The 53962-nt window shown below is 60.8% G+C and carries 66 protein-coding genes, 1 tRNA gene and 1 riboswitch (1 of these 68 cut by a window edge); of the genes, 50 read left to right on the top strand and 17 right to left on the bottom strand.

All coding sequences use genetic code 11. The annotated features are described in order from the left end of the window. Nucleotides 1–6 precede the first annotated feature (6 nt). Nucleotides 7–234: a DUF2798 domain-containing protein gene (locus AAHE99_RS12135; protein WP_342117524.1), complete on the bottom strand. Its 228-nt coding sequence runs from the start codon at nt 232–234 to the stop codon at nt 7–9. A 99-nt stretch (nt 235–333) separates the two neighbouring features. On the opposite strand from AAHE99_RS12135, the gene AAHE99_RS12140 reads away from it, so the two are divergent. Both AAHE99_RS12140 and AAHE99_RS12145 read left to right on the top strand, forming a co-directional pair. After that, the gene (locus AAHE99_RS12140; protein ID WP_342117525.1) at nt 334–1224 is read left to right on the top strand and encodes a LysR family transcriptional regulator; all 891 of its coding nucleotides are present in this window, start codon (nt 334–336) and stop codon (nt 1222–1224) included. An 8-nt stretch (nt 1225–1232) separates the two neighbouring features. Then, on the top strand, nt 1233–1523 hold the full coding sequence (locus AAHE99_RS12145) for a hypothetical protein (RefSeq protein WP_342117526.1): 291 nt from the start codon (nt 1233–1235) through the stop codon (nt 1521–1523). Here AAHE99_RS12145 and AAHE99_RS12150 read toward each other — a convergent pair. From AAHE99_RS12150 to AAHE99_RS12170, 5 genes are read right to left on the bottom strand one after another with little or no spacing between them, the layout of a single operon-like run. Next, on the bottom strand, nt 1507–2313 hold the full coding sequence (locus AAHE99_RS12150; RefSeq protein WP_342117527.1) for a class I SAM-dependent methyltransferase: 807 nt from the start codon (nt 2311–2313) through the stop codon (nt 1507–1509). The two genes, AAHE99_RS12145 and AAHE99_RS12150, sit on opposite strands and share 17 nt — an antisense overlap. A gap of 37 nt (nt 2314–2350) precedes the next feature. Then, a complete protein-coding gene (locus AAHE99_RS12155; RefSeq protein WP_342117528.1) occupies nt 2351–2866 on the bottom strand; it encodes an RDD family protein in 516 nt (171 codons plus the stop codon). After that, nucleotides 2853–3710, bottom strand: coding sequence for a DUF3106 domain-containing protein (locus tag AAHE99_RS12160; protein ID WP_342117530.1), 858 nt, complete (start codon nt 3708–3710; stop codon nt 2853–2855). Before AAHE99_RS12160 ends, AAHE99_RS12155 begins: the two co-directional genes overlap by 14 nt. 3 nt (nt 3711–3713) lie before the next feature. Next, entirely contained in the window at nt 3714–4124 is a 411-nt protein-coding gene (locus AAHE99_RS12165; protein WP_342117531.1) for a DUF3619 family protein, read from the bottom strand. After that, the gene (locus AAHE99_RS12170; RefSeq protein WP_130311205.1) at nt 4121–4690 is read right to left on the bottom strand and encodes an RNA polymerase sigma factor; all 570 of its coding nucleotides are present in this window, start codon (nt 4688–4690) and stop codon (nt 4121–4123) included. The genes AAHE99_RS12165 and AAHE99_RS12170 overlap by 4 nt, the downstream gene beginning before the upstream one ends. Before the next feature lie 417 nt (nt 4691–5107). On the opposite strand from AAHE99_RS12170, the gene AAHE99_RS12175 reads away from it, so the two are divergent. From AAHE99_RS12175 to ilvC, 3 genes are read left to right on the top strand one after another with little or no spacing between them, the layout of a single operon-like run. Next, nucleotides 5108–6829 carry an acetolactate synthase 3 catalytic subunit gene (locus tag AAHE99_RS12175; protein WP_342117533.1) on the top strand — a complete coding sequence of 574 codons (1722 nt, stop codon included), beginning with the start codon at nt 5108–5110 and terminating at the stop codon, nt 6827–6829. A gap of 2 nt (nt 6830–6831) precedes the next feature. Beyond that, a complete protein-coding gene (ilvN, locus tag AAHE99_RS12180; protein WP_036168720.1) occupies nt 6832–7323 on the top strand; it encodes an acetolactate synthase small subunit in 492 nt (163 codons plus the stop codon). Between the two features lie 25 nt (nt 7324–7348). After that, the gene (gene ilvC, locus AAHE99_RS12185; RefSeq protein ID WP_057259432.1) at nt 7349–8365 is read left to right on the top strand and encodes a ketol-acid reductoisomerase; all 1017 of its coding nucleotides are present in this window, start codon (nt 7349–7351) and stop codon (nt 8363–8365) included. Nucleotides 8366–8552: 187 nt separating this feature from the next. Here the strand turns inward: ilvC and AAHE99_RS12190 are convergent, their stop codons facing one another. Next, nucleotides 8553–10178: an alkaline phosphatase family protein gene (locus tag AAHE99_RS12190; protein ID WP_342117535.1), complete on the bottom strand. Its 1626-nt coding sequence runs from the start codon at nt 10176–10178 to the stop codon at nt 8553–8555. Between the two features lie 154 nt (nt 10179–10332). Between AAHE99_RS12190 and AAHE99_RS12195 the strand changes: the two genes are divergently transcribed. The 5 genes from AAHE99_RS12195 (at nt 10333) to AAHE99_RS12215 (ending at nt 15440) form a co-directional block, all read left to right on the top strand. Then, the gene (locus AAHE99_RS12195) at nt 10333–11094 is read left to right on the top strand and encodes an SIMPL domain-containing protein (RefSeq protein WP_342117536.1); all 762 of its coding nucleotides are present in this window, start codon (nt 10333–10335) and stop codon (nt 11092–11094) included. 87 nt (nt 11095–11181) lie between these two features. Further along, nucleotides 11182–12252 (top strand): flavodoxin family protein, encoded by a 1071-nt coding sequence (locus AAHE99_RS12200; RefSeq protein ID WP_342117537.1) that lies wholly within the window; start codon nt 11182–11184, stop codon nt 12250–12252. Between the two features lie 42 nt (nt 12253–12294). Then, complete coding sequence (gene pssA / locus AAHE99_RS12205; protein WP_342117538.1) at nt 12295–13140, top strand: CDP-diacylglycerol--serine O-phosphatidyltransferase; 846 nt, start codon at nt 12295–12297, stop codon at nt 13138–13140. 36 nt (nt 13141–13176) lie between these two features. Beyond that, nucleotides 13177–14715, top strand: coding sequence for a 2-isopropylmalate synthase (locus tag AAHE99_RS12210; RefSeq protein ID WP_342117539.1), 1539 nt, complete (start codon nt 13177–13179; stop codon nt 14713–14715). Between the two features lie 68 nt (nt 14716–14783). Beyond that, a complete protein-coding gene (locus tag AAHE99_RS12215) occupies nt 14784–15440 on the top strand; it encodes a CatA-like O-acetyltransferase (RefSeq protein ID WP_342117540.1) in 657 nt (218 codons plus the stop codon). 4 nt (nt 15441–15444) lie between these two features. Here the strand turns inward: AAHE99_RS12215 and AAHE99_RS12220 are convergent, their stop codons facing one another. Further along, the gene (locus AAHE99_RS12220) at nt 15445–16137 is read right to left on the bottom strand and encodes a transposase (RefSeq protein ID WP_342117541.1); all 693 of its coding nucleotides are present in this window, start codon (nt 16135–16137) and stop codon (nt 15445–15447) included. Between the two features lie 173 nt (nt 16138–16310). On the opposite strand from AAHE99_RS12220, the gene rpsO reads away from it, so the two are divergent. From rpsO to AAHE99_RS12300, 17 genes are all read left to right on the top strand, one after another. Then, nucleotides 16311–16580 carry a 30S ribosomal protein S15 gene (rpsO, locus tag AAHE99_RS12225; protein WP_342117542.1) on the top strand — a complete coding sequence of 90 codons (270 nt, stop codon included), beginning with the start codon at nt 16311–16313 and terminating at the stop codon, nt 16578–16580. A gap of 173 nt (nt 16581–16753) precedes the next feature. Beyond that, on the top strand, nt 16754–18874 hold the full coding sequence (gene pnp, locus AAHE99_RS12230; protein ID WP_342117543.1) for a polyribonucleotide nucleotidyltransferase: 2121 nt from the start codon (nt 16754–16756) through the stop codon (nt 18872–18874). Between the two features lie 190 nt (nt 18875–19064). Continuing rightward, nucleotides 19065–19589: a hypothetical protein gene (locus AAHE99_RS12235; protein ID WP_342117545.1), complete on the top strand. Its 525-nt coding sequence runs from the start codon at nt 19065–19067 to the stop codon at nt 19587–19589. A gap of 21 nt (nt 19590–19610) precedes the next feature. After that, a complete protein-coding gene (locus tag AAHE99_RS12240) occupies nt 19611–20075 on the top strand; it encodes a hypothetical protein (RefSeq protein WP_342117546.1) in 465 nt (154 codons plus the stop codon). A gap of 80 nt (nt 20076–20155) precedes the next feature. Then, entirely contained in the window at nt 20156–20725 is a 570-nt protein-coding gene (locus AAHE99_RS12245; protein ID WP_342117548.1) for a hypothetical protein, read from the top strand. 125 nt (nt 20726–20850) lie between these two features. Next, nucleotides 20851–21144, top strand: a complete 294-nt coding sequence (locus tag AAHE99_RS12250; protein WP_342117549.1) for a hypothetical protein — start codon at nt 20851–20853, stop codon at nt 21142–21144. Between the two features lie 501 nt (nt 21145–21645). Beyond that, nucleotides 21646–22008, top strand: coding sequence for a DUF6404 family protein (locus AAHE99_RS26790; RefSeq protein ID WP_446728920.1), 363 nt, complete (start codon nt 21646–21648; stop codon nt 22006–22008). Between the two features lie 39 nt (nt 22009–22047). After that, the gene (locus AAHE99_RS12255; protein WP_342117551.1) at nt 22048–22497 is read left to right on the top strand and encodes an SRPBCC family protein; all 450 of its coding nucleotides are present in this window, start codon (nt 22048–22050) and stop codon (nt 22495–22497) included. Nucleotides 22498–22592: 95 nt separating this feature from the next. Next, nucleotides 22593–23960, top strand: a complete 1368-nt coding sequence (locus AAHE99_RS12260) for a serine hydrolase (RefSeq protein WP_342117553.1) — start codon at nt 22593–22595, stop codon at nt 23958–23960. A 248-nt stretch (nt 23961–24208) separates the two neighbouring features. Then, on the top strand, nt 24209–24688 hold the full coding sequence (locus AAHE99_RS12265) for a hypothetical protein (protein WP_342117555.1): 480 nt from the start codon (nt 24209–24211) through the stop codon (nt 24686–24688). A 320-nt stretch (nt 24689–25008) separates the two neighbouring features. Next, the gene (locus tag AAHE99_RS12270) at nt 25009–25245 is read left to right on the top strand and encodes a hypothetical protein (RefSeq protein WP_342117557.1); all 237 of its coding nucleotides are present in this window, start codon (nt 25009–25011) and stop codon (nt 25243–25245) included. Between the two features lie 11 nt (nt 25246–25256). Beyond that, nucleotides 25257–25628, top strand: a complete 372-nt coding sequence (locus tag AAHE99_RS12275; RefSeq protein WP_342117558.1) for a bleomycin resistance protein — start codon at nt 25257–25259, stop codon at nt 25626–25628. Beyond that, nucleotides 25576–26502, top strand: coding sequence for a hypothetical protein (locus AAHE99_RS12280; protein ID WP_342117560.1), 927 nt, complete (start codon nt 25576–25578; stop codon nt 26500–26502). Before AAHE99_RS12275 ends, AAHE99_RS12280 begins: the two co-directional genes overlap by 53 nt. 102 nt (nt 26503–26604) lie before the next feature. Next, a complete protein-coding gene (locus tag AAHE99_RS12285; RefSeq protein ID WP_342117561.1) occupies nt 26605–26961 on the top strand; it encodes a nuclear transport factor 2 family protein in 357 nt (118 codons plus the stop codon). A 7-nt stretch (nt 26962–26968) separates the two neighbouring features. Continuing rightward, nucleotides 26969–27775 carry a helix-turn-helix transcriptional regulator gene (locus AAHE99_RS12290; protein WP_342117563.1) on the top strand — a complete coding sequence of 269 codons (807 nt, stop codon included), beginning with the start codon at nt 26969–26971 and terminating at the stop codon, nt 27773–27775. An 84-nt stretch (nt 27776–27859) separates the two neighbouring features. Continuing rightward, entirely contained in the window at nt 27860–28384 is a 525-nt protein-coding gene (locus tag AAHE99_RS12295) for a YbhB/YbcL family Raf kinase inhibitor-like protein (RefSeq protein WP_342117564.1), read from the top strand. A 15-nt stretch (nt 28385–28399) separates the two neighbouring features. Beyond that, on the top strand, nt 28400–28825 hold the full coding sequence (locus AAHE99_RS12300; protein ID WP_342117566.1) for a GNAT family N-acetyltransferase: 426 nt from the start codon (nt 28400–28402) through the stop codon (nt 28823–28825). Here the strand turns inward: AAHE99_RS12300 and AAHE99_RS12305 are convergent. The 5 genes from AAHE99_RS12305 to AAHE99_RS12325 are packed head-to-tail and all read right to left on the bottom strand — an operon-like array spanning nt 28813 to nt 33604. Then, a complete protein-coding gene (locus AAHE99_RS12305) occupies nt 28813–29040 on the bottom strand; it encodes a hypothetical protein (protein ID WP_342117567.1) in 228 nt (75 codons plus the stop codon). The two genes, AAHE99_RS12300 and AAHE99_RS12305, sit on opposite strands and share 13 nt — an antisense overlap. Nucleotides 29041–29075: 35 nt before the next feature. Then, a complete protein-coding gene (locus AAHE99_RS12310) occupies nt 29076–31040 on the bottom strand; it encodes an LTA synthase family protein (RefSeq protein ID WP_342117568.1) in 1965 nt (654 codons plus the stop codon). Then, on the bottom strand, nt 31037–31852 hold the full coding sequence (locus AAHE99_RS12315; RefSeq protein ID WP_342117569.1) for a hypothetical protein: 816 nt from the start codon (nt 31850–31852) through the stop codon (nt 31037–31039). The genes AAHE99_RS12310 and AAHE99_RS12315 overlap by 4 nt, the downstream gene beginning before the upstream one ends. Further along, nucleotides 31839–32486 (bottom strand): hypothetical protein, encoded by a 648-nt coding sequence (locus AAHE99_RS12320; protein ID WP_342117570.1) that lies wholly within the window; start codon nt 32484–32486, stop codon nt 31839–31841. Before AAHE99_RS12320 ends, AAHE99_RS12315 begins: the two co-directional genes overlap by 14 nt. Then, nucleotides 32483–33604, bottom strand: coding sequence for a sialidase family protein (locus AAHE99_RS12325; RefSeq protein ID WP_342117571.1), 1122 nt, complete (start codon nt 33602–33604; stop codon nt 32483–32485). Before AAHE99_RS12325 ends, AAHE99_RS12320 begins: the two co-directional genes overlap by 4 nt. Nucleotides 33605–33888: 284 nt before the next feature. Between AAHE99_RS12325 and AAHE99_RS12330 the strand changes: the two genes are divergently transcribed. The 8 genes from AAHE99_RS12330 (at nt 33889) to AAHE99_RS12365 (ending at nt 38855) form a co-directional block, all read left to right on the top strand. Further along, on the top strand, nt 33889–34128 hold the full coding sequence (locus AAHE99_RS12330) for a hypothetical protein (RefSeq protein ID WP_342117573.1): 240 nt from the start codon (nt 33889–33891) through the stop codon (nt 34126–34128). 43 nt (nt 34129–34171) lie between these two features. After that, nucleotides 34172–34621: an SRPBCC family protein gene (locus tag AAHE99_RS12335; protein WP_342117575.1), complete on the top strand. Its 450-nt coding sequence runs from the start codon at nt 34172–34174 to the stop codon at nt 34619–34621. A gap of 4 nt (nt 34622–34625) precedes the next feature. Further along, nucleotides 34626–34973 carry a DUF2200 domain-containing protein gene (locus tag AAHE99_RS12340; RefSeq protein WP_342117576.1) on the top strand — a complete coding sequence of 116 codons (348 nt, stop codon included), beginning with the start codon at nt 34626–34628 and terminating at the stop codon, nt 34971–34973. Between the two features lie 22 nt (nt 34974–34995). Beyond that, complete coding sequence (locus AAHE99_RS12345; RefSeq protein ID WP_342117577.1) at nt 34996–35229, top strand: hypothetical protein; 234 nt, start codon at nt 34996–34998, stop codon at nt 35227–35229. Further along, nucleotides 35226–35693: a YciI family protein gene (locus tag AAHE99_RS12350; RefSeq protein ID WP_342117578.1), complete on the top strand. Its 468-nt coding sequence runs from the start codon at nt 35226–35228 to the stop codon at nt 35691–35693. Before AAHE99_RS12345 ends, AAHE99_RS12350 begins: the two co-directional genes overlap by 4 nt. Then, the gene (locus AAHE99_RS12355; RefSeq protein WP_342117579.1) at nt 35690–36019 is read left to right on the top strand and encodes an MmcQ/YjbR family DNA-binding protein; all 330 of its coding nucleotides are present in this window, start codon (nt 35690–35692) and stop codon (nt 36017–36019) included. The genes AAHE99_RS12350 and AAHE99_RS12355 overlap by 4 nt, the downstream gene beginning before the upstream one ends. Nucleotides 36020–36021: 2 nt before the next feature. Beyond that, entirely contained in the window at nt 36022–37386 is a 1365-nt protein-coding gene (locus tag AAHE99_RS12360) for a serine hydrolase (protein WP_342117580.1), read from the top strand. Nucleotides 37387–37493: 107 nt separating this feature from the next. Then, complete coding sequence (locus AAHE99_RS12365; protein ID WP_342117581.1) at nt 37494–38855, top strand: serine hydrolase; 1362 nt, start codon at nt 37494–37496, stop codon at nt 38853–38855. 72 nt (nt 38856–38927) lie between these two features. Here the strand turns inward: AAHE99_RS12365 and AAHE99_RS12370 are convergent, their stop codons facing one another. The 4 genes from AAHE99_RS12370 to AAHE99_RS12385 form a co-directional block, all read right to left on the bottom strand. After that, entirely contained in the window at nt 38928–39332 is a 405-nt protein-coding gene (locus AAHE99_RS12370; RefSeq protein ID WP_342117582.1) for a hypothetical protein, read from the bottom strand. Between the two features lie 15 nt (nt 39333–39347). Beyond that, a complete protein-coding gene (locus AAHE99_RS12375; protein WP_342117583.1) occupies nt 39348–39767 on the bottom strand; it encodes a hypothetical protein in 420 nt (139 codons plus the stop codon). Nucleotides 39768–39934: 167 nt separating this feature from the next. Next, the gene (locus AAHE99_RS12380; RefSeq protein WP_342117584.1) at nt 39935–40345 is read right to left on the bottom strand and encodes a hypothetical protein; all 411 of its coding nucleotides are present in this window, start codon (nt 40343–40345) and stop codon (nt 39935–39937) included. Nucleotides 40346–40484: 139 nt separating this feature from the next. Next, nucleotides 40485–41948, bottom strand: a complete 1464-nt coding sequence (locus AAHE99_RS12385; protein WP_342117586.1) for a DUF7133 domain-containing protein — start codon at nt 41946–41948, stop codon at nt 40485–40487. A 145-nt stretch (nt 41949–42093) separates the two neighbouring features. Here AAHE99_RS12385 and AAHE99_RS12390 point away from each other — a divergent pair, with 145 nt between their 5' ends. The 15 genes from AAHE99_RS12390 to nuoG all read left to right on the top strand — a co-directional run. Beyond that, entirely contained in the window at nt 42094–42276 is a 183-nt protein-coding gene (locus tag AAHE99_RS12390; protein WP_342117588.1) for a hypothetical protein, read from the top strand. A gap of 28 nt (nt 42277–42304) precedes the next feature. Beyond that, nucleotides 42305–43069, top strand: coding sequence for a GIN domain-containing protein (locus AAHE99_RS12395; RefSeq protein ID WP_342117590.1), 765 nt, complete (start codon nt 42305–42307; stop codon nt 43067–43069). A 42-nt stretch (nt 43070–43111) separates the two neighbouring features. Beyond that, on the top strand, nt 43112–43729 hold the full coding sequence (locus tag AAHE99_RS12400) for a tetratricopeptide repeat protein (protein ID WP_342117593.1): 618 nt from the start codon (nt 43112–43114) through the stop codon (nt 43727–43729). Nucleotides 43730–43866: 137 nt separating this feature from the next. Continuing rightward, nucleotides 43867–44037, top strand: a riboswitch (yybP-ykoY riboswitch). A gap of 10 nt (nt 44038–44047) precedes the next feature. Next, nucleotides 44048–44626 carry a TMEM165/GDT1 family protein gene (locus tag AAHE99_RS12405; RefSeq protein ID WP_342117594.1) on the top strand — a complete coding sequence of 193 codons (579 nt, stop codon included), beginning with the start codon at nt 44048–44050 and terminating at the stop codon, nt 44624–44626. A gap of 45 nt (nt 44627–44671) precedes the next feature. Beyond that, entirely contained in the window at nt 44672–45652 is a 981-nt protein-coding gene (locus tag AAHE99_RS12410) for an NAD(P)H-quinone oxidoreductase (protein ID WP_342117751.1), read from the top strand. A gap of 72 nt (nt 45653–45724) precedes the next feature. After that, entirely contained in the window at nt 45725–46471 is a 747-nt protein-coding gene (tpiA, locus tag AAHE99_RS12415) for a triose-phosphate isomerase (RefSeq protein ID WP_342117595.1), read from the top strand. Nucleotides 46472–46503: 32 nt separating this feature from the next. After that, nucleotides 46504–46950 carry a preprotein translocase subunit SecG gene (gene secG, locus AAHE99_RS12420; protein ID WP_342117596.1) on the top strand — a complete coding sequence of 149 codons (447 nt, stop codon included), beginning with the start codon at nt 46504–46506 and terminating at the stop codon, nt 46948–46950. 96 nt (nt 46951–47046) lie between these two features. After that, nucleotides 47047–47131 (top strand) — tRNA-Leu (locus tag AAHE99_RS12425). A gap of 142 nt (nt 47132–47273) precedes the next feature. Then, nucleotides 47274–47633, top strand: a complete 360-nt coding sequence (locus AAHE99_RS12430; protein ID WP_161025933.1) for an NADH-quinone oxidoreductase subunit A — start codon at nt 47274–47276, stop codon at nt 47631–47633. A gap of 3 nt (nt 47634–47636) precedes the next feature. Then, complete coding sequence (locus AAHE99_RS12435; protein WP_028104278.1) at nt 47637–48113, top strand: NuoB/complex I 20 kDa subunit family protein; 477 nt, start codon at nt 47637–47639, stop codon at nt 48111–48113. A gap of 6 nt (nt 48114–48119) precedes the next feature. Further along, entirely contained in the window at nt 48120–48710 is a 591-nt protein-coding gene (locus AAHE99_RS12440; protein ID WP_342117600.1) for an NADH-quinone oxidoreductase subunit C, read from the top strand. Between the two features lie 3 nt (nt 48711–48713). Then, nucleotides 48714–49967, top strand: coding sequence for an NADH-quinone oxidoreductase subunit D (locus AAHE99_RS12445; protein ID WP_342117601.1), 1254 nt, complete (start codon nt 48714–48716; stop codon nt 49965–49967). A 9-nt stretch (nt 49968–49976) separates the two neighbouring features. Then, nucleotides 49977–50456: an NADH-quinone oxidoreductase subunit NuoE gene (nuoE, locus tag AAHE99_RS12450; protein ID WP_342117603.1), complete on the top strand. Its 480-nt coding sequence runs from the start codon at nt 49977–49979 to the stop codon at nt 50454–50456. After that, a complete protein-coding gene (nuoF, locus tag AAHE99_RS12455) occupies nt 50453–51751 on the top strand; it encodes an NADH-quinone oxidoreductase subunit NuoF (protein ID WP_342117605.1) in 1299 nt (432 codons plus the stop codon). Before nuoE ends, nuoF begins: the two co-directional genes overlap by 4 nt. Before the next feature lie 12 nt (nt 51752–51763). Beyond that, nucleotides 51764–53962 carry the 5' portion of an NADH-quinone oxidoreductase subunit NuoG gene (nuoG, locus tag AAHE99_RS12460; protein ID WP_342117607.1) on the top strand. Its footprint extends 129 nt past the window's final position, so 2199 of the gene's 2328 nt are visible here — the first part of the coding sequence; it begins with the start codon at nt 51764–51766; its stop codon lies off the right edge, out of view.

The raw sequence follows: 53962 nt of genomic DNA on the forward strand, positions 1-53962 counted from the left end.
CGGGCTCTAGCGTAGGGCGGTGGAGATGCGGGCGGTGGCGCGTTGTACCGTGGGGGCGATCAGCATGACGGCGAAGAAGGCTGCTGGCCAGGCGGCGAGGAAGGCGTGCAGCCAGCGTTCGGTGTAGTCGGGCTGGAAGCCAACGTTCAGCCAGGTGATCCAGCCGCTCATGATGATCGTCATCATCAGCGACATCAGGGACGCGAAAATCAGGCGGGTTCGCAGGTCGGGCATGGCATCCTCCAAAAGCATTATTCAATGCCTCAAGCGTAATCAATTCCACAGGAGTACACTAGGGGTGAAATTTCAATCTCTAATTCCAAAAATGGAATCATGCTTGATGACCTCGCCCTATTTATCGCCATCGTCGAAGCGGGCAGCTTGAACGCTGCTGCCGAGAAGGAGGGCTTGCCGACGGCAACCGTCACGCGCCGCCTGCAAAAACTGGAGGCGTCCCTGGGCTATCGCCTGCTGCACCGCAGTGCGCGCCGCACCCAGCCGACGGCGGAAGGGGCTCAATATTACGAACAGTGCCGTCCACTGGTGCAAGCCCTGCGCCAGGCCACGCTGCGGCTGGATGCGACGCTGGGCGCCATCGAAGGCACGATCCGCGTGCTGGCGCCGGTCAATTTCGCCAGTGAGATCCTGGCGCCGGCCTGGGCCAGTTTTTGCGAAAAGTATCCGCTGGTGCAGCTGGAGCTCGAACTGGCCAATGCCGTGCAGGACCTGGTCGGTAGCGGCGCCGACCTCGCCATCCGCATCGGCGCGCAGGCCGATTCCACCCTGACGCAACGCAAGCTGGGCGCTGTGCGCCTGGTGCTGGCGGCTTCGCCGTCCTACCTCGCGCAGAACGGCACCCCGCGCCGCCCGGCGGAACTTGCGCGGCACGCCACCATCGCCACGCTACCTTTGCGCGAATGGCGTTTGCAGGACCCGGAAACGGGCGCAGTGACCGTCCTGCGCCCCGAGCCGCGCGTACGTGTCAACGAGGTACGGCTGGCGGTGATGATGGCGGAGGCGGGGCTGGGCATCGTACTGGCGCCCGAGCTGCAATGCCACGCCAGCCTGAAGGCGGGCAGGTTGCTGAAGGTGATGCCCGAATGGCTGTCGCACGAGCGCAGCGTCTACGCGGTCTGGTCACAGCAGCGCTACCTGCCTGCCCGCGTGCGCGCGTTGCTGGAACATCTGGCCGCATTCACGGCGCAGCACCCATTGCTGCAGTAATATAGGGCATGGACAACGACTTTTCCCTGGTACGGCGCTGCCTGATTCCGGCGGATGCCTTTATCCTGTGCGGCTGCCTGCGCGCGGCGGGCTTGAATGCGACGGTCATGGACGACCAGCACATGCAGGCGGCCTTGCTGCTGGCACCGGCCATAGGCGGCGCGCGGGTCATGGTGCCGCAGGCGGAATTGACGCAGGCGCTGGAAGTGCTGGCTGCATTCGAGCGCGGCGAGCTGGCGCTGGGCGAGGACGCCGATGTAGGCTGCGCCCGCGTCTACGAGTTCAAGCCTCGCAAGTAAATACGATCGCCTGCATCTTGCCTTCAATCGGCCCTTCGCCGAATTTGGCTGCCAGCGCGGCTGCCGCCGCATCGGTGGCCTCTTGCAGGCGCGCGGGATCCCGCGCTTCGATATCGGCCCGCAGCGGTGATCCCTGGCACAGCGCAAGCGCGGTAACGCGCGCCGATTCGCCATGGCTGGAGGCGGTGACCACTTCATGCGTCACGGCGCCGCTAAAGCCGCCGCGTGCCAGCTCGCCGCGAATCACATCGACGTCGTGGTAGCCGAACGGCATGCGCGGCAGGAAGCGTGGCGGGTCTTCCGGGAATACCTTGGCCAGCGCGTGGTTGATCGTCGCGGAAAAATCGTTATGGCTGATGCCGTCCCACACATTGAAGCAGTACAGGCCGCCCGGCTTGAGCACGCGCCGTGCTTCGCTGAACGCCAGCACCTTATCCGGGAAAAACATCACGCCGAACTGGCATAGCACGGCGTCGAAGCTGGCATCGGGGAAGGGCAGTTTCTGCGCGTCGGCCTGGCGCCATTCGACGCGCGGCGAGGCGACTGCCTGGCGCGCCTGGTCCAGCATGGCTTCGTTCAGGTCGGTGGCGACGATATGGGCGTCCGGCAGTTCCTGCAGCAGGTGGCGCGTGACGGCGCCGGTGCCGGCCGCGATCTCCAGCACGCGCTGCGGCCGCCGCTGTGCTGCGCGGCGCGCCATATCGATTGCATAGGGGATGAAGAGGAGCGGCACCATGGCGCGCTCATAAGTTTCCGGTATCGATCCGGTGAAGCTGGTGTCCTTGTCCATGGGAGCCTCCCTTGTCCAAGTCCAGTATAACGACAGGTCAGGCGGCTTTGGCGCCTTTTTTCTCCGGTTTCGGCAACTGCACCAGGCGGGTGCCGGCGATGCGGTCGTGCAGGAACTGGCGGTCCTTGTCGAGGAAGGCCGTCAGCGACCAGACGATCACGCTGGCGAAGATGGCGTACAGCTTGTGCTTGTTGCTGAGGTCCGCCGCGTAGGCCACCACGATGCCAGGCAGCACCCACAGCCAGGCCGCCAGGTAGCGGATCAGGGCGGTGCGCATCGGCAGGCGTTCGAGGCCTGGCTGCACTACTTTGATGCGCCAGGTTTGCATGGCCAGGGTCTGGCCTTTGCGGGTCCATTGGTGGACGAAATAGATGCCCAGGATCAGGAAGGCCAGGGCCTGGCGCAGGTGTTCGACCTGCGAAGTATGGCTGGCCTTGACCACGATCTCGAACACCAGGAAGGGCAGGAACAGGGCGGCGAACGCCAGCAGGATTTCATAGACCATCGACGTCAGGCGACGCTTGATGGTCGGAACGGCGTTATTTGCTTGCATTGGGGACGACAGTGGGCGCGCTTGGCGCGGCAGTTGGAACGGTGGCAGGGGTGGCGGCGTCGCCAGCTGCGGCCGGGGCAGTAGGCGAGCCCGGCACGGCAGCGGCGGCGCCTGGAGCGGCAGCCGCGCCGGCAGCAGCGGCGGTTGGCGCGACAGTGCCGACGCCTTGCGCGCTGCCTGGAGGCACAACAGCCGGCGAACCCTGCGGCAGGCCGATTGGCGCCGGCGGAACGGTGCCCGGCGGAACGGTGCCTGGCGACGGCACCAGGCCATGGCCGGCGGCCTTGACCGGCGCCGGCGTCTTGGCGGCAGCCTGGGCTGGAGTCGGCGTCTTGGCTACCTGGCTCTTCTTGGCAGCGCCGGCCTCAGCCAGCGCCTTCTTGGTTTCTTCCGGCAAGTTCTGGTACTGCTCCCACTCGGCGGCGCGCTGGCCCGGCGGGGTGGCTTTCTTCTGCGCGCGCGCAAAGTTTTCGCGCACGGCCTTGCGTTCGGCCGGGGTCAGGGACACCCATTCGCGCATGCGTTCCTGCACGCGCGCTTTTTCGTCCGGCTTCATTTTCGCCAGGCGGTTGGCGATGGAGATCCATTTCTGCTTGCGCACCGGGCCCAGCTCTTCCCAGGAATCCTGCAGCGGCGCCAGGGCTTGCTGCTGGACTGGCTTGAGGTCGGACCAATGCGGCTTTTCGCCGACCGGTTTGGCGGCGACGGCGGTGGCGCTAGAGGATGGCGCGGCGGCAGGAGGCGAAGCAGGGCGGCTGGCCAGCCAGACGGCGGCAGCAATCCCCGCGCCCAGCAACGCGATAGCACCAGCAATCCATTTTTTCCTACCGCCTACACGCGCCATACTTTATTGCTCGCGAGTTTCGAGGTAGGCGCCAAAGCCCTGGTCGAGGTAAGCAGACAGCGGCAGCTCATCGGACAGCACGGCGGCGTCCATTTCTGCCAGTTCCACGATCGATTGCTGTTGTTCGTACTGGTACACGCCCACCAGGCCGCCCATCGCCAGCAGCAGTGGCAGGGCCACGCTGGCGCGGTTGAACCAGGCAAACGGATTGGCAAAGAAGCCAGCGCCGCCACCGGCCAGGGCCGTTGCGGTCTGGGTCACGCGTACGCGGGCCGGTGCATCGGCCTTCTTGCGCGCCATCGCAGCTTTGCGCGCTGCGGCAAGGCGATCGGTCGTCGAGGCTGGCAGATCGTCTAGCTTTTCGTTGAGCGCGCGCCGCACGCTGTAGGCAAAGTTGGTATCTTCGGTGTTCATAACTTAATTCCCTTGGCTTTGAGCGATTCAGCGAGAGTGTGAGTTGCTCGCGAGCAATGCGTCTTAACGCTCCCTTCGGAACATCCCATCGCTTCGGCAGTTTCCGCTACATCCATATCCTGCCAGTAACGCATGAGGAAGGCTTCTCGTTGACGCGCAGGCAGTTTTTGCACTTCTTCTTCAATGATTTGCAAGATTTGTGCCCGTTCTACCTGATCCGCACTCGACTCGGCCGCCTGGGAACCCTGTTCAGCCTCGTAGGACTCCAGTATATCAAAGTCCTCATGCTCTTCCTGGCCGGGGCCCAGGCCTGAAAACAGGCTGACCCAGGTGTTGCGAACTTTTTCTCGGCGGAAATAATCAAGTATCGTCGTCTGCAGGATGCGCTGAAACAGTGCAGGCAGTTCGGCGGCCGGCTTGTCGCCGTACTTTTCCGCCAGCTTGATCATTGCATCCTGAACAATATCCAGTGCCGACTCATCCTTGCGGACGGCGTACACCGCTTGCTTGAATGCGCGGCGCTCGACGCTTTCGAGGAAATCCGATAATTCTTTGTCTGTGGCCATGCGTCGAAAAAGAGGGCTGCGCGCTATCGTTTATTTGAACAATCCGGCATTTTAACAAAAATTGCAGAATAAGCTTGACCAAAATGGTGCGACGCAGTAACGTTAAGGACGCTTTGCACACCACGAAGCTCCCCGGTTCTCCGGAACAGGCACACAAAGCCGTTTTGGAAAACCAGCTTTCTATTGTCAGCAGTTTGCTCTAACCCGTGCCACAAGCGCGAGAGGTAGGCCAGAAACCGCTGCAAAACTCCGGCCAAACGAGTTGCGTTTAGCACCGGCTTGTACTCCAGCTACGCATGGGGGAAGGGTCAGTGTGACCGCAGAAAGAAGGGAAGCTGAGAGTCGTGCACGGTGTCGCCCACTTCGCTAGGCAAGAGCATCCAATCAATCTCCTATGGACCTTGAAAGGATTGTTTCATGAATACCGAAGCTCCCATCACGGGCGCCGAGATCGTTGTCCGCTGCCTCGCTGAGGAAGGCGTAGAACACGTTTTCGGATATCCCGGCGGCGCCGTCCTCTATATCTACGACGCCATCTTCAAGCAAGACAAATTCCAGCACATCCTCGTTCGCCATGAGCAGGCCGCTATCCATGCCGCCGACGCGTATTCGCGCAGCTCGAACAAAGTGGGCGTGGCGCTGGTGACCTCCGGACCGGGCGTGACCAATGCGGTGACCGGCCTGTCCACGGCATACATGGATTCCGTTCCGATGGTGGTGATTTCCGGCCAGGTGCCGAGCCACGCTATCGGCCAGGACGCCTTCCAGGAATGCGATACCGTCGGCATTACGCGCCCGGTGGTCAAGCACAACTTCCTGGTCAAGGATGTGAAGGACCTGGCGGAAACCATCAAGAAGGCTTTCTATATCGCCCGCACCGGCCGCCCAGGCCCAGTGCTGGTCGATATCCCTAAAGACATCTCGATGCATAAGCACGTGTACTCGTATCCGAAGGATATCGAGATGCGTTCCTATCGTCCGGTCGACAAAGGCCACGCCGGCCAGATCCGCAAAGCACTGCAGCTGCTGCTGGGCGCCGAACGTCCAATGATCTATACCGGCGGCGGCGTGATCCTGGCGCATGCATCGAATGAGCTGAACAAACTGGTTGAGAAGCTGGGCTTCCCGGTCACCAATACCTTGATGGGTCTTGGCGGCTCGCGCGCCTCCGATCCATGCTTCGTCGGCATGCCGGGCATGCACGGTACTTACGAAGCCAACCTCGCGATGCAGAACTGCGACGTGCTGATCGCCATCGGCGCCCGCTTTGACGACCGCGTGATCGGCAATCCAAAGCACTTCGGCCAGAACCCGCGCAAGATCATCCACATCGACATCGACCCGTCGTCGATCTCGAAGCGCGTGAAAGTGGACATTCCTATCGTCGGCAACGTGAAGGACGTGCTGGTCGAACTGCTGTCGCAGCTGGACGCGACCGAGCAGCGCCCGAACGCCGCCGCGCTGAAAGACTGGTGGAAGCAGATCGAAGAATGGCGCGGCCGCAAGTGCCTGGCGTACGCCACTTCCGACCTGGTGATCAAGCCGCAGCAGGTGGTGGAATCGCTGTACGACATCACCAAGGGCGACGCCTTCATCACTTCCGACGTCGGCCAGCACCAGATGTGGGCCGCGCAGTACTACAAGTTCGACAAGCCGCGCCGCTGGATCAATTCCGGTGGCCTGGGCACCATGGGTGTCGGCCTGCCTTACGCCATGGGCGTGCAAATGGCCAATCCGGATGCGACCGTCGCGTGTATTACCGGCGAAGGCTCGATCCAGATGAACATCCAGGAACTGGCGACCTGCAAACAATACCGCCTGACGCCGAAGATCATCCTGTTGAACAACCGCTTCCTGGGCATGGTGCGCCAGTGGCAGCAGATCGACTACGGTTCGCGCTACTCCGAGTCCTATATGGATTCGCTGCCGGACTTCGAAAAGCTGGCCGAAGCTTATGGCCACGTCGGCATGCGCATCGAGAAGCCGGGCGACGTCGAAGGCGCGCTGAAGGAAGCGTTTGGCATGAAAGACCGCCTGGTGTTCATGAACTTCATTACCGACCAGAGCGAGAACGTGTGGCCGATGGTGAAAGCCGGCAAAGGCCTCTCCGAAATGCTGCTTGGCTCGGAGGACCTGTAATCATGCGACACATTATTTCTGTACTGCTCGAAAACGAAGCGGGCGCGCTGTCCCGCGTGGTGGGCCTGTTCTCCGCCCGCGGCTACAACATCGAGACGCTGACCGTGGCGCCGACCGAAGATGCGACCCTGTCCCGTATGACCATCGTCACCACGGGTTCGGACGACATCATCGAACAGATCACCAAGCACCTGAACCGCCTGATCGAAGTGGTGAAGGTGGTGGACCTGACCGAAGGCCAGCATATCGAGCGCGAGCTGATGCTGATCAAGGTGCGTGCTGTCGGCAAGGAGCGCGAGGAGATGAAGCGTACTGCCGACATCTTCCGCGGCCGCATCATCGACGTGACCGAAAAGACCTACACCATTGAGCTGACTGGCGCCAAGAGCAAGCTGGACGCCTTCATTGATTCGATCGACCGCGCAGCGATCCTCGAGACCGTCCGTACTGGCGGCTCCGGCATTGGCCGCGGCGAACGTATCCTCAAAGTTTAAATCGAATATTCACTAAGGAATGACCATGAAAGTTTTCTACGACAAAGACGCTGACCTCTCCCTCATCAAAGGCAAGAACGTTGCCATCATCGGCTACGGCTCGCAAGGTCACGCGCACGCGCAGAACCTGACCGAATCCGGTGTCAACGTGACCGTCGGCCTGCGCAAGGGCGGCGCCTCCTGGAACAAGGTGGAAGCGGCTGGCCTGAAAGTGGCGGAAGTGAACGAAGCGGTGAAGAACGCCGACGTCGTGATGATCCTGCTGCCGGACGAGAACATCGCCCAGGTGTACAAAGAAAACGTCGAACCAAACATCAAGCAAGGCGGCGTGCTGGCCTTCGCCCACGGCTTCAACGTGCACTACGGCCAGGTTGTGCCGCGCGCCGACCTGGATGTGATCATGATCGCTCCTAAGGCGCCAGGTCACACCGTGCGCGGCACCTATCGCCAGGGCGGCGGCGTACCGCACCTGATCGCCGTGTACCAGGACAAATCCGGCTCCGCCCGCGATATCGCCCTGTCGTACGCATCCGCAAATGGCGGCGGCAAGGCCGGCATCATCGAAACCAACTTCCGTGAAGAGACCGAGACCGACCTGTTCGGCGAACAAGCGGTGCTGTGCGGCGGTACTGTGGAACTGATCAAAGCCGGTTTCGAAACCCTGGTGGAAGCCGGTTACGCGCCAGAGATGGCGTACTTCGAATGCCTGCACGAGCTGAAGCTGATCGTTGACCTGATCTACGAAGGCGGCATCGCCAACATGAACTACTCGATCTCCAACAACGCAGAGTACGGCGAGTATGTGACCGGCCCGAAAGTGGTGACCTCCGCCACCAAGGACGCGATGCGCCAGTGCCTGAAGGACATCCAGACCGGCGAATACGCCAAGTCCTTCATCCTGGAAAACAAGGCCGGCGCGCCGACCCTGATTTCCCGCCGCCGCCTGACCTCCGAACACCAGATCGAAGAAGTCGGCGCCAAACTGCGCGCGATGATGCCATGGATCGCCAAGAACAAGCTGGTTGACCAATCCAAGAATTGATTTGTCCCTAGAAGCAAGTTCAACGGCCCCTCGGGGCCGTTTTTTTATGCCCAACTGTTGTGCCCGTGTCCCACCCTGGGGTCACACCCCAAGTGAGACACAAGCACAACTGTGGGAATAGATGGGACCGTGTCCCGGTTGGGGTGTGACCCCAGGGTGACCCCAGGGTGGGACACGGGCTCGGCTGTTACTTCAGGGCTTCCGTGAGGACGCGGCCTTCGGCGCCGGCGGGTGGGCGGACGTTCAGCAGGTAGGCGAGGGTGGGGACGATGTCAACCACTTCGGCGTACTGGCCGTAGTGGCCGGCCTTGACCCATGGTTTGCCCATGACGATCAGCGGTACGTTGGTGTCGTACGCGTACGGTGCGCCGTGGGTGGTGCCTTTGCCGGTCGAGAAGCCAAAGATCCAGTGCGGCTTCAGCACCACCATCAGGTCGCCGGAAATCTGGCGGTTCCAGGCGCGGCGCATCAGGGTGCTGATGCGGGTGCCGCCGCCATTGCCGCCATTTTCCATCTGCGTACGGGTGAATACATCCGCCACGCCGTTCTGCGTCATGATGAAGCGCGCGGCTGCGTTCTCCACGTCTTCACGCTTCAGGCCTTTGGCTTCGATCTGGGCGTAGTCCAGGTGCAGGTTTGGAATCGAGTAGGCGGTCAGGCCCTTGGTCAGGCCGAACTTGGCCGACAGGTGGGCATTCAGCTCTTCCACCAGCTTCTTGCTGTCCACGCGCTGGGCGCCAGTCTTCTGGACGCCACTGGAGAACTCAGGCGTATTTGGGAAGCCGTGGTCGGCAGTCAGCACCACCAGCACGTTGTCCATGCCGATGCGCTTGTCAATGTAGGAGAAGAAGTTGGCCAGCATGCGGTCCAGGCGCAGCAGGTGGTCGTGCGAGATCTTGCTCTCCGGGCCGAACTCGTGGTTCGCCAGGTCGTGCGCGGAGAAGCTTACGCCCAGCAGGTCCGGCACGCCAGCCGGATTCTTGCCCAGGTTTTCGCCTTCAATCGCGGCTTGTGCGAATTCGACGGTCAGCTCGTCAAGGAATGGCGAAGCTTTCAGGCGCTTGTAGTAAGCCGCATCGGTCTTGCCGGATTCGCTGGACAGCTGCAGGTTCGGCGCATCGCCATAATCACCCGCGTAGAACGAGTCGGCCATCAGCGGCTTCCACTTCACGCCGTAGTAGCGCTCTTGCGGCTTGCCCGCCTGGTACTTTTGCACCCACTGCGGATGCTCTTTCATATAGAAGGTGGAAGATGCGAAGTTGCCGCTTTCCTCCATATACATATAGGCCGTGCCGGTCTTGCCGCCCAGGAGGATCGCACCGCGGTCCTTGCCCGAAACGGTAACCACCTTGGATTGCTGGCCGGTTGCGTAGCGCAACTGGTCGCCCAGGGTGTCGACGCGCAGGTTGGCAGGGGAGGTGCCGTCATGCGGGTCGGTCTTTTCGTCGCCAATGTATTTGTGCGCAGTGTCTTCGGTGCAGTACATGCTGCCGCCGTTGGCCGGGTTGACCCAGTTATTGCCGATGATGCCGTGCTGGTACGGGTAGGCGCCGCTCAGGATGGCGGCATGGCCAACGGCGGTCACGGTGATGCCATGCGCCTGGTGCGCATTGCTGAACCATGCGCCTTGCTCGAGCAGGCGGCGGAAACCGCCCTGGCCGAACTGGTGGGCGTAGCGCGTCACCTGTTCCTGCGGCAGGCCGTCGACGGCCATCACCAGGACGAGTTTTGGTTGTGCAGGCTGTTTGGCCGGGGCCGCGTGGGCGCCGACGCTGGCCGCCAGGGCCAGTGCGGGAATCAGGTACTTTGCCATTTTCCTTGTTCATGAATGGAGTGGACGACACGTGATAATGCCATATCCCGGCGGCGGTATGATGTCAGGGCTGTTACAAACGCTCACCAAGAGCAACCTTCAGGGCGCGCAATTTGCGCTAAAGTGCCCCTACCGTTAGTTAAGGAGAATAACAATGACCGTCCTGAAAACCGTAGCCGCTGCCGCGCTGGTGCTGGGCACCCAGGCTGCTTTTGCCCAATCCATCCCGACCAGTGGCGCCACTGTCATCGTGCCTGCCTATGGTGAAGTCACCGCTCCGAACGACCAGGCCGTGGCCATGCTGGCGATTGAGGAGCAGGACAAGGACAAGGCGGCCGCCGCCTCCCGTGTGAACCAGAAGATCAAGCAGGGCCTGGATATCCTGAAGAAGGAAGATCCGCAGGCCAAGCTGAAAACCCAGGGCTATTACACCTATCCGGTCTATCCGGAAGACCGTCCGATGCCGGCGGGCGCCGCCAATAAGCCGCGCCAGCCAACCGCGTGGCGCGTGGGCCAGTACGTGCAGGTGACCACCACCAACCTGACGGCGCTGCCGAAAACAGTGGCCGCTGCGCAGAAGGTGCTGACCCTGAACGGCCTGTCCTTCGGCTTGAGCCCGGCCGCCACCCGCAAGCTGGATGATGCCCGCATTGCTGCTACCTACAAGAACCTGAACGAGCGCGTTGCCTCCATCGCCTCGGCCATGGGGCGTCCGCTGAGCGATGCGGTGCTGGATACCATCGATTACGAAGGTTCCGGTAACTACGCCGGCGGTCCGGCTGGTGCTGCTGCCCCGGCCATGATGCGCATGTCGGCCAAAGCTGAGATGGCAGACCAGTCGGTTGCTGAGCCTAGCTTCGAGCCTGGCGAAACCACGCTGGAAATGCGCGTTGTCGGTAAAGTAAAGTTCAAGTAAAGCAATCCAACCCGCGCGGAACCGTACGTTGGCGTACGGTTCCGTCACGGTCCCCGGTGCATGCTGGCGCCAAACAAGGGGACCGATATGACATCCATTCGCAAGGGCCAGGCGCCCGCGAAACTCGACCGGCAGCAATTCCGCCTGACATTCCAGCGTTCCTTCGCGGATCCGGCATTCGCGCGGGTGCGCGATGCGCTGGCGCAAGTAGAGCAGGTCGCCTGGGAAAGCTATGAGGCCAGCCGCAAGGCGCCGCAGGTCCGCCCCGCCGGTCCCGGCTTCGCCGATCCTGCATACGAACTGTCAGACGAATGGCGCGCTACGCACGAACGGCTGCTGCAGGCCGAGCGCGTGCAAAAAGACCCGGCAACGCCCACACGCCTGCTGCTGATCAACGGCGCAGCGCGCAACGACGGGACCTGCCCGGGCGAGATGTCCAAATCCTGGCGCATGACGCAATGGCTGCGCGAGACGCTGCAGGCGGACGGTCAGGACGTGCACATCCTGGACCTGAGCCGCCTGACCTCCGAATACGACCTGCACATCCACCCCTGCAAAGGCTGCGTCTCGACCGCCATGCCGCTGTGCCACTGGCCTTGCAGCTGCTACCCCAACCACGCCATGCGCCAGACCAACGACTGGATGGCGGAGATTTACGAGGAATGGGTGTCCGCGCACGGCATCATCATCGTCACCCCGGTGTACTGGTACCAGGCCCCGTCGCCCTTGAAACTGATGATCGACCGCCTGGTGTGCGCCGATGGCGGCAACCCCGACCCGACCACGACCCATGGCAAAAAGGCTGAGGAGGCCAAGGCCCTGGAACTGGTCGGTTGGCCCTACCCGAAGCACCTGGCCGGCCGCGCCTACGGCCTGGTGGTGCACGGGGATGTGGCCGGAGCGGAAAGCCTGCGCCGCAACCTGTCGGACTGGCTGGAGTGGATGGGACTCATTCCCTCCGGCGGCCAGGCGCTGCTGGACCGCTATGTCGGCTACTACGAATCCTACGCCGAAAGCCACGAGGGCCTGGACCGCGCTACCGCATTCCAGGAAGAAGTACGCAACGTAGGCCGCGCCGTGGCGGCGGCAGTGCGGCGTATCCGGGCGGGCCAGCTGCATGAGGGCGACGAAGGATTAACGCCGCCACGCCCCAAGTAGTCCTCTATAATAGTGGCCACGTTTAAATAAGAATGGAAAAGTATGGCTAAATTCCCTCGACGTCGCCCCAAGAACGCAGCAGGCAAGCAATCCCTGTTCAGCCGCTTTGCCCGCCGTAAGGGCGAGGCCGGCGACCGCCCTCGTTCGCGCGGCATCTACCTGCTGCCAAACGCGTTCACCACCGGTGCGCTGTTCTGCGGCTTCTTCGCCATTGTCATGGCCATGAACCAGCGTTTCGAGCACGCGGCATGGGCCATTTTCGTCGCCATGCTGCTGGACGGCCTGGATGGCCGCGTCGCCCGCCTGACCAATACCCAGAGCGAATTCGGCGCCCAGTACGACTCGCTGTCGGACATGGTGTCCTTCGGCGCCGCTCCGGCCCTGGTGATCTATGAATTCTCGCTGCGCGGCTTGGGCAAGCTGGGCTGGATCGCAGCCTTCGTCTACTGCGCCGGCGCCGCACTGCGCCTGGCCCGCTTCAACACCAATATCGAAGTGGTGGACAAGCGCTACTTCCAGGGCTTGCCATCGCCGGCCGCAGCGGCACTGATCGCCGGCTTCGTCATGCTGCTGACCGACCTGGAAGTGCCGGGCGTGATCTACCCGTGGCAGGGCTGGGTGCTGGCGGTATTCGCTGGCCTGAGCATGGTGTCGAACGTGCCGTTCTACAGCTTCAAGGACATCAACTTCCGCAAATCGGTACCGTTCATCGCGGTGTTCCTGATTGCGATGTTCTTTGCCCTGATTTCGATCGATCCGCCGAAAGTGCTGTTTGTGCTGTTCGTGGCTTACGGCCTGTCCGGCTATGTGATCTACGCGACGCGCATGGCCAAGGGCAATCCGGTCAAGCTGATCGAAAAGCCCAGCGAGTCCGACGACAAAGCTTAACGCCCACAGAGGCGGCAAACCTGAAGGAGCACCTCCATGGATAACCGCCTCATCATCTTCGACACCACCCTGCGCGACGGCGAGCAATCGCCGGGCGCCTCCATGACCCGCGAGGAAAAGGTCCGCATCGCCAAGCAGCTCGAGAAGCTGCGGGTCGATGTGATTGAAGCGGGTTTCGCCGCTGCCTCGCAGGGCGACTTTGAATCCATTCGCGCCATTGCCGGCGCCGTGCGCGAGCCGGTGGTCTGTTCGCTGGCGCGCGCCAATGACCGCGACCTGGCCCGCGCCGCCGAAGCGCTGGAGCCGGCAGCGCGCAAACGCATCCACACCTTCATCGCCACCTCGCCGCTGCACATGAAAATGAAGCTGCGCATGGAGCCAGAGCAGGTGCTGGAGCAGGCCAGGCTGGCGCTGCGCTTCGCCCGCAAATTCACCGACGATATTGAATTCAGCCCCGAAGACGGCAGCCGGTCGGAAGAAGACTTCCTGTGCCGCGTGCTGGAGGCGGTGATCGCCGAAGGCGCGACCACCATCAATTTTCCCGATACCGTTGGCTACGCCGTGCCGGAACTGTATGGCGAAACGATACGCCGCCTGCGCGAACGTATTCCCAATTCCGACAAGGCCGTATGGTCTGTGCACTGCCACAACGATCTTGGCCTGGCTGTGGCGAACTCGCTGGCCGGCGTGATGATCGGCGGCGCGCGCCAGGTCGAATGCACGATTAACGGCTTGGGTGAGCGTGCCGGCAACACGGCGCTGGAAGAGGTCGTCATGGCCCTGCGCACGCGCGGCGCCTACTACAACCTCGAATGCGGCATCGATACGACGCAGATCGTGCCCGCTTCGAAAATGGTCTCGCAGATCACCGGCTTTGCCGTGCAGCCGAACAAGGCGGTGGTTGGCGCCAATGCCTTCGCCCACGCCTCCGGCATCCACCAGGACGGTATCCTGAAAGCGCGCGAAACTTACGAGATCATGCGCGCCGAGGATGTCGGCTGGACAGCCAACAAGATCGTGCTCGGCAAGCTCTCCGGCCGCAACGCCTTTAAACAGCGCCTGCAGGAGCTGGGCATCGAGCTTGATTCCGAAGCCGAAGTGAACGCCGCCTTCAGCCGCTTCAAGGAACTGGCCGACCGCAAGTCCGAAATCTTCGATGAGGACATCATGGCCCTGGTGAGCGGTGAGGAGGCGGCCGCCGGCGGCGAGCATTACCGCTTCGTCTCGCTGGCCCAGCGTTCCGAAACCGGCGAGCTGCCGCATGCCCGCGTGGTGTTCTCGATCGACGGCGTCGAGCATGCCGCCGAAGGCACCGGCGACGGCCCGGTGGACGCAATGGTCAACGCCATCGAAAGCAAGGCGCAAACCGGTGCCGAGCTGGTGCTGTTCGCCATCAACGGCATCAGCCCCGGCACCCAGTCGCAAGGCGAGGTGACAATGCGCCTGGTCCATTCCGGCCGTATTGTGAACGGCGTTGGCGCCGACCCCGACATCGTCGTCGCCTCTGCCAAAGCCTACCTCGCGGGCCTCAACAAGCTCCACTCGAAAATCGAAAGACTCAACCCCCAGGTGTAACGGGTTTCACATAATTTGAGACAAAAATGCAGCGGTCCCGAACCAGCGACCGGTGATAAATTCACGATATGGATGCATTTGAATTTCGCCGCGACCGTTACGAGTCGTTCCGGCAGTACCAGAACCCGCTACTCAACCTGAGTGTCGTCGCCAAGCTGCCCGAATTCCGGACTTACTGCAAGGAGCGCCAGCTACCGGTTTTCCACTTCATGCTGTACTGCCTGTGTATGAGCGTGAAGGACATCGACAACTTCCTATACCGCGAGTTCGAAGGGGCGGTGATCAAGATCGACCGCTTTTATGGTGGCTACACGGTCATCAACCAGGACAACAACCTGAATTACGCGAATTTCGACATCAGCGAAGACCGCGCCGAGTTCATTGCCCGCAGCGTGGCCGCCGGCGAGCTGGCGCGTACGACGCGCGAGTTGATCAACACCGGCCACGACCTGTCGCCGCGTGAGCAGAAGAACAACGTCTACACCACCTGCATGCCCTGGCTCGACCTGCGCGCCATCGAGCACCCAATCTACGAATACAAGACCGCCGACATTCCGCTGATTGCCTGGGGACGCTACAGCGACCTGGCCGGCGACACCATGTCAGTCCCGTTCTGCATCCAGGCCCACCACGGCTTTGTTGACGGCTACCACGTCCACTTGCTGCTGCAGCGGCTGGCCGAGCGTATCGAGCGCGAAATAACGGTGTGCAAAACAGGGACGTAACAAGTTATTTGGCTGGCTTATGCGGCCGCCCGGGCTGGCCCGGATGGATCTGGCGCCCAAGCCTGCTCGACAAGTCCGCCAGCACCTCTTCCGAGGCGACTACATAGTTGCTATTCGTTGCGAGACGTAGTTGGGTTATTGTCTTTTCATCAATCCCTTCAGCGAATAACTGCTGGTAGGCTATTGCGCGGTCGGTGGGCGTCTCCCCCAATGCAAGATAGATGGGATGCCGCACAATGCGGGAATCGGCCGCCCCTTCCGCGTTGGCGCGATAACTGGACCAGCAATAATCGCGCGGGTGGGCTACCATGCCTGCCCGGACCGGATTGAGTTCGACGTAGCGCATGCACGTAAGAAAGTAGGAAATATCATGCACCAGGCATGACCTGAACCGCCCCTCCCACAATGTTCCCGTCCGGTTGTGCAAGTGGTTTATATAGGCGACGTAATGCTGATTCAGCAACTTCATCAGCAGTGCCAGGCTGTCCAGTCCAAGAGGTGTGACCACAAGATGCACATGGTTGGTCATGAGGACATAGGCATGCACATCACACCCGGCCTCGCGCGCCAGGCGCTCGAGCCAGAACAGGTAGCAATGGTAGTCATTTTCCTCGAAGAAACATGCGTGCTTATTGTGCCCACGCTGGATAATGTGGAATGGGCTACCGGGAATGACTAGTCGTGAGCGGCGGGGCATAAGGCTCAGTTTGCCCTGCGAAGGCTAGTCAGGCATTGATAAAAAACGTGTTCCGTCCCTGTTTTTCGGTTATACTCCCGTGTCTGGCCTTCCGGCTGGATTATTATTTAACAATGTTATTCACGATGTTCAGGGTTGCAAGACTCCGTCCATCGCATGTGAAAGGTAAGAAAATGACCGTTGAACAAATCAACAAGTCGGCCATCATCGCTGACAACGCCCGTGGCCAAAACGACACCGGCTCCCCAGAAGTGCAAGTTGCTCTGCTGACCGCCCGTATCAACGAACTGAACGGCCACTTCAAAGAGCACAGCAAAGATCACCACTCCCGTCGTGGCCTGATCAAGATGGTTAACCGTCGTAAGTCCCTGCTGGCTTACCTGAAGAACAAAGACGCAACCCGTTACCGCGATCTGATCGCTAAACTCGGCCTGCGTAAGTAATTCTTGCGTATTCCGGTTTAAACGAGAAATGCCTGCGCCAGTTCGCTGCCGCAGGCATTTTGGCATTTTGAACCGTTAGTTTTTTTGCAGTAAGGCGGCCACAAGCCGTCTGTGGTGAGGTGCTACGACAGCTCCTGAAAATCTGTCGGCTAAAGAGAAAGAGGGATAAACCCATGTTTAACAAAGTAACGAAGACCTTCCAGTACGGCCAACACACCGTGACCCTGGAAACTGGCGAAATCGCTCGCCAGGCATCTGGCGCGGTGATGGTATCGATGGATGACACCGTCGTACTGGCAACCGTGGTGGCGCGTAAAGACGCAAAACCAGGCCAGGACTTCTTCCCATTGACCGTCGACTACCTCGAGAAGACCTACGCGGCAGGTAAAATCCCTGGCGGCTTCTTCAAGCGCGAAGGCCGTCCTTCTGAAAAAGAAACCCTGACTTCCCGTCTGATCGACCGTCCAATCCGCCCTCTGTTCCCAGAAGGCTACATGAACGAAGTGCAGGTGATCGTGCACGTTCTGTCGGTTAATCCAGAAATCGACCCTGACATCGCCTCGATGATCGGTGCTTCCGCCGCCCTGTGCGTGTCCGGCGTGCCTTTCAACGGCCCGATCGGCGCTGCCCGCGTGGGCTACAAGGATGGCCAGTACATCCTGAACCCAACCGCTACCCAGCTCAAAGATTCCCAGATGGACCTGGTGGTTGCCGGTACCGAATCCGCCGTGCTGATGGTTGAATCCGAAGCCCAGCAACTGTCCGAAGAAGTCATGCTGGGCGCCGTGGTGTACGGCCACGAGCAGATGAAGGCAGTGATCGACGCGATCCATGACCTGGTACGCGACGGCGGCAAGCCTGAGCAAGTGTGGACCGCTCCTGCCAAGAACGAAGCCCTGATCGCTAAGGTTGCCCAGTTCGCAGAAGCGAAAATCAACGCTGCTTACCAGACCAAAGACAAGCAAGCCCGTACCGAAAAGCTGCGCGCTATGTCGACCGAAGTGCTGGCCGACCTGGCAGCCGACGCGGCCGCCAACGGCGTGGACGCCCCTGACTCGGTAGAAGTCGGCAACATCCTGTTCGAAATGGAAGCGAAGGTTGTCCGTTCCCAGATCCTGCAAGGCGAGCCACGTATCGACGGCCGCGACACCAAGACCGTGCGTCCAATCTCGATCCGTTCGTCCGTGCTGCCACGTACCCACGGTTCCGCACTGTTCACCCGCGGCGAAACCCAGGCACTGGTCGTAGCGACCCTGGGCACCGCCCGTGACTCGCAGAAGATCGACGCGCTGATGGGCGAGTACACCGACGACTTCATGCTGCACTACAACATGCCTCCGTTCGCTACCGGCGAAACCGGCCGTGTTGGCACCCCTAAGCGCCGCGAAATCGGCCACGGCCGCCTGGCCAAGCGCGCCCTGATCGCTGCACTGCCTTCGCAGGAAGAGTTCAGCTACTCCGTGCGTCTGGTGTCGGAAATCACCGAATCCAACGGTTCCTCGTCGATGGCTTCCGTCTGCGGCGGCTGCCTGGCACTGATGGACGCCGGCGTGCCGATGAAAGCACACGTGGCTGGTATCGCCATGGGCCTGATCAAGGAAGGCGGCCGCTTCGCCGTTCTGTCCGACATTCTGGGTGACGAAGACCACCTGGGCGACATGGACTTCAAGGTAGCTGGTACCGCCAACGGCATTACCGCACTGCAGATGGACATCAAGATCCAGGGCATCACCAAGGAAATCATGCAGGTTGCACTGGCACAGGCTAAAGAAGGCCGCCAGCACATCCTGGGCGAAATGCAGAAGGCCATGCCGACTGTGAAGACCGAGCTGTCCGACTTCGCTCCACGCCTGATCACCATCAAGATCAACCCAGAGAAGATCCGTGACGTGATCGGCAAGGGCGGCGCCGTGATCCGCGCGTTGACCGAAGAAACCGGCACCCAGATCGACATCAGCGACGACGGCATCGTCACCATCGCTTCCGTCGACGCAGCTGCAGGCCAGGAAGCCAAGCGCCGTATCGAAGAACTGACCGCTTCTGTGGAAGTGGGCAAGTGCTACGACGGTACCGTGCTGAAGCTGCTGGACTTCGGCGCCATCGTTCAGGTTATGCCAGGCAAAGACGGCCTGCTGCACATCTCCCAGATCGCCAACGAGCGTGTGAACGCCGTTGCCGACTACCTGAAAGAAGGCCAGCAAGTTCGCGTGAAGGTCCTGGAGACCGACGAGCGTGGCCGCCTGAAACTGTCGATGAAAGCCGCCGCTGAAGAAGCTGCCGCCGCCGCACAGTAATCAGTAGCGCCCCAAAAGGCCGCCAGATGCGAAAGCGCTGGCGGCCTTTTTTATCGGTTCCTCCCACAGTGAGCGAAGTGACGCTCCGGTGCCAAATGACTATCATTACCTTCTTTTTTTCGTGATGTTCTATGCTTCGTTTGATTAGTTTGTTATTTGTACTGCTTTGGGCCCAATAAAACCTGTCCCTTTGCTCGAACTGAGCGGCCGCTTCATCACCCGCTGGGTCGGGATGGAAATGGCGCTATCCGATGGCGTGCTCGGTGAGGGTCCTGTTCAATGGGAAGACGAGAGCATCCCCTATCTCCAACTTGTGAGTATCGATATACAGCTGGATGATGACACCAGTTATAGGCTGCTCGCCCAATTGGATGATGGGAGTGGGCACTACGGCTTGTACTTGATAGCCCGAGACAAAATTGAGGAGCCATCGGCTTGCGAAGTTGGAAGCATATTCCGAACGCGCGACTTGAATGAATTACCTGTGGGGATGGCATCCATCGCAATTGAACAAGCAGACGGACCAAACGCTGTCTTGCGCATCGAGATCAGGATAGAATCGCAATCTATTTTGTGCTGGGCGGCTGAAGTCTACGAAGAAAACGATGGGACGTTCCGAATCGCGGAGCGCGATGAGTCTATCCTGCTTCAAATTGACGGAGTTCGGCCCAACCATAAGTTCCAGCGGACGCCTACCGGCGCCGCTGAACATTGACGTTAGCTTGTCGGAGCGGGTATGGGATCTGAGCAAGAAAAGTCAAAGATCGAACTTGCTGTTTTTAATGAATTCATCGCGAAAACAGGGGTTCCTGTGGTTCCCGCCACCATACGCAAGCCGGGCACACCTTCTGAACCAGACATATTCTGTACGCTGTCGAATGGGGAGCAGGTTGCTTACGAGCTTGTTGAAATATGTTCTTCTGATATAGCGGCAACCATCTCAAAAATTAGGAAAGGCGGTGACTCTGTAGCAGGGTCTACCTCTGACCCTACTGAAAGAACGCTTCGTCAAAAATTACATAAGAAGTACAGGACTAACCTGCCCATTGAATTACTCTGCTACACGAATGGTCGAACGGTTAGCCCTGACGATCAAATTCTTTGCGAAGCACAGGTTTGGGCAAATGCAATTTCAGGCCCCTTTAGAAAGGTGTGGCTCCTTGGTGAGACAGGCGTGTATGAAGTTTGGTCAGCCTGCTAACCGTGCAGTCCACTGGACTTCCTCCGTGCTGCGCACTCCGTCAGCCAGTGACTTTGAACGTTAAGCAACCAACGCACATCATGATAGAACGCTTTTTTAAAATGCTGACGATTATATTCCTAGCTAGCCACGCTGTGTGCGCGCTGTCGCAGGAACGCCCGCAGGCGCCAGCGATCGCCAGTACAGGGATCGTGGGCATGAGCCCAAAGGTGGATGCCTATAGCTTGGCCGGTTTGAGAATTGGGATGTCCGAGCAGGACGCATCTCTCATGTTCCCGCAGCTTACGTTCAAGGACCGAGGGCCAATTCGCCAAGCTGGCGGCTTCGTACGAATTCCAGAACTGGGCAATGATCTGCTACCCGAGGCAAAGGGAGAAGCCATTCTTGAGCTAACGGTGCTGGAAGGCAGGCTGGTCAACATCTCCGTCCGATGGCTTCCCATCGCGTTTGACGCGATGTTCGCAAGCCTGCGGCGTGAACTGGGTGAACCTGTCAGTGCGGAGTCCACGCAGAACATGGCTCAGTCGGGTGAGCGGTTCACCAACACTGTCGCCCTTTGGGTAGGCGAACGCGCGGTCGTGCGCTATTTCCAGCGCTTTGAGAATATCAAGCAGTCCCGGCTACTTGTGATGGAGCGCCCCGCCAAGTGAAGGGCACGTAGGCGCACTTCTGTTGAAGAGCAAGAACTTGGTTCGGCTTCTCGTCCGCTGCTTGCCTAACCCCTCTATCAAGGGGACTGGACTGTGGCCGGCCCCTTACATTAAACGATAGCAAAATGAGCGACGACACAATCTATGGGAAGCGAATCCTGGTTGGGCTTACCTACCTCGATAGCGCTGGCGATGTTACGAAACAGATTCAACTTCACGGAATCATTTCCCGGCTAGCGGAGCACTCGCTCTACTTTGAGCGCTCCGATGGCGGCGGTGAGTTCTCGATACCATTTGATGGTGAGCTAGACGTCGCCGATCCCGATTCAATTTATACGCTTCGGTCCACGGGGGAGTCCGTGTCGGGGGTCAATTTCATCGCGTCCTGGACCATACATCCAAATCCAGATGAACGCTAACCATTCAATCCAGCGGACGCCTGCCGGCGCCGCTGATTGTCAACGTTAGGCGCTATGCACAGTTCTTTGGCTACTTCGTTTGAACAGGCGACTCGAGAGGTTGCTCCGTTGATGTCGGCTGCCTTTGATCAGCCAGGCGTCATCGTTCAGCTCATTACTTTGCTTACACCGGTTTGAAAGATGCGGAAGCTATCGTTCGCGAATTTCTGATGCACTCCGAAGCTAGCTTGGCTTTTGAACATCTACGCTATATGATTTCCGAGGCCGGCCTGTGCGTTTCCGACGACTGCACTTCTATGTTGGTAATGCCGCAGGCATTGCCGACGTCCACAAACAGATCCAGTCCGACTTGGCTTCGCATGACGTTCAATGCATCGCGGAGCGTGACCTAAAAATGGAGCGTCTATGACGTTTTCGCAAAAAAAACATAACAGTTCCGTCAATCGGACCGATACATCGCTGCGATCTGTCGCTTCCGGGTACGTCCAACGTTCGAAGGATATGACACATTCCGAAAAGCTGATTAGGATGCGAGAGCACCTGGTCACGCTTGGCATTTCTCCATCAACGTCCGCACCTCCTGCCTGGAAAATCCTTTGGTGTCTTGGTATTGAGATGCCGCCGCCTTTGTTCATGGGGTTTTGGCCGCTCGCTTTGTTCATGGGCACCTTCTTTGGCGCTTTTTGGGGCATATTTATGTGGTTGCTCCAATGGTCAAGCGAGGGCACCCCGCCCTTGGCCATTCTAGGTGCATCCATTTTGGCGGGGGTGTTGTTCGGCCTTTGCATGGCGATGTACTGCCGTAGTCTCGCTCGCAAACACAATTTGACTGCATGGCACGCTTACACTGGTGAGCAGTCCTGAACCGCCGGCCGCCCACTGGCAACGTTAATCATCCCGACAATGGCCGTCTTTGAAGAAGTCGTATATATAAACCGCGATATCGAAACGGTTTATCGGATTTCGCAAGACTATTCGGTGCGATATCAATGGGATCCATTTCCCGAACGGATAGCGCTGCTTGGAGGAGAGACTGAAATAGTGGCGGGCGTCAGGGCTCTAGTGGTCGCCAAGTCCGGCTTGAAGATGGAAGTCGAGTTCGTCAATGTGGTCCCTCCAACCAGCGCGGCGATCGTCATGACGAAGGGCCCGGCGATACTGAGTAAGTTCGGGGGAAGCTGGATATTTAGAGCCGAAGACAATGCCTCCACCCAGGCTCGTTTTCGATACCTCGTGAAAGTCAAATGGTGGGCGTTGCCGTGGATATCAGAGCGCATCGCCGCATGGTACTTTCGTAGGGAAGTCATTAAGCGCTTATCAGGGCTAAAGCGATATTGCGAAAGCGAGGCTTAGGCCGTCACTCAATCCGGGCAAGCGGTGGAGATTGGTGAGTCTTTTCGGGCTCTTGCTAAGTTATGATATGGCGAATTTTTTTCAGGAATCCATTGATGTCCCCACGCCCCGTCGTTGCCGCAGCGCTGTTGCTGCAGGCTTTCTTCGCACACGCTAACAGTACTACCCTGGAAGGCCAGCTGGATGCCAAGTTGGCGCCGATGTTCAAGCCTGGCGCACCCGGCGCCGCCGTCATTGTGATGCGCGATGGTGAGACCGTTTTCCGCAAGGCATATGGCCTGGCCGATATCGACAAGAAGGTCCCGCTGCAGGCGGATATGCAGTTGCGACTGGGCTCGATCACCAAGCAGTTCACCGCCGTAGCAATCCTGATGCTGGCGGAGCAGGGCAAGCTTTCGCTGCAGGACGACATCACACGGTTCGTGCCGGATTATCCGACTAAGGGCAAATCCATCACCATACAGCAGCTGCTGCAGCACAAATCCGGCATCCACAACTACACGGCAATGCCCTCGTTCTGGCTGAAGGCACGGAACGACATGAGCGTTGCGCAAATGATCGACTTCTTCCAGGACGAACCGCTGGACTTCGCACCTGGCGAACGATGGGCCTACAGTAATTCCGGCTACTTCCTTCTTGGCGCGGTGATCGAGAAAGCCTCCGGCATGCGCTATGCCGATTTTATTGCCCGGAACATTTTTGAGCCGTTAGGTATGGCGGATACGGCCTACGAGGGCCTGGAACGCAGCACCAAGCGCCGCATTCCAGGTTATCGTAACGGCTTCTTCTCGGGCTACAGTGAAGCCGGTCAAATCAGCATGTCCTTGCCCTACGCGGCAGGTGCACTGGTTTCCACCATTGACGATCTGGCGCGATGGGATGCCGCTATTAGTGCCGGCAAACTGCTGTCGGCGGAAAGCTGGAAGCAGGCGTTCACGCCATGCACTCTGCCTGCTGCGGCGGCATGCAATTACGGTTTCGGCTGGACCATCGGCAAGCTGCGAGGACATAAGGAAATCGCCCATGGTGGCGACATCCCTGGCTTTAACGGCCACGCAATTCGCCTGCCGGACGATAAGGTCTATGTGGCTGTGTTGAGCAATGGTGATCGCGCCTTGCTCAATTCAGAAATCGTGGCGCAGCATGCGGCGGCCATCGCCATTGGCGATCCATTCCCTGAGCGGAAAGTCATCGCTTTGGCGCCGGAAGCGCTGGACGCCTTTGTTGGCACTTATAAGCTGGCCGATAACAGCACACGTGCGGTGCGCCGCAAAGGCGCAATCCTGACCTGGCAGCGGGAGGGCCGTCCGGCGATGGACTTGAAGCCCTACGCACCGACCGGCTTCTTCATGGAAGGGACGATGAACAGCGTTGAATTCCGACGCGACGCTGGCGGCAAAGTGACTAGTCTGTTGATGCAGCAGACCATCGGCGACCAGGTGGCCGAGCGCATCGCGGATTAGTGTGCAGGAGCGAGTTCGATGGCTGCCACTAACATCCCGTCTGTACACAGTAGTCGCCTGGACCGCGTGGTGGCATTCAGTTTTTTGGCGCATGCAATTTGGTGGCGTTTCTGCTGGTGCTTTCCTGCTATGCCTTGCTTATTCGCCGCACGCGCGCTGCGTTTCGTAGTTCGATTATTGTCGCGATGCTCATTGCCTGGTCTCACATTGCGTGCTCGCCAGGAATTCGTACTTACCTCTAACTATTTATGACCCATCAGATCCCTTCGCGCCTCAAGCTTGCGTACTGTATCGTGCTTCTTTCTGCCACATTGCCATATAGCGTCGCCAGTTCCGGCTGGCTTGCGTTGGCCAATGGTGGCATGGGCGTTAGTTCGGTTCCGCTCATTGGTCCATTGGTGCTTTTTGCCTTGGGTGTTTATCGAATCGGCTTGGTCATTCGTGTTCCTGGCGTTCTGGATGCGCCGGTGGCGACCGGGTTTAATGTTTTCTTGCGTAAGATGGGTACTTTCCTTATCTATGTCGGCGTCCTGACCGCGCTACTGCGCTGGACGGCGGGGCCTCTGATGCGTGCATTGATGATCCATAGAAGCGAAAGCGGGGCTGAATTCTTCGTCGTCGGGCTTTACTTGTCGCTGTTGTCGGGCGTTGGGTTGTTCGGCCTGGTGTCGTTTGAATTTAGCCGGTTGCTGTCGTTTGAGCGCGTTGAGCGGTCTCCCGGCGTCTGACGTCGCTGTCCAGGCAATGTTCGATTCACTTGACGGTGGCTACATCCCGGTCTGTATCGTTAGCGTTGTCGCGATATGGTTCGTGTCCGCAGCCAGGTCCACCTGGATCAAGGTACTTCTGACGATGCTGGCACCCATGTCTGTATCGCTCGGCTGGTTTTTTGTACCGCGCCTTTCAGGAGTTCTTCATCCACAGGCACTGGGAAATGAATCGTGGCTGTTTTGGGGCATCATCGCCGCCGCATCTTGGTGCATGATAGCGATGCCCCTTAGCTTCCTCGCTTTGCTGATATTCTCTCGTTTTCGAAGGAGGAACTGAGATGAAGGACTTTATGCCGATTATTGCCTCCGTACTTGGCGGCTTGGTTGTGGCGATGGGGTGGTTCCGTACAGCTCGCCTGAATCGTGAGAACAACATTCATTTGAAACGTCTTGACTACCGTATCAAGGTGGCTTCAATCGAAGCCAAGGACCTTGATCGTGCCAACAAGGCCCTGCCACCGCTGGTCGCGTTGATCAAGCAAGGTGTCCGCGGCGAGTTGAGTATCGGAGCATAAGGAGAAGTGTCATGTCGGTGCCAGTTCAGCTAGTCGATGCAACGCCGGTCCTGGCATCGCTCGATGTTCGGCGTAGTGTCGATTTCTTTGTGTCCAAGCTCGGATTCTCCGAGGTCTACGCTGCGCAAGGGGAGTACGGTATTGTCCGAAGCGGGCCGGTAGGGATTCATTTCTGGGCGTGCTCTGATCCGGGCATTCCTGCAGCGACCAGTTGCAGGGTACAGGTTCGTGGCATCGGGCAGTTGTATGAGCACTGCAAGGCTGCAGGAATCGTGCATCCGAATGCGCCGCTTGCATCCAAGCCTTGGGGCAGCAGCGAGTTCGCGATCCTTGACCCTGATTCCAACCTGGTTACTTTTTACGAGCCCGACGGCACGCTTTGAAATCATGCGGAAAGCACTTGGCCTGCACCTCCTGTTTCTGATTTGCCTGACTGCCGCGACGACGCAAGCCTCGCATGCAAAGTCCTTATGCCGCGCCGGCGAACGTATTGTATTCAGCTGCCAGGCTGGCGCCAAGACAGTGTCGCTGTGTGCGGCTGGAACCGGTTTGCGCGAGCTTACCTATCGTTTTGGGGCGCCGGGACGGCCGCTTGAACTCGAGTACTCCAACAAGGAGGTCCCGGTTAAAGCAAGGTTTTGGTTCGATTCGGAATCGTGGCCCAAGGGTTCGTCGTCGGCGGTGTCATTCGAGATTGGGGGCCATCGCTACGTTGTCTATCACGCCCATGGCGTCTTTGGGGTCGATGGTGGGCCAAACCGTGCCGGGGTTCGAGTGGAGCGCGGCGAGGAGGAGATCGCAAATATTGCTTGCCATGAGAAGTCAGCCATTGATCGCTTGTCCGAAGAGTTGCGCGATTCAGGCCTCGCACCAGCCAGGGCGGACCATTCCTTCGCTGGCGAATGGGAGATTGACTTGCGCACGCCGGCTGAGAAGGATGCGCGCGCGGAGTGCGGCTCTGCCTCCTTCAAGCTTCGCCAGACCGGCGGGACGATTACTGGCGAGACGATGGCAACGGTTGGTTGCGGTCGGATGAATGAGGGGGGCGAAGCGACTGTTGAAGGTACCGCTACAGGCAATACCGCCGTCCTGAATGTGACAAGTGGACGGAGCGGGGAGGTCGTGCGTGGGTGGGCCGTGCGCGAAGGTGATAATCTGCGTTGGGAAACCATTGAGCAGATCAAAGCAGGTGAGCCGGAAGGGGATTCCGGCCTTATCCTCCGTAGTGGATTGCTGGTCCGATCGGAAAAGAGGTAAATCATGCGCGTTATAGTTGCTGCCCTGTCGATTCTGCTTGCGTCCAGCTGTCCCGCACAGGACTCGGCCCGTTCCGGGGACCTGTACGAGGAACTTGCCCGCATGGATGCGGCGCTGTTTGAGGCGGCGTTCGTCACCTGTGACACGGTGAAGTTCCGTGCGATCTTTACGGACGATGCGGAGTTCTATCACGACCGGACTGGCGCCAGCTTTGGCGAGGCCGCCCGTACGATGAAGTCGTGCCCTCGCGATAACGGCGTCACCCGAACCCTGGTGCCGGGCAGTCTTGAGGTCTATCCAATGAAGGGCTACGGCGCGGTGCAGATTGGCCGGCACACCTTTGCGCGGAAAGGCGAGCCAGGGTCAGAGGTGGCCAAGTTCGTGCACTTATGGAAGCGCGATGGCAATGCGTGGCGGCTGGCGAGGGTGCTCAGTTTTGACCATCGGCCGTCGGACTAATGGAGGTATGGAAGGCCTAATCAAATCAGCGAGAGGCATGCAGGAGGCCGGGGCGGTGTTGCCGTTCTCGGTGTATTCGTCCGTGCACGAGCAGCGCATCGTCAATGTCCCGATCATCAAGCCATTGTTGATCTGCGTGCTGGATGGCAGCAAGAAGCTTGGCGGGCAAGGGGAGATTGAGTGCCCGACGGGCAGCTTCGTGATCCTGTCGAATCGGCCTGGCATCAATATGCGCAACATTCCGGGGGATGCGGAGTACCTGGCGCTGCTGGTTGAATTTGAATACGATGACTTCAACTGCCTGCCGCCACGCGGTGCGCGGAGCGAGCCATTCGTGCAGGGGGAGATTGGGCCCGCGCTGCAGAAAACTTTGCAGCAGTTCGTGGAGTGGTCCGCTTTTGCGCCGCAGGCTATGTGGCCAGTCCGCCGGCAAGAGCTCCTCCAGCTGATATATCACCTGGGCCACACGCAGGTGGGAGCGGTCGTCGAGGCACCTAGCCTGAGCCACAAGCTGCATGGAATGATCAGCGCGAATTTTGCGGAAGATATTACTGCGGACGCGCTGGCGGCGCGTCTGGCGCTCAGCGAGTCGACCTTGCGTAGAAAGCTTGCTGCGGAGGGCGCGACGCTGCAGGCCATCAAGGATAGGGCGCGGCTGGGTTATGGCCTGCATTTGGTGCAAACCAGCTTTGATCCTATTGGGCGCGTGGCGGAGCGCTGCGGCTTCCTGTCGCAATCGCGCTTTACGGACAAATTCAAGCAGGCCTTTGGCGTGACGCCCAGCGAGCTTCGCAAAACCCGGTTGATCGATTAGGGCGAAAACTTGGCGGAATAGGGGCTAAACGGATCGTTATCGGCTGCGTAGCATTACGGCTCCGAACTTAACACAGGAGCCAATATGCGATACCTCTTTCTTGCCGCGACTCTCGCCGCCAACAGCGCCTTTGCCGGCACGCTGACCCTTGCTAGCACCGATATCGCCCACGGAAAATTCATGGCCAAGGCCCAGGAGTTCCAGGGCTTTGGCTGCACGGGCGGCAACCGGTCGCCGCAACTGTCCTGGTCTGGGGCGCCGGAGGGCACCGTTGCTTACGCCATCCTGGTCCACGACGCCGATGCGCCGACCGGCAGCGGCTGGTGGCACTGGCAGCTGGTGAATATCCCGAAAGACGTGACCTCCTTGCCGGCCGGCGCGGTGGCGCCAGCAGGCAGCCAGCCCATGAACAATGACTATGGCTCCAAGGGTTTTGGTGGCGCCTGTCCGCCGCCCCAGCATGGTGTGCATCACTATCGCTTTACCGTGCATGCCTTGTCGAAGAAACTGGAGTTGCCTGAGAATGCATCGGGCGCGCTGACCGGCTATATGGTCAACGCTCATTCGCTCGCTTCGGGTACTATTGAAGCACTGTATCGTAGGGACTAGTGGAGCAAAGTCGACATGGAAATCCAATGGTTACAAGCTGGCGACGCGATCGACTGGGACGAGATGTCCGAGCTTTATCGCATCGCGCCCCTCGGGATCAAGAGCGCTGAGTGGCTCAAGGCTGCGTATTCAAACAGTATGTTCACCTGCATCGCATTCGCTGGAGAGAAGATTGTCGCTGCCGGCCGTGCCGTGGCGGATGGGGTGGATTGCTCCTACTTGTGCGACATCGTCGTCCATCCTGCATTGCAGGGTACTGGACTCGGAAAGACGCTCATTCAGCGTCTCATTGATTTGTCCCAGGGCCATCGAAAAATTATCCTGTACGCAGTCCCGGGGCGTGAGCCATTTTATGAGAAGTTCGGTTTCCGTCGCATGACCACGGCCATGGCAATTTTTGCCGACCCTGAAAAAGCTGCCGCTGACGGCTATATCGAATAGCTTATTCCATGCGCACCTGGGCGCCGTTCGGCTTCGCGGTACACGTCGTTGCAGTAGCAAGTGGCCAGGGCCAGCATCAGGAATTTACCGCCATTGACGGCGGAACCCTTGCCGGTGCTCTTGCTGGGCACCGGCAAGGATTGCGTTACGCCGTTGGTGGTGACGTGCGCTTCGTGCGCATTGAGGGAATTGCGGACGGTGGCGGCGATCTTCATGGTGCGCTCCTGCGTGGGTGGCAGAAGCGCCCATTTTACTTCGTCAGCCGATAGCGCTGCTCACGATACAGCAGTGATGGGGCGATCACGTGCGACATGGCCTGGTCTACCTGGGCGTCGGTCGGCTTGATGTCGGTCAGCTGCAGCTCGCCTTTGGCGAAGTCGTAGTTGCCGATCAGCGGCGATTGGCCCGGGCGCAGGATGGTGGCGGTGGTGCCCTCCAGCCAGGTGAAGTAGTTATCGAACTGCAGGATGGCGCGGCCCGGGGTGGTGCTGTCCTTCACGAAGTCGCGGCCGATCATCGGGTGCGAGCTTGAAATGCCGATCATCGACAGCAGGGTCGGGCCCAGGTCGATCTGGCTGGCCAGGGTGGTGATGCGCTTTGGCTGTACGTCCGCACCCAGAATCAGGCCGGGGATGTGGAACTTCTTCACTGGCACCAGGCTGTTGCCGTACACGCGGTTGTCGTGGTCGGCCACGATCAGGAACACGGTGTCCTTCCAGTACGCTTCTTTCTTGGCGGCGGCGATGAATTTGCCCAGCGCGTAGTCGGCGTATTTGACGGCGTTGTTCACCGTCTGCTTGGCCGGGTCGTGCAGCTCGATTTTCCCGTCTGGGAATTCAAACGGTTCATGGTTGGACGAGCTGAAAATCAGGCTGAAGAATGGCTTCTTCTGCGCGTGCAGGTGCTTCAGGCGTTCCAGCGATTTGTCGAACAGGTCCTCATCCGAAGCGCCCCAGCTGCCGACAAACTTCGGCTGCATGTCGCCGCGGTCCACCACGTTCTGGAAGCCGTTACCAGTAAAGAAGCTGCGCATATTGTCGAAGTGCGCCTCGCCGCCGTACACGAATTCAGTGTGGTAGCCCTGCTTGCCCAGGCCCATGGCCAGGGTGTAGAAGTTCTGCTGCGCCAGCGACAGCTTGACCACGCTGCGCGCCGGGGTAGGGGCGTTGCCGGCCACTACGGCTTCGATACCGCGCACGGAGCGGGTGCCGGTGGCGTACAGCTGCTCGAACCACCAGCCTTCGCCTTTGAGCTTTTCCAGCTCCGGCGTCACAGGCAGGCCGCCCAGCGATTGCACGAAGGTGGCGCCCAGGCTTTCTTCCAGCACGATCACCAGGTTGAGCGGCTTGTCGCGCTGGATGGCGGCTTGCTGCGCGTGCAGGGTTGGCAGCTCAGGGTTGCTGAACTGGTAGTCGCGCAGCCACGGCGCCGAGGTCACCGTCGGGAACACTTTCTCGCGCGGGAATTTGCCGTAGATCTCGGAGGAATTGGCTTCCTTGCGCATCGAGGCGATGGCGTCAATCACCGACCATGGCGAATTGATGATGATCGAGTTGACCATGGCGTCGCCGGTCAGCGCGAAGGTGGCCGGGTTGGCAGGGCGGTGGTCGGTGGTGGAGCGGATCTGGAGCGCCAGCAGCAGCACCAGCACCGGCCAGGTCAGCAGCACCAGCTTGGGCGACCACATGCCGGTGCCGGCGGAGGCCGACTTCAGCAGGCGGAACAGGAATACGGTCAGCAGCGCGGTGCCGGTAATGCCGACGATCACCGCCAGGCGGAAGCCGTTCCACAGTGTGGCGGCGACTTCTTTCGGGTAGGACAGGTATTCGACGAACAGGCGGTTCGGGCGGAAATCGTACTGCATGATGAACTGCGGCGTGGACAGTTCCATGAAGACGATGAACAGCAGGCCAAGGCTGGCCCAGGCCACGGTGAACAGCTTCCAGGCGCGCTCGGAGTAGCGCTGCGCCAGTAAAGGCGCCAGCACCAGCGGCAATGCCAGCAGGTAGCCCAGCAGGATCAGGTCGGCGCGTACGCCTTGCACCAGGATCTCGCCGATGATGCCGGTGGCGCTGACGCGCTCCCATTGCCAGGCCACCAGGCCAAGGCGGGAAATGGACAGCAGTACCAGGCCTGCCACCATCATCTGGAGCAGGGTGGCGTAAGGGCCCGCCCATTGGGTCAGGCGGGCAATGCGTGCGGCGGTACGGTTCATGATGCCAGATACTTTTCAGCGCCTGCGCCAGCGGCCAGCAGCCACGCGGTCAGCAGCATGAAGGCCATCAGGCCGCTGAACAGTTTATCGAGCAGGCGGCTTTCGCCTTCCTGCTGGCAGACGGCCGGCTGGCCGTAGCCATGGCCCAGGTAGTAGGCGGCGAATACGGTAATCATATAGTGGACGGCGCCGAACATCTCGCCCAGTTCACCCTTGCGTGGGTGGTCGATCAGGGCATGCGACAGTGCCACCAGCACCAGGTAAATCAGCGCGACTGGCAGCGGCGGCAGGTAGACGCCGAATTTCTCGACGAAGTTGCGCACCGCTGGGCGGCTGCGCGCCAGCAGCGGCAGGAACACGTTGTGGGTCAGGCCGGCCAGCAGGATCAGTTTGATCATGATGGTCTTGTGGATGCTGCCGCTGCTGCCGATGGCCAGGTTATGCAGGTTGGTTTCGCCCTGGCGGTTGTTCTGGGTGAAGAACTCGGAGGACTGCACCTGCAGGATGCGCTGGAACCAGCTGATTTCTTCCATGGCTGCGGCGGCGACCACCACGCCCAGGCCCAGCATGCCGAGGACGGCCAGGTCGATCTTGCCGCCGCGCTTCCAGCGTTCAGCGCCGGCGAACAGCAGCAGGCCGGCGGTCATGGCGAAGGACAGGAACTGCATCCACTCGACCATGCCGTCTTCGGTCAGCAGACGATCCAGCTGGGTGCTCGAGCCTTTTGCGGCCAACGCCAATAACAGCACGAATACATTGATGGCGATGCCAGTCAACAGGACTGGATGCGAATACCATTTACGAATTACCACTGACTACTCCTTGATTGATATTGTTTGATGCAGTTTTGCGCCAGGCGCGCAGGCCCAGGCTTACCACGGCCCAGATCCATAGCATTGGGTCGAGCAGGGCGTCCCACAGGTTGCCGGTGGGCAGGCGCAGCATGGTGAACAGGGTGATGGCGCCCAGCGCGGCGAACATCTGCGGCCGGGCATAGCCCTGCACGATGCCGGCGGCGCACAGCGCCATTGCGGCGAGCGCGAATACCGGCGCGCCGCGCGGGCCGAAGCCCCAGAAATACAGGCCGGACGAGGCCAGGCCGAGTGCGTCCAGGTACAGCACCGCCCCTAAGGCGGCGATGGCGCCGGCCAGCGGTACGGGCAGGGTGCTGCCGGCACTGGCGGGGTGCGATTGGCGGACCAGGTGCAGCAGGCACAGTCCGGCCAGCATGCCGCTCGGCCACTGGAACGCCAGTGCGATCCAATAGGCCGGCGAGAAGCGGTCGGGCAGCAGTGCCGCAATGATGGAAATACCGAGCAGCTGCAGGATCGCACGCGCAGACAGCTGGCGCGACGCGGAAATCACGCTGACCAGCAGGGTAGCGATCACGATCCCCCAGGCCAGCTTGCCGTAGGTGCTTTGCAGGATCAGCGCCGGCAGGGTCATTGGGCGGCTCCGTCGAAAGTCATGTCGATCACGTGGTGCGCGATGGCTTCGCGGCGCGAAGTGTAGGTGATGTGCAGCTCGGACCCGATCTGGTGCAGGTCGGGATAGGAGAACTCTTCGCCGGCGGCGCCTTGGGCAATATCGATCACGCGCGACCACTTGCGGGTGTCGTTGGTGATCGACAGGCGCAGTACGTTGCGGTCGGAGCCGCCCGGCAGCACATGGTTATGCAGCAGGGCGATGCTGCCATTGCTCAGGCGCAGCGCGCTGAGCGAGGTATTCTGGTTGGGCAGCTCGAGCGGCGGCTGGTCGTCCCAGTTGGCGCCGCCGTCGCTGCTGCGCGCCTGCTGCACGCGCTGCTCTTTGCTGGAGTCGCGCATCCAGGCGTGCACTTCGTTCTGCGAGATCGGCACGATGGTTGGCTGCAGCGTCGAATTGCGGCTGCCGATGCGGGAGATCCAGCGTGGGTCGCCGCTCTGGTCGAAGGCCAGCATCAGCGAGTATTTGATGCCCATTTCAAAGTAGGCCGGCAGCAGCCAGCCGCCGTCGGCCAGGCCGACCGGGGTGGAGCGCACCAGCATGCTGGTATTGAACAGCGGCGACATCGGCAAGGTGCGTTTGACTGTGAAGTTGCGGGCCTGGTCGTCGGACACCAGCTGCACCACGCGCGAGGCGGCCCAGCCACCCAGGCCGGTCGCTACCACGAACAGGTTGATGCGGCCGTCGGCGGAGGCCCAGGCGACCGGGTTGCCGATGCGGCGTACGCCATAGCCCAGCGCGGCGGAGAGGGAATCGCGGCTGGCCACTTCCCACGGCTGGCTCCATTTGCCTTCGGCCCAATGGGCGGCATAGACTTTGACATCCGGGCCGCTCTCGCGGCTGCCGGCCCACCAGAAGGCGGCCATGCGGCCACCGGACAGCGGCGTCATGGCGGCGGCGTGCGCGGAGGGCGCATTCTGCGGCTTGGGGATCAGGGTGGCGGAGCGGGGGATGAAACTGACTTTTCCCGGCTGGACCGGGCGCACCAGCACGGAGGAATCGGCTTTGCGGGAATTCATCCAGCGGGTGGCTTCCACGCCGGTGGCGAGCACCAGCAAGGACAGGCAAACGAGCTTCACATAGAAAGCTGATCTGCTAGTGTCCTGTTGAGCGCTATTAAGCCGGGTATTGGCGCTAGCGCCCAACCGAAATTCCATCCTGTACCCCTATGCTGAAGGTCGCTTCGTACGTGAAACTTTTTCGAGTGAAGAATCGTACCTGAAAGTTAGGTCTTGCGGGAGCTTTCTGGAAATTTCGGTTAAGTGAATGCAATCAGACAGTTGCAGCGTGGATACGAAATCGGTCATTAGGTGGAAATATGGACTAAGTAGCATTGGAAATTGGTCCAGTTTAAGGAGTTGCCATGATCTTCCGCCGGTCGTTTATTGCAACATTGTTAATCGGTTGTGTGCTGTTGGCGGTGCTCGGGTCGGCGCATAGTTCGAGCCCGCAGGCAGCCAACTTTGCTGCAACGCATCATGCGCGTTGCATGCAGTTGGCCCAGGTGCCCGCGCCGGAGGTGTGTGTGATGCGCACGGTGCAGCTGGCGTCGGTCCTGCACGGCATCGAATTTGCTGACCAGGTAGCGCAAGCTTTGCTCTGACGTTACACTCTAGGCAATCTCATGTGTAACCTTGGAAAACACGATGCTCGTCGAAGCACAGCTTCCCGTCGCAGGAACCCGCGCAGCCGTCTGGGCTGCCATTGCCGATATTGAAGGCGCGGCCCGGATCATCAGCGGTATCAAGCAGATCGAGATTGTCGAACGTCCGGCCAGCGGGCTGGTGGGGCTGCGCTGGCGCGAGACGCGCATCCTGTTCGGCGAGCCTGCTACGGTGGAAAAGTGGGTTACGGCGGCGTCGGAGAATGAGTATTACACCACCCGGGCGGAAGAGAAGGGCTTCGCCTTCCTCACCACCATGCGTATCACCGAGGGCGCCGGCGGCGTCACCGTGGTCAGCTCGCACGACTCGCAGCCGCAAACCTTTTCGGCCAGGCTGCAAGCTGTCTTCATGGGGCTGTTCTTCAAGGGTGTGATCCGCAAGGCGATCCTGCAGGACCTGGGCGATATCAAAGCTGCCGTTGAGGGGCGCTAACGTCGTGGCGCATTCGATCTTTACCACCAGCTTTGCAAAGGTCTATCCAATGTACGTCCAGAAGGCCGAACGCAAGGGGCGCACAAAGGAGGAGGTCGACCAGGTGATTTGCTGGCTCACGGGCTACACGCCGGAGGGACTGGCGCGGCAGCTGGCGGGCGGCGCGGATTTCACTGCCTTCTTTACCGAGGCGCCTGCCATGAACCCTGGTGTGGCACTGATCAAGGGCGTAGTCTGCGGCGTGCGCGTGGAGGCGGTCGAAGATCCGTTGATGCGCAAGATTCGCTACCTTGATAAGCTGGTCGATGAATTGGCCAAAGGGAAGACGCTGGACAAGATCCTGCGCCAGTGATGGCATACGAAAAAGGGGAAAAGTGGGGACAGCATTCTGGATTAAGCGCTTCCTGGTCGTCCTGGTGGGCGCGTTCGTCGTTATTGGCGCGGCGCAGCTGCTGAAAGGGCATGAGCCGGAGTATGCCGCCCGCGAGGCGGCAATTTGGAGCATCATCACTGCGGCGGTATTCACCGGCGCGCGCTTTAGGCAGGCGCGGCGTGGACAGAATTGCGCGATTTGCAAAGACACACCTGAAATGAGGGAAGAAAAATGAAGAAAATCGGTACCCTGATCCTGCTGGCGGCGCTTGGCGCGGGCGCGCAGGCGCAAACTGCAGGCGCGGCCCCGCCGGCTTATGACGCCGAGCTGGCGAAGTCGCTGGGCGGGAATGATAACGGCATGCGCCGCTATGTGTTCGTGGTGCTGCGCACCGGCCCGACCAAGGTCACCGGGGAGCAGGAGCGCAAGGAGATGTTTGCGGGCCACATGGCCAACATCATGCGCCTGGCTAATGAGCGCAAGCTGGCCTACGCCGGCCCGCTCGATGGCGTCGATGGTGCGCGTGGGATTTTCATCTTTGCGGTGGAAAGCATCGATGAGGCCAAGGCGCTGGTGGCGACCGATCCGGTGATCATCAAGGGCGAGATGGTGGCTGAATACCACACGCACTTCGGCTCGGCCGGCCTGATGGCGGTGAACGGTGTGCACAGCAAAATCATGAAGCCGGCCGCCAAGTGAAATTCTCGACGGTCCGCACCTTCGCCCTGTCGCTGGATGATGTCAGCGAGGCGCCGCACCATGATTACGGGTCTTTCCGCGTCGGCGGCAAGATCTTTGTCACGGTGCCGCCGGGCGAGGAATTCATCCACGTTTTCATCCCGGAGGAGCGGCGCGAGGAGGTGCTGGAGCTGCATTCCTCCTGCGCCGAAAAGCTGCTGTGGGGAGGCAAGGTGGTAGGCGTACGGATCGAGCTGGCGAAGGCCGAGGCGGCGTTGGTCAAACAATGGGTGCGGGAAGCGTGGGCGCACAAGGCGGCCCAAGCTCCCAAGCGGAAGGGAGCCTGATTTTGCGGGCTTTCGGCGTTGTCCTGTTAGCGCTATCCGTGGCCGGCGCGGCACGTGCGGCCGAAGTGCCGCTGGCGCAGCGCCTGGAGACAGCCATGGCGCGCATGTTCCGGGCCGACGCGCCGGGCGCCACGGTGATCGTCGTCAAGGACGGCGTGACCATATTGCGCAAGGCATACGGCCTGGCGGACGTCGACGCGAAAACACCGATGCAGCCGGACATGCAGCTCCGTCTGGGCTCCGTCACCAAACAATTCACCGCCGTGGCGATCATGATGCTGGAAGAGCAGGGCAAACTTTCGCTTCACGACGACATCACGCGCTTCCTGCCGGACTACCCGCTCAAGGGCCAGCGCATCACGGTGGAACAGCTGCTGCAGCATACGGCGGGCATCCGCAACTACACGGCCATGCTGACGTACCCGTTCTTCGCCAGCGAAGACAGGAGCGTGCAGCAGATGATCGACTACTTCAAGGATGAAGCGCTGGAGTTTGCGCCGGGCGAACGCTGGGGCTATAGCCATTCGGGCTACTTCCTGCTGGGCGCCATCATCGAAAAGGCTTCCGGCATGAGCTATGCCGACTTCCTCGCGGCGAATATCTTCGAGCCGCTCGGCATGCGCGACACCGCCCATGAAGGACGCGAGCGCAGTGGCAAGCGCCGCGTCACCGGCTATCGCGAAGGCATCTTCAGCGGCTACCGGCCAGCCGAGCCGATCGCCATGTCGACCTCCTATGCCGCAGGCGCGCTGGTTTCCACGGTGGACGACCTGGCGCGCTGGGACGAAGCAATCAGCGCCGGCAAACTGCTGTCGGCTTGGGGCTGGAAGCAGGTCTTCACCCCGTGCAGCCTGCCCAGCGGCGCGCGCTGCGGCTACGGCTTTGGCTGGAGCCTGGGCAGCATGCGCGGCCACCGCATTGCGGCGCATGGCGGCGACATACCGGGCTTTAACAGCCAGTCCATCCGCCTGCCCGACGACAAGGTATTCGTAGCGGTGCTGGGCAACGCCAACCGCAACCTGCTGAACACCGAACGCATCGCCTTTACCGCTGCGGCAATTGCTGTCGGCGACCCGTTCCCGCAGCCGCGCGCCATCCCGATGACCAAGCTGGCGCTGAGCACCTTTGCCGGCAGCTTCCGCATGGCGGATAACAGTACCCGCAACATCGTCTTCGACGGCGGCGGCCTGCGCTTCGAACGCAAGGGCCGGCCGGCGGCAGGGCTGCGCCCTTATGCCGTCGACAAGTTCTTCCTGGAGGGTACCCTGGTCACCCTCGACTTCGTGCGTGGACCGGATGGCGTGGTGAGCGGCTTCACGCTGCACGGCCTGACCGGCGATGAAAGCGCGGAGCGCATCGTCAACTGATCGGCGCCAGCCGCCATTCGGCCCCTTGAATCGACCATTCGTCGTCCCGCCCACTGCGCGCGGGGCGGGCAGCGCTAGCATGGGCATTTTCAAAAGGAGGCTACGCCGTGACGAAACTACCAGCGCTGTGCATCGCATCACTCTTCCTTCTGCAAGCTCCATTCGCGGCGGCGCAAACGCCGCTGGAGCAGCGCATCGACGCCGCCCTGGCGCCGATGTTCAAACCAAACTGGCCGGGCGCCACCGTGATCGTGACGCGCAACGGCAAGCCGGTGTTCCGTAAGGCTTACGGCCTCGCCAGCGTGCAGGACAACACGCCGATGCAGCCGGAGATGCAGCTGCGCATGGGCTCCATCACCAAGCAGTTCACGGCGGTCGGCATCCTGCAGCTGGCGGAGCAGGGCAAACTGTCGGTGAAAGACGATATCCGCAAGTACCTGCCGGACTTCCCGGACAAGGGCAAGACCATCACCATCGAGCACCTGCTGCACCATACATCCGGCATCCCGAACTACACGTCGCTGAAGGCCTTCAGGGGCCTGCTCGGCGAGAACGTTTCCGTGCCCCAGGTGTACGCCAGCTTCAAGGATGAAGCGCTGGAATTCGCGACCGGCGAGCGCCATAGCTACAGCAACTCGGGCTACTTCCTGCTCGGCATGGTGATCGAAAAGCTGGCCGGCGCGAAGTACCAGGATTACGTGGCGCAGAATATCTTTGATCCGCTCGGCATGAAGGATACGGCTTACGAAGGCAGCGAGCGCAGCGACAAGCGCCGCATCAAGGGCCACCGCCTGTCGGGCAAGGACATCGTGCCGGTGTCGGATATCGACGTGGATATCGCCTACGCCGCCGGCGCGCTGGTCACCACGGTGGACGATATGGCGCGCTGGGATGCGGCGGTCAGCAGCGGCAAACTGCTCAAAGCAGCCACCTGGAGCCAGGCCTTCACCTCGTGCAGCCTGCCGCAGGACGCGCCGTGCAATTACGGCTATGGCTGGAACATCGGCACGCTGGCCGGCCACAAGATGATCCACCACGGCGGCTCGATCCCCGGCTTTACGGCGCAGGCGCTGCGACTGCCGGACGACAAGGTGTTCGTGGCGGTGCTGACCAACGGCAATGGCGGCGCCGTGAACACGCCGGTCATCGCGTATAAGACGGCGGCAATCGCCATCGGCCTGCCATTCCCCGAATTCAAGGCGGTTGCAGTGGCGCCGGAAGCGCTGGATTCCTTCGTCGGCACCTACGTCAGCGCCGACAAGACCAAGCGCGTATTCAAGCGCGAAGGCGACAAGCTGACCATGCAGCGCGACGGACGCGATGCCGCGACCCTGATGGCGCATGGGCCGGACCGCTTCTTCATGGATGGCTCGCTGGCCAGCCTGGAGTTCCAGCGCGGCGCCGACGGCAAGGTGCAAAGCCTGCTGGTGCGCCAGCCGGGCGTGGACGAAACCGCGCAGCGCCAATAAAAAGGGGCCGCCAGCTACACAGGGCTGGCGGCCCAGACGTGCCCGCGGCTAGCGCGTCATTCTGCTTCCGGGTCAGCGCGAGGCAAACTCCACGAAGACCGGAACCGCGCCAGTGCTCCGGCTGCTGTCGATGTAAGCGACTTTGCCGGTTATCTGGCCATCCCATGTGTATTTGATATGGACTGACAGCTTGCCGTCCTTTGCGTCAAACTTGCGCAGGCCGGTGCTGAACAATTCGTGCTTGGGCAGTTGGCCGATCTGGCCGAACAGCTTGCTGCCCTGCTTGGTGAGATACAGCGTCTTGCCATTGGCGAGCTGGTAATCGCCGATGTACTCCAGAAGATCGTCAGGCCACAAGGTGAGTGGCTTGATGTCTTTCTGTGCTGGCACCATCACAGTGTCGACAGAGGTCTGGCTTTGGGCTGGAATACTCAGGGCGAACAAGCCCATGCCGCAAACGAGCAAAAGCTTTTTCACTTTAGTCTCCCTGGTCTAACGGGATGCAATACTGATATGGGTTACTTGTAAAGGCTGTCCGGCAGCAACACGTTGCTGTTCATCGATGAAGCTCAGCTCGCCGCTTACCGAATCGTCAGGCGCGAAGACCAGGTGCATGGACATGGTGCCATCGAGCGCCTGGAATTTGCCGTAGCCGGCACGGGTGATTTCGTGCTCGGTCTGCTCGTCAACCCTCGCATACAAGCGCGTTTGCTTGCGCACAAGGTAGAGGGTCTTGCCGTTGGAGAGATCGTAGGAGCCTTTGTACTGGGCGAAGTCCTGCGGCGACATATAGTTCCGCTGGATCTGCGCGTCCTTCGAGGCTGGGATAACCACTTTCTGATCGCCGCTGCTCTGTGCGGTCGCCGACATGGCGAGCGCGAACAGGCAACCGGCAGCCACTAGCCGCTTCATGTTGTCCTCCATTATGTCAGGTTGTGGCCAGTCTTTTGTAATTGACTGGCTCTTTCACTATAGTTCCCGGCGCAATGGGGCGCTGTCATTTATTTCGATAGGCAGGGCGATAACGATTCGCTAAATGTAAATTTCAAATCGCCACCTACGCCGGGAGCCTGGCGCGCTCAGCGCGCTGCAAACGCGACGGTTGTGCGGGTAACAGGCGCGCCTGCCATGCGTGGCGAATAGCTCAGTTCACCGCTGGCGGTGTCCTCGTCGAGCCAGACGATATTCATGGTGAGGCTGCCGTCTGCGGCGGTGAACCTGCCGTCGCCGTACCAGTAGATTTCCTGCCGGGGTTGCTGGCCGAGCTGGGCATAGAGGCGTACTGCGCCTCGCGACAGCGTAAGGGTCTGGCCATTGGAAAGGGTGTAAGCGCCCTGGAATTGATAATAGTCTTGCGGTGAGATGAGCCGGTGTTCGACTTTGGCTTTCTGCGCGGGCACAACCACCGATTGGTCAGCGCCGGTGCTGCTTTGTGCTGCTGCGCTTGCAGCAAGCACTAACAACCCGGCGGCAGCGATGTAGCTTTTCATGACTGCCTCCAGTTCGTGGACCAAGGGTGCCAGGTTTGATTTGTAGTCTGGCACTTTTCAATATAGCTCTGGCCCACGTTGGTGGCGGTTCAATCTTTTGATGATTGGGATGAGGTTGATACTGTTTGTATATGCCTGATCATGGCCTATACGTCACCCGATACACCTTGTGCGCGTGGTCGTCGGAAACCAGTATCGAACCATCGGGCATCACCGCCACGTCGACCGGGCGGCCGCTGACCTGTTCGTTCTGCAGGAATCCGTCGATGAAGGCGGTATCGCTGAGAACTTTGTTGCCGTGCAGCGTAATCAGGCGCACCTGGTAGCCGATCTTGTTGGCGCGGTTCCAGGAGCCATGCTCGGCGATCAGCAGCTGGTTGCGGTACTGCTCAGGGAACTGGGTGCCGGTGTAGAAGGCCAGGCCGAGCGACGCCACGTGCGGGCCAAGGGCGGCCACCGGGGCGCTGTAGGCTTCGCAGCTCTTGCTCTTGCCGAACTGCGGGTCGAGCAGGGCGCCGGCGTGGCAGTAGGGGAAGCCGAAATGCATGCCGGCGCGCGGCGCGATGTTGAGCTCGTCGGATGGCAGGTTGTCGCCCAGCTCATCGCGGCCGTTATCGGTAAACCACATTTCCTTGGTCACCGGGTGCCAGGTGAAGCCGACGGTGTTGCGCACGCCGCGGGCGAACAGTTCCCAGTTGCTGCCGTCCGGGTTCATGCGCCAGATCTTCGCGTAGGCGTCGTCTTCCTTGTCGCACACGTTGCAGGGCGCGCCGATCGGGATGTAGAGCTTGCCGTCCGGGCCGGCTTTGATGTACTTCTCGCCGTGCCAGGTGTCTGTTGGCAGGTCGTCCTTGATGACCTTGTAGGCAGGCTTGCTGGCGTAGGTCTTTTCGATGTTGTCGAATTTGAGGATGCGCGAAATTTCGCCGACGTAGAGGGCGCCGTTCAGCAGGGCGACGCCGTTGGGCTTGTTCAGGCCTTCGGCCACGGTGACGATTTTTTCGGCGACGCCGTCCTTGTCGGCATCGACCAGGGCGTAGACCTTGCCGGCCTTGCGCGAGCCGACGAAGACCAGGCCGCTGTCGGTGACGGCCAGCTCGCGCGCGCTTTCCACCTGATCGGCATAGACGGCGATCTGGAAGCCTTTCGGCAGCTTCAGGCTGGACAGGCTGTTGGCGGCCGGCGCAGGGGCGGCGGCGGGCGCGCTGACTCGGCTGACGTCGCCGGCGAGCGCGGCGGAGGCGTTCCGGCGCGTGGCGGCATTGGTCGGCATCAGGTATTCCGCCAGCTGGCTGATCTGGGTGGCATTCAGCTGTTTATCCCATCCCGGCATGCCTTTTTCCGGCACGCCCTTGCTGATCAGGCGCACCAGGTTGGCCTTGGTCGGCTGGCCGTGCAGCCAGGTGGTGTCGGCCAGGTTGGGGCCGGCGGCGCCCTCCAGGTCCTTGCCGTGGCATTGGGCGCAATTGGCCAGATAGAGCTTGTGGGCCGCCAGGAAGGGCGAGGTGGCGGGAGCGGCGGCCTGGGCCGAGGGCAGGGCGGCTGGCGCCAACTGCAGGGCCAAGGCGGCCAGGGCAGCCAGGAACGATGGTTTTTTATTCATTATGTTTCCCTTCGGAATGACAAAAAGGTGGGCGAATTATCCGCCTGTTCCTTGATTTTTGCATTTCGTCGCATATGGCGCGACGGTGGCAGGGGCCGCCGATAAGATGGAACCATCGAAAAACCTCTCACTTGGGGGATGCAAAATGAAAATCGCTAAACATATGGAAGCCATCTTCGTCGCCACCCTGCTGATCATTGGTGGTATTAATATGGCAACTGCCAAGGCGATGCCACGGGCCCAGCCCTTGTCGCCGGCCGATGCCGTTGCCGAAGCCGCCAGCGAGATCCCCGAGCTGCCATTCGTCCTGGTCGCTGCCAACCTGTGATAATGCGCTGATGACTTACCAAGGATACATGATGAAGAAACCATTCCAGATTGGCTTGCTGTTCACCGCTCTCTGTCTGTGCCTGGGCCTGGCCCGCGCCGACGATACGACCACGGAAACCCGGGCGGTGGATGCCCGCGTGGTGCGCGTCAAGCTCGATGGCGTGATCGACCTCAAGCTGCGCCGTGGCGATGCGCCGACGCTGGTGATCACCACCGACAAGCGCTATGTCAACAAGGTGACGGCAGTGCAGACCGGCGATACGCTGTACCTGGACACCGAAAGCCGCGGGGTGAAGATCAAGACGTCGGCCGTGAAGGTGGAGCTGGTGCTGCCGCAGCTGCGCGAGCTGGTGTCGGAAGGCGTGGGTACCACGGATGTGAGCGGCTTCAGCGGCGACAACATCGACTTGACCCTGGATGGCGCGGGCAGCATGAAGGTGGTCTGCGACTACAAGAAGCTGAAAGCCAACCTGGGCGGCGTGGGCAGCATGCATGTGTGGGTGACCGAGAACGAGAACGTTGACCTGGACCTGCAGGGCGCCGGCTACATCACCATCGGTGGCCGCAGCAAGAACCTGAAGGCGACGCTGGGCGGCCTGGGCGGCCTGAATGCGCAGCAGTTCAAGGCGGAAGACGTGAACCTGGAGCTGAGCGGCCTGGGGAACGCGACCATCAATGCATCCGTGAATGCCAACCTGAATCTGAGCGGACTGGGCTCCGTGACTGTGTACGGCAAACCGACCAACCGCAACGTGAGCGTGGACGGACTGGGGAAGGTGAGCTGGAAGTAAAGAATATTTTGTAGTGCATAAAACAGATAAATTTAAAGCACCATGACAAAACTACGAGGCGTTTTACTCGCGATAGGCATCGCGCTAGGGCTACAGGCCAGCGCGCATGCGGGGTTCGCGGAAGGGGCCACGGCGTATAACAACAAGAATTATGCGCTGGCCTATAAGGAGATACTGCCGTTGGCCAAGGCAGGGAATACGGATGCCGAGCACCTGCTCGGCTTGATGTATTACATGGGCCGCGGCGTGCCGCAGGACTATAAGCAGGCGCTGACCTGGCATCGCAAGGCTGCCACCAAAGGCAAGGCGGATGCGCAGTATGTGGTCGGGGCGATGTATTACACCGGCAATGCTGTGATCCAGGACCATAAGGAGGCGGTGACCTGGTTCCGCAAGGCGGCGGAACAGGGGCATCCGGATGCGCAGCAGGTGTTGGGGCTGATGTACCGGTATCACATTGGCGGGATGCCGCAGGATAATGTGATTGCTTATATGTTGTGGAACCTGGCGGCGGCCGGTGGGTCTTCCAATGCGGCGGAACAGCGTTCTTCCGTGGCGCGGGGGATGTCGCAGGAGCAGATTGAGGAGGGGCAGGCGCTGTCGGCTGCGTGGAAGCGGGGGACGCCGTTGCCGCGGTCTTCCCGGACTGGGGGCGGTTAAAACCGGTAAACCTGGGTCAGACCCAAGGGTCTGACCCTGTCAGATCGTCAGCCGCTGGCCGCAAGACCGTACAGGGTCTGCCCCTTGCCGGATGGCCGGCCCGTCTGACCCAGGTTCACCGGTTTTGGGGTACAATTCGCCCCGTCATCGGGGAGTAGCCTCTCCTCCGCAAAGGAGGAGGCCTATGTCAACACACTTGGCCCACAGGCCATGGCATAGGCGGTCCCAAACTTGGCAAGACCTTTGACCACATCGCCGCCGTTTTTAGGCCGGGGGCGCGTGTGGTCATTCGTCCGTGCCCGGCCTGGAAAACAATCAATGGAATCCCTCCTCGTCTCAACCGGCGTCGTCGCCCTGGCCGAAATCGGCGATAAAACGCAACTGCTGGCCTTCCTGCTTGCAGCCCGCTTCAAGAAACCGCTGCCCATCATCACCGGCATCCTGCTCGCAACAATCCTGAACCACGGCCTGGCCGGCGCGCTTGGCGCCTGGATCACCTCCATGCTCACGCCCGAAGTGCTGCGCTGGGTCTTAGGCCTGTCCTTCCTCGCCATGGCCGCCTGGACCCTGGTCCCCGACCAGATCGAGGACGACGAAACCAATATCGCCACCCGCTTCGGCGTGTTCGGCGCCACGCTGGTGACCTTCTTCCTGGCCGAAATGGGCGACAAGACCCAGGTCGCCACAGTAGCCATGGCAGCCCACTACCCGGACCCGCTGCTGGTGGTGGCCGGCACCACCCTCGGCATGCTGGTCGCCGACGTCCCGGCCGTCTTCGCCGGCGACAAGCTGGCCGCCAAAATCCCGCTCAAGCTGGTGCACGGCATTGCCGCCGCCATGTTCGCGGCGCTGGGCGTGGCCACCCTGCTCGGCATGGGCGCGCGCTTCGGCGTGTAAGCGTTACAATCGCCTCTTTCCCAGAGAGGTGATGCCATGGCGATGATGCGTGCGATCGAAATCCCGAAACCCGGCGCGGCCGACGTGCTGCGCTTGTGCGAGCGTCCGCTGCCGGTGGCGAAGGAGGGCGAGCTGCGCATCCGCGTGCATGCGGCCGGCGTCAACCGGCCGGACGTGTTCCAGCGCATGGGTAGCTACGCACCGCCGCCCGGCGCCACCGACATCCCTGGCCTGGAAGTGGCGGGCGAAATTGTCGATGGCGACCTGGCAGCCAGCGGTTTCAAGATCGGCGATATGGTGTGCGCACTGGTGCAGGGCGGCGGCTACGCGGAATACGTGACGGCGCCGGTCGAGCAGTGCCTGCCGGTGCCGCATGGCCTGTCGCCGCTGGAGGCGGCCTCGCTGCCGGAGACTTTCTTCACCGTCTGGAGCAATGTGTTCGACCGCGCACATCTGGGACGCGGCGAGACCTTGTTGGTGCAGGGCGGCACCTCGGGCATCGGCGTGACGACGATCCAGCTGGCCACCGCGCTGGGCCACCGCGTGTTCGCCACGGCGGGCAGCGATGAGAAGGCGAGGGCGTGCGAAAAGCTGGGCGCGGCGCGCGGCATCAATTACCGTACCGAGGATTTCGCGGCGGTGGTGCGCGAGCTGACCGGCGATACCGGTGTCGATGTCATCCTCGATATGGTCGGTGGCGACTACCTGCCGCGCGAGATCAGCTGCCTGGCGGACGATGGGCGCATCGCCATCATTGCTCTGCTGGGCGGCGCCAAGGGGACCCTGGACATGGGGCAGGTGCTGCGGCGCCGGCTGACCATTACCGGCTCGACCCTGCGGCCGCGGTCGGTGGCTTTTAAGGCGGCCATCGCGCGGCAGTTGCGGGAAAAGGTCTGGCCGCTGATCGAGGGGGGGGATATCAAGCCGGTCATTTATGAGAGCTTCCCGTTGGAGCAGGCTGCCAAGGCGCATGCGCTGATGGAAAGCAGCAACCATGTGGGCAAGATTATGTTGCAAGTGTTGTAACTTTCCGGGGCATTCCTTGCCCCGAGGCAGCGGCCCGGGCTACAATTACGGGTTATTAAAAATTTAGCTGCTATGCGACGCAAACTCGTAATCGGTAACTGGAAAATGAACGGCAGCCGTGCCGCCAACACTACCCTGTTGGCAGGTATCAAGGCTGGCCTGGGTGACGCAAAGGCCGATACCGCGGTCTGCGTTCCGGCCCCGTATCTGGCACAATGCCAGACTGAACTCGAAGGCAGCGCCATTGGCTGGGGTTCGCAGGATGTGTCCGCCCATGTTTCGGGCGCCTACACCGGCGAGATTTCGGCCGCCATGCTGCTGGACTTCGGGTGCAAATTCGCTATCGTTGGCCACTCCGAGCGTCGCTCCTACCACAAGGAAACCAGCGCGCTGGTCGCGCAAAAGGCGCTGGCTGCCGTGAATGCGGGCCTGGTGCCGGTGGTTTGTGTGGGCGAGACGCTGGACGAGCGCGAAGCAGGCAAGACCGCCGATGTGGTGGGCGGGCAGTTGGACGCCGTGCTGGAGGTGCTGAGCGCCGAGCAGCTGGGCAAGATTGTGCTGGCCTATGAGCCTGTATGGGCGATTGGTACCGGCAAGACCGCTACCCCGGAAATGGCGCAGGAAGTGCACGCACTGCTGCGCGCCCGGGTGGCGCAGAAGGATGCGGCGGCAGCCGCCGGCATGCAGATCCTGTATGGCGGCAGCATGAAGCCGGAAAACGCCAGGGAATTGATGGCCCAAGCCGATATCGACGGCGGCCTGATTGGCGGTGCGGCGCTGAAGGCGGGGGACTTCCTGGCCATCATCGCAGCTGCGTAAGTTGTAATTTCTTTAATTGAGAATGGAATAACATGAACACTTTGTTCAATCTGGTTATCGTAGTACAGGTCATTTCCGCCGTGGCGATCATCGGCCTGGTGCTGCTGCAGCACGGTAAGGGCGCCGACATGGGCGCGGCTTTCGGTTCCGGCGCTTCCGGCAGCCTGTTCGGCGCCTCCGGCTCCTCGAACTTCCTGTCCAAGTCCACCGCGCTGGCCGCTGCGATCTTCTTCGCCGCCACCCTGGGCCTGTCGGTCCTGGCCAGCAAGGGCAACGTTTCCTCCGGCGCCGGCGTGATGGATAACGCCAAGGCCCCGGTGCCAGCCGTCGTGGAAGGCGCTGCCGCCATCCCTTCGGCCGCTCCGGCTCCAGCCGCCGCTACCCCGACCCCAGCCCCAGTGGAAGCTGCCCCGGCAGCCGCCGCACCGGCAGCGTCGGCGCCAGCGGCTGCGGCTCCTGCCGCGTCGCCTGCGAAGTAAAACTGGCAATTTTAAAATTTTTGCCGCTTTTCTTCTTGATTATGCGCAATGTGCATTAACAAAGGCGTGATCAGCGTGTAGAATAGCGGCCTTAATGCCGACGTGGTGAAATTGGTAGACACGCTATCTTGAGGGGGTAGTGGCGCAAGCTGTACGAGTTCGAGTCTCGTCGTCGGCACCAAGCAAAAAATTAAAGAGCCAGCAGGTCGTATGAATGTGAAATTCATGGCTTAGCTGGTTTTTTTACGAGGATGTGTCGTTTGATCCTGGTCTCAGCTTTACATGATTGGGGTCGAGCGTAATTCAACTAAAGCTTACCAATCGTGAACCTCGAAAATTACTTCCCCGTTCTTCTTTTCCTGCTCGTCGGCCTCGGTGTCGGCGTAGTCCCGCAAGTGCTGGGCCATATCCTGGGCCCGAACAAGCCTGATGCGGCGAAATTGTCCCCTTACGAGTGCGGCTTCGAAGCCTTCGAAGACGCGCGAATGAAATTCGACGTGCGTTACTACCTCGTCGCGATTTTGTTCATTTTGTTCGACCTTGAAACTGCATTCTTCTTCCCATGGGGCGTCTCCATGCGTGAACTGGGCTGGCAGGGTTACGTGACGATGATGGTGTTCATCGCCGAATTCGTGGTCGGTTTTTGGTATATCTGGAAGAAAGGTGCCCTTGATTGGGAATAAGCCATGTCTATTGAAGGCGTATTTAACGAAGGCTTCATCACCACTACCTTTGACACGGTAATCAACTGGGCGCGTACGGGTTCGATGTACCCGATGACGTTCGGTCTGGCTTGCTGTGCAGTGGAGATGATGCATGCTGGTGCGGCCCGTTACGACCTGGAGCGTTTCGGTTTCATGTTCCGTCCGTCGCCACGTCAATCCGACGTGATGATCGTGGCCGGCACCCTGTGCAACAAGATGGCTCCGGCGCTGCGCAAGGTCTACGACCAGATGCCAGACCCACGCTGGGTGATCTCGATGGGTTCCTGCGCCAACGGCGGCGGTTACTACCACTACTCGTACTCCGTGGTGCGTGGTTGCGACCGTATCGTGCCGGTGGACGTGTATGTCCCAGGCTGCCCGCCGACCGCAGAAGCACTGCTGTACGGCATCCTGCAGCTGCATAACAAGATCAAGAAGACCAACACGATCGCGCGCTAAGACCACATGAACACACATCTGCAAACACTGGTCACCGCCCTCGAGCAAAAGCTGGGCGAGCGGGCCTCTCTCGTTGTCGCGCTGGGCGAGGTGACGATTACAGTCAAATCTGGGGACTACTACCAGGTAATGCAAGAGCTGCGCGACGACGCAGCTTTGCGCTTTGATACGCTGATCGACTTGTGCGGCGTCGACTACTCGACCTACGGTGAAGGCACCTGGGACGGCCTGCGCTTCGCGGCCGTGACCCACCTGCTGTCCGTGGAGAAGAACTGGCGCCTGCGCGTGCGCGTCTTCGCGTCCGACGACGAAATGCCGATCGTGGCCTCCGTGACCCCGATCTGGCGCGCCGCCAACTGGTTCGAGCGCGAGGCGTTCGACCTGTACGGCATCATCTTCGAAGGCCACAACGACCTGCGCCGCATTCTGACCGACTACGGCTTCATCGGCCACCCGTTCCGCAAGGACTTCCCGGTCTCCGGCTACGTGGAAATGCGCTACGACGCGGAACAGAAGCGCGTGGTGTACCAGCCTGTGACCATCGAGCCGCGCGAAAACGTGCCGCGCGTGATCCGCGAAGAAAACTACGGGAAGTAAGAAATGGCTGAAATTAAGAATTACACCCTGAACTTTGGTCCTCAGCACCCTGCAGCGCACGGCGTGCTGCGTCTGGTGCTGGAGCTGGACGGTGAGGTGATCCAGCGCGCCGACCCGCATATCGGCCTGCTGCACCGCGCCACCGAGAAGCTGGCCGAGCAGAAGACCTACCTGCAATCCGTGCCGTACATGGACCGCCTGGACTATGTGTCCATGATGTCCAACGAGCACGCCTACGTGATGGCGATCGAGAAGCTGCTGGGCTTGGAAGTGCCGGTACGCGCGCAGTACATCCGCGTGATGTTCGACGAGATCACCCGCCTGCTGAACCACCTGCTGTGGCTGGGCGCGCACGCGCTGGACGTGGGCGCCATGGGCCCGTTCCTGTACGCCTTCCGCGACCGCGAAGACCTGATGGACTGCTACGAAGCCGTGTCCGGCGCGCGTATGCACGCGGCTTACTACCGTCCGGGCGGCGTGTATCGCGACCTGCCGGACTCCATGCCGCAGTACAAGGCATCGCTGATCCGCAACGCGAAAGCGCTGGCCGAGCGTAACGAAAACCGCCAGGGTTCGCTGCTGGACTTCATCGAAGACTTCACCAAGCGCTTCCCGACCTACGTCGACGAATACGAAACCCTGCTGACCGACAACCGTATCTGGAAACAGCGTACCGTCGGCATCGGCGTCGTGTCCCCTGAGGACGCGATGGCGATGGGCTTCACCGGCGCCATGCTGCGCGGTTCGGGCATCGCCTGGGACGTGCGCAAGAAGCAGCCGTACGAGGTGTACGACAAGATGGACTTCGACATCCCGGTCGGCACCAACGGCGACTCCTACGACCGCTACCTGGTACGTATCGAAGAGATGCGCCAGTCCAACCGCATCATCAAGCAATGCGTGGCCTGGCTGAAGGCGAACCCGGGTCCTGTCATGACCAGCAACCGCAAGGTGGCGCCGCCATCGCGCGTGGACATGAAGACCAATATGGAATCGCTGATCCACCACTTCAAGCTGTTCACCGAAGGCTTCCACGTACCGGAAGGCGAGGCTTACAGCGCGGTGGAGCACCCGAAAGGCGAATTCGGTATCTACCTGATCTCCGATGGCGCCAACAAGCCATACCGTATGAAGATCCGCGCACCGGGCTTTGCCCACCTGCAGGGTCTGGACGAAATGTCGCGCGGCCACATGATCGCCGACGCCGTGACCATCATCGGTACCCAGGACATCGTTTTCGGTGAAATCGACCGCTAAGGGCTAGAAATGCTGTTATCCCAAGAATGCTATAAAAAAATCGACCGCGAGCTGGCCAAGTATCCGGCCGACCAGCGCCAGTCGGCCGTGATGGCCGCGCTGGCCCACGCCCAGGTGGAACTGGGCTGGGTTTCGCCAGAAGTGATGAAGGAACTGGCTGACTACATCCGCATGCCGGCCATCGCCGTGCAGGAAGTCGCGACCTTCTACAACATGTACAACCTGAAGCCGGTCGGCAAGCACAAGATCACCGTGTGCACCAACCTGCCATGCGCACTGTCGGGCGGCGTGAAGGCGGCCGAGCACCTGAAGGCCAAGTTCGGCATCGACTTCCGCGGCACCACCGAAGACGGTGAGTTCACCCTGATGGAAGGCGAGTGCATGGGCGCCTGCGGCGACGCACCGGTCATCCTGGTGAACAACCACCGCATGTGCTCCCACATGAGCAACGACAAACTGGACGCCCTCGTGGAGGAACTGAAGAAATGACCTGCCTGCACGACCGTCACATCAATCCGCTGATCCTGAAAGACCTGAACGGCGACAACTGGCACCTGGCCGACTACGTGAAGCGTGGCGGCTATTCGGCGCTGCGCAAGATCCTGGAAGAGAAGATCCCGCAAGAGCAGATCATCGCCGACCTGAAGACCTCCGGCCTGCGCGGCCGCGGCGGTGCGGGTTTCCCGACCGGCCTGAAATGGTCCTTCATGCCGCGCCAGTTCCCTGGCCAGAAATACCTCGTCTGCAACACCGACGAAGGCGAACCGGGCACCTTCAAGGACCGCGACATCATCCGCTACAACCCGCACGCACTAATCGAAGGCATGGCCATCGGCGCGTACGCGATGGGCATCACCGTGGGCTACAACTATATCCACGGCGAGATCTTCCAGGACTACCTGCGCTTTGAAGAAGCGCTGGAAGAGGCGCGCGCCGCCGGCTTCCTGGGCGACAAGATCATGGGTTCGGACTTCAGCTTCCAGCTGCACGCGCACCACGGTTACGGCGCCTACATCTGCGGCGAAGAAACCGCGCTGCTGGAGTCGCTGGAAGGCAAGAAGGGCCAGCCGCGCTTCAAGCCGCCGTTCCCTGCGTCGTTCGGCCTGTACGGCAAGCCGACCACCATCAACAACACCGAGACCTTCGCGGCCGTCCCGTTCATCCTGAACATGGGCGCCGAGAACTATCTGGCACTGGGCAAGCCAAACAACGGCGGCACCAAGATCTTCTCGATCTCGGGCGACGTTGAGCGTCCAGGCAACTACGAAGTCCCACTGGGCACCCCGTTCGCCAAGCTGATGGAGCTGGCCGGCGGTATGCGCGGCGGCAAAAAGATCAAGGCTGTGATCCCTGGCGGTTCGTCCGCCCCGGTGATTCGCGGCGAGATCATGATGCAGACCGACCTCGATTACGATTCGATCGCCAAAGCCGGCTCCATGCTGGGTTCGGGCGCCGTGATCGTGATGGACGAGACGCGCTGCATGGTGAAAGCCCTGGAACGCCTGGCCTACTTCTACTACGAAGAGTCCTGCGGCCAGTGCACTCCGTGCCGTGAAGGCACCGGCTGGATGTACCGCATGATCCACCGTATCGAAAACGGCCAGGGCCGTGCTTCGGACCTGGACATGCTGAACTCCATCGCCGACAACATCCAGGGCCGCACCATCTGCGCGCTGGGCGATGCTGCCGCTATGCCGGTACGCGCCTTCGTCAAGCAGTTCCGCGAAGAATTTGAATATCACGTCGAACACAAGCACTGCCTGGTGCCTGTTTCGGCTTACTAAGCTGCGATTATCATGGTTGAAATCGAAATTGACGGCAAAAAGGTAGAAGTCCCTGCGGGTAGCATGGTGATGGACGCCGCCAACAAGCTGGGTACCTACATCCCGCACTTCTGCTATCACAAGAAATTGTCGATCGCTGCGAACTGCCGTATGTGCCTGGTCGAAGTGGAGAAGGCGCCTAAGCCTCTGCCAGCATGCGCCACGCCGGTATCGGCTGGCATGGTCGTGAAGTCCGCCTCCGACAAGGCTGTGCAAGCACAGAAGTCGGTGATGGAATTCCTGCTGATTAACCACCCGCTGGATTGCCCAATCTGCGACCAGGGCGGCGAATGCCAGCTGCAGGATCTGGCAGTCGGCTACGGCAAGATGGAATCCCGCTACGAAGAAGAGAAGCGCGTTGTGCCTCCGAAGGCCGGCTCCTCGCTGGTGGCGATGGAAGAGATGTCGCGCTGCATCCACTGCACCCGTTGCGTGCGTTTCGGCCAGGAAGTGGCCGGCGTGATGGAACTGGGCATGCTGGGCCGCGGCGAGCATTCCGAGATCACCACCTTCGTTGGCGAAGCGGTGAACTCCGAAATGTCGGGCAATATGATCGACCTGTGCCCAGTCGGCGCACTGACCTCGCGTCCATTCCGCTACAGCGCCCGTACCTGGGAACTGTCGCGCCGCAAATCGGTCTCCCCGCACGACTCCACCGGCGCGAACCTGATCGTGCAAGTGAAGCAGGGCTCCGTGAAGCGTGTGCTGCCGTTCGAGAACGACGACGTCAACGAGTGCTGGATTTCCGACAAGGACCGCTACTCCTACGAGGCGCTGGACAGCGCCGAGCGCCTGACCAAGCCAATGCTGAAGCAGGGCGGCGAGTGGAAAGAAGTTGATTGGCAAGTCGCTCTGGAATACGTGGCGCACGGCCTGAAGAACATCAAGCACGAACACGGCGCCGACTCGCTGGCCGCTTACGCGACCGCGCATTCGACCGTGGAAGAACTGGCCCTGCTGAAGAAGCTGATGCACGGCGTGGGTTCGGAGAACGTGGACTTCCGTCTGCGCCAGTCCGACTTCGCGCTGGACGGCGAAGTGAAGCCTTGGCTGGGCATGCCGATTGCCGAACTGTCGCACCTGCAGCGCGTATTCGTGATCGGTTCCTTCCTGCGTAAGGACCACCCGCTGTTCGCGACCCGCATCCGCGCGGCCGTGAAAGCTGGCGGCAAGCTGTCCGTGCTGCACGCGTCCAACGACGAAAACCTGATCACCACCGCCAACAAGATCATCGCTGCGCCGTCCGACTGGCTGGCCGCGCTGTCCGGCGTTGTTGCCGCTGTCGCCAAAGCCAAGGGCGTTGCCGCTCCGGCCGGCTTCGAAGGCGTGGTTGCTTCCGCTGAAGCGGAAGCCATCGCTGAATCGCTGGTCGGCGGCGAGCGCAAGGCCGTGTTCCTGGGTAACGCCGCCGTGGCGCATCCGGAGGCGTCCAAGCTGCACGCTGCTGCGCAGTGGATCGCAGAACAGACCGGCGCCAAGCTGGGCTACCTGACCGAAGCAGCCAACACCGTTGGCGGCTACCTGGTCGGCGCTACCGCGAAGAACGCCGCTCCGGCCTTCTCCGCACCGAAGAAGGCTTACGTCCTGCTGAACGCCGAGCCAGAACTCGACGCAGCCAACCCGCAAGCGGCCAAGGCTGCACTGAACGCCGCCGAAATGGTGGTGGTGATGTCCGCCTTCAAGCACGGCGCCGACTACGCCGACGTGCTGCTGCCGATCGCTCCGTTCGCCGAGACTTCCGGCTCCTTCGTCAACGCCGAAGGCCGCCTGCAGTCGTTCAACGGCACCGTCAAGCCAATGGGCGACGCCCGTCCGGCCTGGAAAGTGCTGCGCGTCCTGGGTAACATCCTGGGCCTGGGCGGCTTCGACTACGAAACTTCGGAATCGATCCGCGACGAACTGTTCGAAAAAGGCGCCGACCTGTCGGCCAAGCTGTCGAACGTATCGCGCAAAGCTGCCGTTGCCGGCGTGCCGTTCGCGGTGCAAGGCCTGCAGCGTATCGCCGACGTGCCGATCTACTTCGCCGACGCCCTGGCGCGCCGTTCCGGCCCGCTGCTGGCGACCGCCGACGCAGCCGCGCCGAAAGCGCACCTGTCCAGCGCCGCTGCACAGCAGATCGGTGTCAAGGCTGGCGACAAGGTCGAAGTGAAGCAGGGCTCCGGCTTTGCGATC

It is taken from the genome of Pseudoduganella sp. OTU4001 (assembly GCF_038440195.1).
Classification (GTDB): Bacteria; Pseudomonadota; Gammaproteobacteria; order Burkholderiales; family Burkholderiaceae_D; genus Rugamonas.

Bases quoted from the DNA above. Each gene is read 5' to 3' on its own strand.
- AAHE99_RS12400 (WP_342117593.1), top strand. From the start codon at position 43,112: ATGACAAAACTACGAGGCGTTTTACTCGCGATAGGCATCGCGCTAGGG.
- AAHE99_RS12440 (WP_342117600.1), top strand. From the start codon at position 48,120: ATGAACACACATCTGCAAACACTGGTCACCGCCCTCGAGCAAAAGCTG.
- AAHE99_RS12395 (WP_342117590.1), top strand. From the start codon at position 42,305: ATGATGAAGAAACCATTCCAGATTGGCTTGCTGTTCACCGCTCTCTGT.
- AAHE99_RS12145 (WP_342117526.1), top strand. From the start codon at position 1,233: ATGGACAACGACTTTTCCCTGGTACGGCGCTGCCTGATTCCGGCGGAT.
- AAHE99_RS12245 (WP_342117548.1), top strand. From the start codon at position 20,156: ATGATAGAACGCTTTTTTAAAATGCTGACGATTATATTCCTAGCTAGC.
- AAHE99_RS12270 (WP_342117557.1), top strand. From the start codon at position 25,009: ATGAAGGACTTTATGCCGATTATTGCCTCCGTACTTGGCGGCTTGGTT.
- AAHE99_RS12175 (WP_342117533.1), top strand. From the start codon at position 5,108: ATGAATACCGAAGCTCCCATCACGGGCGCCGAGATCGTTGTCCGCTGC.
- AAHE99_RS12320 (WP_342117570.1), bottom strand. From the start codon at position 32,486: ATGACCCTGCCGGCGCTGATCCTGCAAAGCACCTACGGCAAGCTGGCC.
- AAHE99_RS12135 (WP_342117524.1), bottom strand. From the start codon at position 234: ATGCCCGACCTGCGAACCCGCCTGATTTTCGCGTCCCTGATGTCGCTG.
- AAHE99_RS12295 (WP_342117564.1), top strand. From the start codon at position 27,860: ATGCGATACCTCTTTCTTGCCGCGACTCTCGCCGCCAACAGCGCCTTT.
- secG (WP_342117596.1), top strand. From the start codon at position 46,504: ATGAACACTTTGTTCAATCTGGTTATCGTAGTACAGGTCATTTCCGCC.
- AAHE99_RS12285 (WP_342117561.1), top strand. From the start codon at position 26,605: ATGGATGCGGCGCTGTTTGAGGCGGCGTTCGTCACCTGTGACACGGTG.
- AAHE99_RS12150 (WP_342117527.1), bottom strand. From the start codon at position 2,313: ATGGACAAGGACACCAGCTTCACCGGATCGATACCGGAAACTTATGAG.
- AAHE99_RS12195 (WP_342117536.1), top strand. From the start codon at position 10,333: ATGACCGTCCTGAAAACCGTAGCCGCTGCCGCGCTGGTGCTGGGCACC.
- AAHE99_RS12140 (WP_342117525.1), top strand. From the start codon at position 334: ATGCTTGATGACCTCGCCCTATTTATCGCCATCGTCGAAGCGGGCAGC.
- AAHE99_RS12380 (WP_342117584.1), bottom strand. From the start codon at position 40,345: ATGAAAAGCTACATCGCTGCCGCCGGGTTGTTAGTGCTTGCTGCAAGC.
- ilvN (WP_036168720.1), top strand. From the start codon at position 6,832: ATGCGACACATTATTTCTGTACTGCTCGAAAACGAAGCGGGCGCGCTG.
- AAHE99_RS26790 (WP_446728920.1), top strand. From the start codon at position 21,646: ATGACACATTCCGAAAAGCTGATTAGGATGCGAGAGCACCTGGTCACG.
- AAHE99_RS12170 (WP_130311205.1), bottom strand. From the start codon at position 4,690: ATGGCCACAGACAAAGAATTATCGGATTTCCTCGAAAGCGTCGAGCGC.
- AAHE99_RS12375 (WP_342117583.1), bottom strand. From the start codon at position 39,767: ATGAAGCGGCTAGTGGCTGCCGGTTGCCTGTTCGCGCTCGCCATGTCG.
- AAHE99_RS12275 (WP_342117558.1), top strand. From the start codon at position 25,257: ATGTCGGTGCCAGTTCAGCTAGTCGATGCAACGCCGGTCCTGGCATCG.
- nuoE (WP_342117603.1), top strand. From the start codon at position 49,977: ATGCTGTTATCCCAAGAATGCTATAAAAAAATCGACCGCGAGCTGGCC.
- nuoF (WP_342117605.1), top strand. From the start codon at position 50,453: ATGACCTGCCTGCACGACCGTCACATCAATCCGCTGATCCTGAAAGAC.
- AAHE99_RS12155 (WP_342117528.1), bottom strand. From the start codon at position 2,866: ATGCAAGCAAATAACGCCGTTCCGACCATCAAGCGTCGCCTGACGTCG.
- tpiA (WP_342117595.1), top strand. From the start codon at position 45,725: ATGCGACGCAAACTCGTAATCGGTAACTGGAAAATGAACGGCAGCCGT.
- AAHE99_RS12445 (WP_342117601.1), top strand. From the start codon at position 48,714: ATGGCTGAAATTAAGAATTACACCCTGAACTTTGGTCCTCAGCACCCT.
- AAHE99_RS12250 (WP_342117549.1), top strand. From the start codon at position 20,851: ATGAGCGACGACACAATCTATGGGAAGCGAATCCTGGTTGGGCTTACC.
- AAHE99_RS12385 (WP_342117586.1), bottom strand. From the start codon at position 41,948: ATGAATAAAAAACCATCGTTCCTGGCTGCCCTGGCCGCCTTGGCCCTG.
- AAHE99_RS12200 (WP_342117537.1), top strand. From the start codon at position 11,182: ATGACATCCATTCGCAAGGGCCAGGCGCCCGCGAAACTCGACCGGCAG.
- AAHE99_RS12240 (WP_342117546.1), top strand. From the start codon at position 19,611: ATGGGATCTGAGCAAGAAAAGTCAAAGATCGAACTTGCTGTTTTTAAT.
- AAHE99_RS12405 (WP_342117594.1), top strand. From the start codon at position 44,048: ATGGAATCCCTCCTCGTCTCAACCGGCGTCGTCGCCCTGGCCGAAATC.
- AAHE99_RS12210 (WP_342117539.1), top strand. From the start codon at position 13,177: ATGGATAACCGCCTCATCATCTTCGACACCACCCTGCGCGACGGCGAG.
- AAHE99_RS12215 (WP_342117540.1), top strand. From the start codon at position 14,784: ATGGATGCATTTGAATTTCGCCGCGACCGTTACGAGTCGTTCCGGCAG.
- rpsO (WP_342117542.1), top strand. From the start codon at position 16,311: ATGACCGTTGAACAAATCAACAAGTCGGCCATCATCGCTGACAACGCC.
- AAHE99_RS12435 (WP_028104278.1), top strand. From the start codon at position 47,637: ATGTCTATTGAAGGCGTATTTAACGAAGGCTTCATCACCACTACCTTT.
- AAHE99_RS12335 (WP_342117575.1), top strand. From the start codon at position 34,172: ATGCTCGTCGAAGCACAGCTTCCCGTCGCAGGAACCCGCGCAGCCGTC.
- ilvC (WP_057259432.1), top strand. From the start codon at position 7,349: ATGAAAGTTTTCTACGACAAAGACGCTGACCTCTCCCTCATCAAAGGC.
- AAHE99_RS12260 (WP_342117553.1), top strand. From the start codon at position 22,593: ATGTCCCCACGCCCCGTCGTTGCCGCAGCGCTGTTGCTGCAGGCTTTC.
- AAHE99_RS12310 (WP_342117568.1), bottom strand. From the start codon at position 31,040: ATGAACCGTACCGCCGCACGCATTGCCCGCCTGACCCAATGGGCGGGC.
- AAHE99_RS12300 (WP_342117566.1), top strand. From the start codon at position 28,400: ATGGAAATCCAATGGTTACAAGCTGGCGACGCGATCGACTGGGACGAG.
- pnp (WP_342117543.1), top strand. From the start codon at position 16,754: ATGTTTAACAAAGTAACGAAGACCTTCCAGTACGGCCAACACACCGTG.
- AAHE99_RS12265 (WP_342117555.1), top strand. From the start codon at position 24,209: ATGACCCATCAGATCCCTTCGCGCCTCAAGCTTGCGTACTGTATCGTG.
- AAHE99_RS12305 (WP_342117567.1), bottom strand. From the start codon at position 29,040: ATGAAGATCGCCGCCACCGTCCGCAATTCCCTCAATGCGCACGAAGCG.
- pssA (WP_342117538.1), top strand. From the start codon at position 12,295: ATGGCTAAATTCCCTCGACGTCGCCCCAAGAACGCAGCAGGCAAGCAA.
- AAHE99_RS12350 (WP_342117578.1), top strand. From the start codon at position 35,226: ATGAAGAAAATCGGTACCCTGATCCTGCTGGCGGCGCTTGGCGCGGGC.
- AAHE99_RS12410 (WP_342117751.1), top strand. From the start codon at position 44,672: ATGCGTGCGATCGAAATCCCGAAACCCGGCGCGGCCGACGTGCTGCGC.
- AAHE99_RS12390 (WP_342117588.1), top strand. From the start codon at position 42,094: ATGAAAATCGCTAAACATATGGAAGCCATCTTCGTCGCCACCCTGCTG.
- AAHE99_RS12165 (WP_342117531.1), bottom strand. From the start codon at position 4,124: ATGAACACCGAAGATACCAACTTTGCCTACAGCGTGCGGCGCGCGCTC.
- AAHE99_RS12255 (WP_342117551.1), top strand. From the start codon at position 22,048: ATGGCCGTCTTTGAAGAAGTCGTATATATAAACCGCGATATCGAAACG.
- AAHE99_RS12220 (WP_342117541.1), bottom strand. From the start codon at position 16,137: ATGCCCCGCCGCTCACGACTAGTCATTCCCGGTAGCCCATTCCACATT.
- AAHE99_RS12160 (WP_342117530.1), bottom strand. From the start codon at position 3,710: ATGGCGCGTGTAGGCGGTAGGAAAAAATGGATTGCTGGTGCTATCGCG.
- AAHE99_RS12330 (WP_342117573.1), top strand. From the start codon at position 33,889: ATGATCTTCCGCCGGTCGTTTATTGCAACATTGTTAATCGGTTGTGTG.
- AAHE99_RS12290 (WP_342117563.1), top strand. From the start codon at position 26,969: ATGGAAGGCCTAATCAAATCAGCGAGAGGCATGCAGGAGGCCGGGGCG.
- AAHE99_RS12190 (WP_342117535.1), bottom strand. From the start codon at position 10,178: ATGGCAAAGTACCTGATTCCCGCACTGGCCCTGGCGGCCAGCGTCGGC.